Origin of the sequence: Nocardioides sp. YR527, from assembly GCF_900101045.1 — a bacterium.
GTDB lineage: Bacteria > Actinomycetota > Actinomycetes > Propionibacteriales > Nocardioidaceae > Nocardioides.
On the sequence record NZ_FNFN01000003.1, the window covers coordinates 504436 to 561755 of the forward strand.

The window sequence follows — 57320 nt, forward strand, 5'->3', positions numbered from 1 at the left end:
CAACGCGCTCGGTGTCACCCACCGCTACGCCGACCTGCTGCTCCTCCTCGCCGTGCTGCTGTGCGCGCTGGCGGTCGCCGCGACCGGCCCGGTCGCGTTCGTCGCGTTCGTCGCCGGGCCGATCGCCCGGGTCCTCAACGGCGGGCGTACGACGATCCTCGGCGCCGCGCTGGTCGGCGCGGTCGTGGTGGTCGGAGCCGACTACGTCGCGGCCTATGGATTCCCCGGCACCAACCTCCCGGTCGGTGTCGTCACCGGTGCGTTCGGGGCGCCGTTCCTGTTGTGGTTGCTCGCCAGCGGGCGGGCTGGAAGGCGATGACATGAAAGAGGCCCAGATGAGACTCGCTGCGGAGAGTGTGAGCCTCGGCTACGGCGGCGACCCGATCGTCGACGAGGTCTCCCTGGAGATCCCCGACGGTCTGACCACCGTGATCGTGGGCGCCAACGGCTGCGGGAAGTCGACCCTGCTGCGCGGGATGGCCCGGCTGCTCCGCCCCATCTCGGGGCAGGTGGTCCTCGACGGCAAGGCGGTCCACAAGCAGCCGACCCGGGCCGTCGCCAAGACGCTCGGCCTGATGCCCCAGTCGCCGATCGCGCCCGAGGGGATCACGGTCGTCGACCTGGTCGGCCGCGGTCGTCAGCCCCACCGCGGTGCGCTGCAGCGCTGGTCGCCCGAGGACGATGCGGCTGTCGCCGAGGCGCTCGAGCTGACCAACACGCTCGACCTCGCCGACCGGATCGTCGACGAGCTCTCCGGTGGCCAGCGGCAGCGGGTCTGGGTGGCGATGGCGCTCGCCCAGCAGACCGACCTGCTGCTCCTCGACGAGCCGACCACGTTCCTCGACGTCGCCCATCAGATCGACCTCCTCGACCTGCTCCACGGGCTGCGCTCGTCGCGAGGCACCACCGTCGTGATGGTGCTCCACGACCTCAACCTGGCCGCCCGCTACGCCGACCACCTGATCGCCATGAGCGGCGGCAGGATCGCCGCCACCGGCGACCCCGCCGAGGTGGTCACCGCCGAGTCGGTCGAGAAGGTCTTCGGCCTGGAGGCCCAGGTCATCTCGGACCCCGTCTCGGGCACACCGCTGGTCGTCCCCATCGGACGCCACCACCGCCCCGCCGCTCACCCCCACGCACAAGGAGCCTGACATGCCCATCCTCGCCCGCGTCTCGGTGCGCTCCGTGGAGCGCCTCTCCCCGTCCTTCGCCCGGATCGAGCTGGCCGGCGACGACCTGGCCGACTTCGGCAACGACGGCCCGAGCCTCGATCAGCGCATCAAGCTCCTCTTCCCAGCGGTTCCCGGTGTGCTGCCGGAGCTGTCGGGGGAGAACTGGTACGCCGAATGGCTCGCCCTCCCCGAGGACGAGCGCCCGCGGATGCGCACCTACACGATCCGCTCGGTCGAGGGCGAAGGCATCGAAAAGCGTCTGTACGTCGACTTCGTGCTGCACCCCGGTGCGCACGGTCCCGGCTCCGACTGGGCCGGCGCGGCCGAGCCGGGCGACGAGATCCTGGTCGCCGGACCCAAGCTCGGCGAGCCCTACGGCGGGATCGAGTGGCTTCCTGGTGACGCCACCCGGCTGCTTCTGGTCGGGGACGAGACGGCCGTCCCGGCGATCGTCTCGATCCTCGAGTCGCTGCCGGCGGACGCCACCGGATCGGCCTTCCTGGAGGTGCCGGCAGCTGATGACGTACAGGATGTGGTTGCGCCTGAGGGGTTGGAGGTCAGCTGGCTCCCGCGCGAGGGCGCGCCCGTGGGCGGTCCGGCCCTGGCCGCCGTCGGTGGACTGCTCGGCTTCGAGGCGACGCCCGAGGACGTGACCTCGGTCGAGGTCGAGGACCCGGACCTGTGGGAGACCCCGGACTACTCGTCCTCCGGCGAGGAGGTCTCAGCGCCCGCGAACGGCTCCACGAACGGCTCCACGACCGGCGAGGACGGGCGCTACGCCTGGATCGCCGGGGAGTCCCGGATGGTCACCGCACTGCGCCGTCACCTGGTCAACGAGCTCGAGATGCCGCGCAAGCAGGTGGCCTTCATGGGCTACTGGCGAGAAGGCGTGTCGATGAAGGGGTGACCCAGCGCGGTTTTGTCTGTTTGACGTGGTTAGGTTGACGTACTCAATCAACCTAGAAGGGTCGTGGAATGCAAGGAAGCATCCTGGCCGCGGACACCCTGATCCAGGCCAATGCAGTTGATTACCTTCTGATCGCCATCTACTTCGCGTTCGTTCTCGGCATCGGCTTCCTGGCCAGCCGCGGCATGTCGAGCTCGGTGGACTTCTTCCTCTCGGGCAGGTCCCTGCCCGCGTGGGTCACCGGTCTCGCCTTCATCTCGGCAAACCTCGGCGCGGTCGAGATCATGGGGATGTCGGCAACTGGCGCGCAGGTCGGGCTGCCCACCGTCCATTACTTCTGGATCGGTGCAGTTCCAGCCATGCTGTTCCTGGGCGTCGTGATGATGCCCTTCTACTACGGCTCGAAGGTGCGCTCGGTCCCCGAGTTCATGAAGCGCCGTTTCGGCACCGGCGCCCATCTCGTCAACGCGCTCTCGTTCGCGGTGGCGCAGCTGCTCATCGCCGGCATCAACCTCTACCTGCTCGGCGCCATCGTGCACGCGCTGCTCGGCTGGCCGTTGTGGGTGGCGCTGATCGTGGCCGCCGTGATCGTGCTGTCCTACATCACCCTCGGTGGTCTGAAGGCCGCGATCTACAACGAGGTCCTGCAGTTCTTCGTGATCGTCGCCGGACTGTTGCCGCTGACCATCCTGGGTCTCCACCGGGTGGGCGGCTGGGACGGTCTGACCTCTCAGATCGAGAAGGCCGCGGCCGCCAACCCCGACACCATCGCGCCCGCCGCCGACCAGCTCAACTCCTGGCCCGGTGCCGCCCTGACCGGCTTCTCCTCCGACTTCCTCTCGGTCGTCGGCATCGTGTTCGGTCTCGGCTTCGTGCTCTCCTTCGGCTACTGGACGACCAACTTCGTCGAGGTCCAGCGAGCGATGGCCGCCGACTCGATCAGCGCGGCCCGCAAGACGCCGATCATCGGTTCGTTCCCGAAGATGTTCATCCCGTTCATCACCATCGTCCCGGGCATGATCGCCGCGGTCCTGGTCACCGAGATCGCGCGTACGAAGGCAGGGGAGTCGATCCCCGGTGGTGCCTCAGGTGAAGGGGTGACCTACAACGACTCGCTGCTCTACCTGATGGCAGAGGTGTTGCCCAACGGTCTGCTCGGCCTGGCGATCACCGGTCTGCTGGCGGCGTTCATGGCCGGTATGGCGGCCAACGTCTCCGCGTTCAACACGGTGGTGTCCTTCGACATCGTCCAGGAGTACATCATCAAGGACCGCCCGGACGACTTCTACGTGAAGCTCGGCCGCTGGGCGACCGTCGCGGCGACGGCCATCGCGATCTTCACCGCTGTCCTGGCGTCCAGCTTCTCCAACATCATGGACTACCTGCAGACGCTGTTCGGGTTCTTCAACGCTCCGCTGTTCGCCACGTTCATCCTGGGTATGTTCTGGAAGCGGATGACCGCGACCGCCGGTTGGGCGGGCCTCGTCTCCGGCACCTTGGCGGCGGTGGGCGTCGGCATCCTGGCCGACGGCACGCTCGGCGGACTCTCCGTCGGTGTCCTGCCTCTGTCCGGTCAGGGGGCGTCGTTCGTGGCCGCCGGTGTGGCCTTCGGCGTCGACATCGTCGTCAGCGTGATCGTCTCGCTGGTGACCAAGCCGAAGCCGGAAGGCTCCCTGAAGGGTCTGGTCTACTCGGAGACACCGAGGGAGGACCTGGTGGACCCCGAGGACGCAGGTCGTCCGTGGTGGCAGCGCCCGGTGCCTCTGGCGGGTGTCTCTCTGGTCATGGTCACCATCCTGAACGCGATCTTCTGAGGAGACTGAGATGCCTAGCGAATCGAACCCGGCCAAGACCAACAAGGGGCTGCTCGGCACGCTGCTGTCGCTCTTCGACATCCGCAACGTGATCGGGTCCCTGCTCACGGTCTACGGCGTCATCCTGCTGCTGATGGGCCTTTTCGGTGACCCCGAGGTCGACAAGACCGGCGGGCCCAACGCCAACCTCTGGGCGGGCATCGCCCTGCTCGTCGTCGGGGGCGCCTTCATCGCCTGGGGGGTGCTCCGGCCGGTCGTGCCGGACGCGCCGCACCCCACCAAGGAGAAGTAGCCCTCCTCGTCGGGCTCAGAGCCCGACGAGGGTGATGTCACCACTCACGGTGGTGGTGCGGAGCTCGACGTAGGGCTCACCCGCGGCCGGTGCGCCAGTGCTCTCGACAGTGCTGGTGCACCGGCCGGTCACCGTGTTGACGTCGGTCCAGACCGGGGTGCCGTTCGGGATCCCGATGCGTACGTCGGAGGAGGCTCCCTTCACCGAGATCCGGCCCGCGCTGACCGAGTGGATCGCGAAGTCGCCGGCGCCGGTCGAGTGGCTCACGTCGCCCTCGACCTCGTCGATCTCCACCGCGCCGGAGCCGGTCTTGGTGTGCAGGTCGTGGGCCGTACCGATCCGGATGTCGCCGGAGCCGGACTTGATCGAGGCGCGCCCGTCGAGGGTGTCCGCCTCGATGTCCCCCGAGCCCGACTCGACCTGGAACTCCTCGACGACCCGGTCGATCCGAATGTCGCCCGAGCCGGTCTGGAGCCACGCTGCCCGGAGGACGCCCTGGGTGGCGATGTCGGCGGTACCGGTGCGGGCTCGCAGCTGGCTGCGGACGGGGACCGTCACGCTGATGTCGTAGCGCCGCGAGCGGTTGAACGGGCCCTTGTGCGGGTCGATGATGTTGATCGTGTCGCCGCTCTGCTCGACGACCAGACTCTCGGCGTCATCGCCGTCGACCTCGACGACGGTCTCATCGGTATCGGTCGCCTGGACCTCGAGATTGCCCTTGCCGAACTCGACGAACAGCTTGGCGGGGGCGGTGGACATGAAGGTGTACGTGCTCATGATGGTGCTCCTCAGGGTGTGCTGATCTACCGGACCGGCCGGGCGGCCGTCCGTGGTCGTGTCTCGAGCTCAGGTCAGAGCCAGCCGGTCATCCGGCGGTCGGACCTGCCGCGGTTGCTCCCGCGGAACGGATCGAAGCTGTTCATCGCCTCGCTGACGATGTGTGGGATCGCGGAGAGGTCGACGTCGACGTTGACCGCGTTCTCGCGGGTCGCCGCGCGCACCGCGCCGATGAGCCAGGTGTTGAGCGACTGGCCGGCCTCGGCCGCGGCCTCCTCGGCCTTCGCCTTGAGCGACTCCGGGATGCGGAGGGTGACCCGGGCGAGGGCGTCGTCGCCCTCCGGCTCCGGCGGGGCCGGGGGAGCGGGCGGTGTCGGGGGCGTCGGAGGCGTCGGAGGAACCGGCTCGGCGAGCTCGGGAAGCGTCACCCCGAACTCGAGGTCGCGCCCTCGCAGACGTACGTCCACGTTGCCCGCAGGCAGCTCTGCCGTGATCTCCGCGGCTGCCTGGCTCACCGCCTCCATCACCGCCAGGCGAGCAGCCGGGTCGAGTGCGTAGGTGAGCCGCTCCGCGGTCTCCCTGGCCTCCGGCCCCGATGCCTCGGCCGCGGCCAGCAGATCCCGGCGCAGGCTGTCGATGTACGGCGTGATGTCCATACGCACCACTATGACATCACGATGACGTCAACACAACCCCAATCTGACACCAGGTGATGTCAGCCCCGTGCCGAGACGTCAGCCAGGTCGGCCGAAACGTCAAGCGCGCCGGTCGAGATGGCACCGTGGTGCCATCTCGACCGACGCGCGTGACGCCTCGGCGTGCTGGGTCAGAGGTCGAAGAGCGACCCTGCCTCGTGGATGTCGACGTCCGTACGCGGAGTGTGGGTCTCTCCGCTCGCGGCCGGGGCCGGCTTCGGCTCCGGTGCGGGCGCCTCGGCGGCCGGCTCGGGCTCCGGTTCGGGCTCCGGCTCGACGGCCGGCGCCTCCGCCTCGACGGTGACGTCCTCGACCGGCGCCTCGTCGACCACGGTCTCCGTGGCGGTCTCGGCCACCGGCGCGACCTCGGCAGGGGCGGCGGGAGCCGCGGCGGCGACCGTGCCCTCGGGGGCCTCGATGTCGAAGAGCGAGCCGAGGCTGTCGAAGTCGACGTCGGTCTTCGGCTCCGAGGTGACTCCCGAACCTGCGACCGGAGCAACAGGCTCCGCGGGTGCGGGTGCAGCAGGTGCGGCCGGAGCCTCCGTCGCGGCCTCGGGAGCCTTGGCCGGGGCGGGGGTCGGCTCGGGCGTGCTGGCCGGGATGTCGAAGAGCGAACCACCTGCGCTGAGGTCGATGCTCGGCTCTTCTGCGGCCGGAGCGGCAGCCGGAGCAGCGGCAGGTGCCTCAGGCTCGGCGGCAGCGGGCGCGGCCTTCGCCTCAGGGGCGGGTGCGGCCTCCTCGGCGGGTGCGGCCGGGATGTCGAAGAGCGAGCCGCCTCCGCCCAGGTCGACAGCAGGCTCCGCGGCCGGTGCCGGGGCAGGTGCTGCCGGAGCAGCAGGCGCTGCCTCCTCCTGTGCAGGTACGTCGAAGAGCGACCCACCAGCCCCGAGATCGGCCACAGGCTCCTCAGCGGGCTTGTCGGCGGGCTTGTCGGCCGGCACGTCGAACAGCGAGCCGCTCGACGCCGGAGTCTCCTCGGCGGGCGCCTCCGCGGGCGTGTCGAAGAGCGACCCACCGCCGTCGAACAGTGAGCCACCGGAGGCCGGCTTCTCGGGCTCGGCGGCAGGCGCGGGGGTGTCGAAGAGCGAGCTACCACCCGACGTACCTCCCGATGCCGGCTCGGCCGGGGCAGGGGTGTCGAAGAGCGAGGACGCGTCGGCCGGAGCCTTCTCGGTCGTCTCCGCGGTCTCGGCGGGGGAGTCGAAGAGCGACGAGCCAGCGGCAGCGGTGGCGGCACCGGCGGCGGCACCGGCGGCGGCTGCACCGGCAGCCGGAGCGGCCTCCTCGACGGCCGGCGCAGCCTTGGCGGCGGCACCGACCTTCGCGCCCTCACCCGGGGCCATCTTGGTCGCCTGCTCGCCCTTCACGGACGCGAGCAGCATCTGCGCGACGTCGAGCACCTCGACCTCTTCGCGCGCGGCCCCGTTGGCCTGGGCCTTGGTCAGACCGTCGGAGAGCATGACGCGGCAGAACGGGCAGCCGACGGCGATCTGGTCGGCGCCGGTGGCGACGGCCTCGTCGGTGCGGTTCTCGTTGATCCGCGACCCGATCTTCTCCTCCATCCACATCCGGGCACCACCGGCACCACAGCAGAAGGAGCGCTCGGAGTTGCGGGGCATCTCCTTGTACTCCGCACCCGGCATGATCTGCAGCAGCTCGCGCGGCGGCTCGTAGACGCCGTTGTGGCGACCGATGTAGCACGGGTCGTGGTAGGTGATCGAGCGCTTGTGGGCGCCGGCGCCGTCCGCGACCGGGGTCAGCTTGCCCTCGCGCACGAGGCGGTTGAGCAGCTGGGTGTGGTGGACGACCTCGAGCTCGATGCCGAACTCCTTGTACTCGTTCTTCAACGTGTTGAAGCAGTGAGCACAGGTGGTGACGGCCTTCTTGACCTTGAACTCCTTGAACGTCTCGACGTTCTGCTGAGCCAGGCCCTGGAAGACGAACTCGTTGCCGGCGCGGCGGGCGGAGTCGCCGGTGCAGGTCTCGCCGTTGCCGAGTACGCCGAAGGAGACCCCGGCCATATCGAGCAGCTCGGCCACGGCGCGGGTCGTCTTCTTGGCGCGGTCCTCGTAGGCGCCGGCACAGCCGACCCAGAACAGCCAGTCGACCTCCTCCAGCGACTCGATGTCCTTGCCGACCTCCTTGACGTCGAAGGGCAGGTCCTTGGCCCAGTCCATGCGCGCGTTGGCGTTCATGTTCCAGGGGTTGCCCTTGCCCTCGAGGCCCTTGAAGAGACCGTTGAGCTCTGAGGGGAAGTTGGACTCGACGAGCACCTGGTAGCGGCGCATGTCCATGATGTGGTCGACGTGCTCGATGTCGACGGGGCACTGCTGGACACAGGCGCCGCAGGACGTGCAGGACCAGAGGACGTCCTCGTCGATGACGAAGCCGCCGTCCTCCGGGTTGTAGAACCAGTCGAGGACCTCGGCGTTGCTCTCGGCACCTTCCGGGGCGCCGTCGGCCTTGCCGATCAGCGGCTTCTCCTTGAGATCGCCGTCAGCGGCGGCGGCGTACGCGTGCTCACGCAGGCCCATCATCAGCAGCTTGGGCGAGAGCGGCTTCTCGGTGTTCCAGGCGGGGCACTGCGACTGGCAGCGACCACACTCGGTGCAGGTGGTGAAGTCGAGGATGCCCTTCCAGGAGAAGTCCTGGATCGAGCCGACGCCCAAGATGGCGTCCTCGGGGATCCGGTCCTCCTCGACGTCCTCGAGGGTGACGGGCTTGCCGTCGATGAGCATCGGCTTGATCGCGCCGAGCGCGGTGCCGAGCGGGCGTGCGCCGTCGACAGCAGACGTACGCGACGCCGGCTCGCGCTTGAACCAGATGTTGAACCAGGCGGTGAAGCGGTGCCAGGCGACACCCATCGTCAGGTTGGACGAGATCACCATCAGCCAGATCAGCGCGGAGAGGATCTTGAAGGTCGCGATGAGGTAGATGATGTTCTCCAGCGTCCCGATCGACTCGGCGCCGGTCGGGTAGAGCGCACCGAAGAACTGAGAGATCGGGAAGTGGAAGCCGGTCGCGTGCTCAGCGTGCTCGCCGCCGTGCGCCAGCGCCAGGTTGTACTCCGCGCCGCGGATGAACAGGATCGCGATCGACTCGAGCAGCACCATCGCCTCGACGAAGAAGGCCTGCCACATGACCGACCCGTAGAACCGCGTCCCGCGGCCCATCTTCCTCGGCTGGTGCAGCAGCCGGTAGATGATCAGCGGGATGATGCCCAGCGCACCGAGCAGGCCGAGACCCTCGGCCACCCACTCGTAGAGGAAGAACTTCCCGATGACGGGGATCGTCCAGTCGGCGGAGAAGAGCTGGAAGTACGCCGAGCCGACCGCGGTCGAGAGCACGATGAACGCCGCGAAGGCGAACCAGTGCAGGACGCCGACCCAGGTCCACTGCAACATCCGCGTGTGGAGGACGGTCTCTTTCAGCATCGTCAGTGTGCGGGCCAGCGGCTGGTCGACGCGGCTGATCGGCGTACCGATCTTGATGACCGCGAGCATCGACCTGACCGCCTTGGTGGTCATATAGACGGCGACCACCGTGGTCGCGAGACACACGACGATGGTGATGATCTGCAACATGCCTAGGCGCTCCTCATCAGGGGGCAGGACTGCCGGAATAAGCCGAGCCTAGTTCTTGCGGTCGGCTCCGTCAGGGTAAGGGTAGGCTGATACTACCCATGAGTAACTTCACAACGTGGAAACGGCCCGCGACCTGGTCAGGTCGCGGGCCGTTTCTTAGGACTGCCTCAGTGGATCAAGGCATCACGCGTTGGAGTTCACCTTGAACTTGGCGTGACCGATGTTGACAACGGTCTTGGTGCCCTCGGTCGCGTCGAGGAGCGTCAGCCGCAGGGCGACGACCTCGATCAGGTTCTTGCTGCGCTCGACGACGACGTTGGTCTCGATCTTGGCCAGGCCGGGGATGTCGACGCGGGAGAGCGCCGACCCGAGCTGGGCGAGGGAGACCTTCTGGTCGTTGATGAAGATGTCGCCGAACTTGGTGCCCGAGGTGGACGTCGAGGCGCCCTTGCCCTTGACGAACTTCGCGTTCGCCTGGGCGCGGATGGCCTCGATGCGGATCGCGCCGTCGCCGATGTTGACGCCGGCGACCTCGGCGAAGGTGTAGCCCTCAGCCGTGGTCTTGGTCTGGTTCGAACGCTGACCGCTCGTGAGACCCTTCACGTCCACGACGCTGCCGGCCTCGCCCAGCGGAACGCCGGCGATGGACTTGGTCTTCAGCTTGCCCTTGGTGCCGGCGCACGACGCGTTGGTCAGCGGGTTCTTGCCGACCTGGACGGCGCCGCCGAGAGCGGTGGCGTCGATCGCGTCGGAGAAACCGCGGAAGGTCGCGGAGTAGGCCTGGCCGTTGATCTCGGCGCGGGAGCGACCGACGATGACCTCGGAGTCGGTGCCGTGGAGCTTGATCCAGATGCCGTTGGCGTAAGCCTCGGCGCCGTCGGCGTTGGTCTTCTCGACGGTGTTGCCCAGACCGATGGTGGCAATGCCCGGGATGACGAGCGGCTTGTCACGGCCGGGGATCGGAAGGTCGATCTTCTGGCCGGGGCCGGCCGGGTCGAGAACGACGTGAGCGATCTTGGCCTTGGAGTCGGCCTTGTAAGCCTTCCCGTCCCACCAGGCCTGGGACACCGAGCTGAGGCCCTCGACGGTGACCGTGCCCAGCGGGCTCTTGTCGAGCACGACGTCGGCGATCTTGTGCTCGGAGATCGACTTGACCGTCGAGCCGGACTTGATGGTGCGCTGGCGGGTGGTGGTGCCGCCGATCTTGCCGAGACCGGGCACCTTGGCGCCCGCGGTGTTGTTGTCGACGTCGTAGCCAGCCTTACGGGTGCACCCGATGGTCTGGTATCCGAGGTCTCCCGAGTTGGCCGGGATGTTTCCACCGGTCACGCGGCTGCCGAAGCCGCTGGCGAACAGCCCGAACGAGGTGTTCGTCAGCGCGGCCTGTGAGGGCGCCGGCACAACCAGAACTGCGCCGACGACGGCGGCAGCGGCTGCGGACAGCGCGAACGTACGGATGCTTCGCATTGTTGGTTGGACTCCGATTCTGCGGTGGGGATCCCCCAAGATCCCCGCAACGGGGCCGTGCCACCTGCCAGATCCGGGGGAACCTGGCGCACTCCCGAGTTAAGGGGTGGCACATCGGGCAAACGAGAGAAAACCACGGAAGTTATCGGGACGGAGGTCCTATTTCTAGATGGCCCTTCTTTGTCATGGGTAACCCACCCGGGCATACGCAAAACGGGCCGTGACCTCGGAAAGGTCACGGCCCGCTCTGAAACGGCTGCTGACTAGGGCGTCAGGTCGATCTGAATCCCGGTGAGACCGTCGATGACGCCCGTCACCGTGTCGAGTACCGGGGCCACCACGTTCTTGCCCAGCGACGGCTGAGTCGGCGCAGGGGTCGGCTCGGGCTCCGGCTCGGGTTGCGGAGTCGGTTCCGGTGCCGGCTCCGGAGCTGGTTCGGGAGCCGGTGCCGGGTCCCTGTCCGACAAGGTGTCCCCTTCGAGCGGGGTGGAGACGGTTCCGCTGGAGGAGTGGGCGCCACCGTAGGCCTCGGCGGTGGAGGGCGCGTCGTAGTCACCGTTGGAGTGCTTGCCGCCAGAGGTGTTCGGAGCCGCGGGGGAGAACGGGGAGGTCTTCTCCGGCGCGATCACGCCGGGGGCGTCGATGACCTTCTGGTCGGCGAGGTCGACCACGGGTACGGCGTCGTACTGGCCGGCGTGGGCCTTGACCTGCTGGGTCTCGACGTCCGGGTCGACGTTGGCCTGGGCGAAGGCGCCGATGCCGGCCGAGGCGATCGCCATCGCCGCGAGCGGCAGCAGCACGGCCTTCTTGTTGCGGGCGCGGACCTTCGGAATCCGGTGCTCCTCGACCACGCCGTTCCGGGTCGGCACCTGCGCGGCGGCGTACGACGGCATCGCCGGATTGGCGAACATCACCGGGCCGGCAGGATGGAACTGCTGTGCCGTGTAGGGGCTCGGCTGGTAGGCGTACTGCGGCAGCTGGGTGTGCGGCGTCGGGCGCTGGTAGGTGGCCTGTGGCCGCTGGGAGTGGCCGGCGTCGGGGTGTCGCAGGACGAGCGCCGTGCCGGGCTGCGGCTGCGGTGCGTACGGCGTGTGATGCGGTCGCACTCGCTGCGCGGCCGGGTTCGTCTTGGGATTGGTGAACCAGGACTCGTCCGCCGGCGACAACCCCTCGAGAGCGCGGCGGGCGATCTCGAGGGGTTCGGGCGCGGTGTCGTCCGTGGGGAGCATCGGTGTGGCGGGGTGTCGAGCCGGCGTGGGTGGGACGTTCGAGTGGTCCCCCGTCGCGGGCCGACGATTCGCTTCAGTCATCTGACGCTGTCTCCTGAGCGCTTAGCGAGTGTCGGTTGTGTCGCGCAGCACGTAACGGAACCAGAATCTCGACCGCTTGTCACCTTCTTCTCAGAAAAAAGTTACTGACGAGCCCAAACGGGGGTAGCAAGTAACGGAGAAGATACGGGCAGGGGTATATCCCGATGTGGATTACAACGCTGCGATGGCCTCGGCGATGCTCAGCGTGCGCCGCGCGGACTCGACGTGGAGGTTCTCCACCATCTTGCCGTTGTAGGTGACCACGCCGCCGTCGCTCGCCTCCCAGGTCTCGATGAGACCCTTGGCGTCGGCCACCGCCTGCTCGCTGGGTGCGAATCCTGTGTTGGCGCCCTCGACCTGAGCGGGGTGGATCAGGGTCTTGCCGTCGAACCCGAAGATCCGGCCCTGCTCGACCTCGGCCGCGTAGCCCTCGGCGTCCTTCACGTTGTTGTAGACACCGTCGAGGATGACCTTGCCGCTCGCGCGTGCGGCGAGCACGGCCAGCTGGAGGCTGGTGACCAGGTTGGCGCGGGCGGGGACGTGGTCGACGTACAGCTCCTTGACCAGGTCGTTCGTGCCCATGACGAGCACCGTCAGCCGCTCGGAGGCGGAGGCGATCTCCTCGGCGTGGAGGATGGCGTACGGGCTCTCGATCATCGCCCAGAGCTTGGTCTGCTCCGGGACGCCGGCTTTCTCGAAGGCCGCGACGAGCTCGTGCACCTGCTGGGCGCTGTTGACCTTGGGGACCACGATCGCGTCGGGTCCTGCCTTGGCGGCAGCGGCCAGGTCGTCGGCGTGCCACTCGGTGTCCGCGCCGTTGATGCGGATGGTGAGGTACTTGTTGCCGTACTCGCCCGACGTCACGGCTGCGGCCGCGTTCTCGCGTGCCTCCGGCTTGGCGTCGGGGGCGACGGCGTCCTCGAGGTCGAGGATCAGCGCGTCGGCGGTGATCGTCTTGGCCTTCTCGAGGGCCCGTGTGTTGGAGCTCGGCATGTAGAGGACCGAGCGGAGGGGGCGGCTGTGCTCGATTTCTTGGGTTGCGTCAGTCATTTCAGTCCACCTCGATGGCGTCGTAGAGCTCCTTGAGCTTCGGGTCGATCGCGGCGAGCTCCTCGGCGAGGTCGACGAGGACCAGGCACTGCTTCAGCGAGGCGTCGTCCTCCATCTTGCCGTCGAGCATGACCGCGCCGGTGCCGTCGCCCATGGCGGCGACCACGCGACGGGCGTGCTTGATGTCCTCGACGCTGGGCGAGAAGACGCGGTTGGCGATCTCGATCTGCTTGGGGTGCAGGCTCCAGGTGCCGACGCAGCCGAGCAGGAACGCGTTGCGGAACTGGTCCTCGGCCGCCACGACGTCGGTGATGTCGCCGAACGGGCCGTAGTAGGGGTAGATCCCCGCCGCGGCGCAGGCGTCGACCATCTTTGCGATCGTGTAGTGCCACAGGTCCTGCTGGAAGACCGTGCGGTTGCCGTGGATGTCTCCGTCTACCGGGTCCTGGCGGACCAGGTAGCCCGGGTGGCCGCCACCGACGCGGGTGGTCTTCATCTTGCGGTCGGCCGCGAGGTCGGCCGGGCCGAGGCTGATGCCCTGCATGCGCGGGGAGGCGAGCGCGATCTCCTCGACGTTGGCCACGCCGCGCGCGGTCTCGAGGATGGCGTGGATGAGGATCGGCTTCTGTACGCCGCCCTTGGCCTCGAGCTGCGCGAGCAGTCGGTCCACGTAGTGGATGTCCTCGGGGCCCTGCACCTTCGGCACCATCACGACGTCGAGCTTGTCGCCGATCTCGCTGACCAGGGTGACCAGGTCGTCGAGCACCCACGGGGAGTCGAGGCTGTTGATCCGGGTCCAGAGCTGGGTCTTCCCGAAATCGGTGCCCTTCGCGATCTCGACCAGGCCTTCGCGCGCGGCGACCTTGTTGTCGGCCTTGACGGCGTCCTCCAGGTTGCCGAGGAGGACGTCGACGGTGCCGACCATGGCGGGCACCTTGGCCGCCATCTTCGGGTTCGACGGGTCGAAGAAGTGGATCGCGCGACTCGGCCGTGCCGGGACCTCCCGCGGCGGTGCGGGGGCGCCCACCGCCAACGGCGCGAAGAAGTCCTTGGGGCTCTTGTGACTCATGCCGGTCACCCTAACGGCCAGGAGTTACCGGTCGGTAGGCGTCTCGGGTTGTAACGATCACGACCGGCGTCGGGAGGGATGGTCCTTCGGAACCTGGGCGCCGTGACGGATCCGGGCGCCGGCGTCGAAGCCGGCGAGGACGGAGCGGACGGTGGTGCGGATCTTGCTGGGGTTCTTCCTGTACTTCGTCATGACTCCATCGTGCTCGCGCGGAGCCCGCTGGAGGAGTGGCAGGATTGACTTAGAGTGATAGATTCTTGCCATGTCCGCGAAGCCGTCCATCGCCATCCCGATCGTCGACGGGATGACCCTGTTCGAGATCGGGATGCCGCTCGAGGCGCTCGGCTACGACTGGGACCACGACGCCAGCCCGCTCTACGACGTGACGCTGTGCGGCGACCTGCGTGGGGTGCGCGTCCACGGTGGGCCGCGGCTGACGCCGCAGCGGCCGATGACCGCGCTGGCCGAGGCCGCAACGGTGCTGGTGCCGGCGATCCGGCCGGGTGAGCCGATCAGTTCGACGCTGGTCCGGGAGCTACGCCGTGCCGCAGCCGGCGGCGCCCGGATGGTCTCGCTGTGCACCGGTGCCTTCGCCCTGGCCGAGGCCGGGCTGCTCGACGGTCGCCGAGCCACGACCCACTGGCGGTGGGCGGAGCTGTTCCGACGTACGTTTCCGCGGGTCGACCTCGACCCGCGGGCGATCTACGTCGACGACGGCGTGCTGACGAGCGCGGGCTCGGCCGCCGGGCTGGACCTGTGCCTCCACCTGATCCGCACCGACCACGGCCAGCATGCCGCCAACACCATCGCCCGCAACCTGGTCATCGCCTCGCACCGTGACGGTGACCAGGCGCAGTACGTCGCGGCGGATCCGCTCACCGAGCAGGCCCACTGGCTCGACGAGCTGCGCGCCTGGCTCCGGGCCAACCTGCACGAGGACGTCACCCTCGAGCGCCTGGCGTCGGCTGCCGCGGTCTCGCCGCGTACCCTCGCCAGGCGCTTCGAGCGCGACCTCGCCACCACCCCGATGCGCTGGGTCTCCGCCGAGCGCATCGCGGTCGCCAAGACCCTCCTGGAGACCACCGATCTGCCGATCGACCGGATCAGCCACGAGGCCGGCTACTACTCGCCGGTGACCTTCCGGGCCTCGTTCACTTCGGAGGTCGGTGTGACTCCTGGGCGGTATCGGATGCGGTTTTCTCGGCGCGAGGTCGGTGGTCGGGGTTTGGTGCGGAGATGTGAGTTGGGTACGGGCTTTGGAGTCGGCTGATGGCTTCGCTGGTGTGGGCGAGCGGGGCAGTTGGTGGAAGGAAAATTCCTTTCGCCGCGTGAGCCGTGTCTGCCGAGGTGTGGGTTCTGCTGGTGGAAGGAATTTTCTTTCCGCTGGAGGAGTCCTTGCTTGGTGGGGCGAACGAATTTTCGTTCGCCTGTAGAAGCCTTCCCTTCGCCTGGAGCGGTTTCCCGCGGCCACACGCGGCCCAAGACCAGCCACAAGTAACGGTCGCTGACCGCACTCTTTCACCGGCCCGGCGACCGCTCAGCGCCGCCACCAACGTCGTCTCCGGGGAGGCTGCTCCCGACGTACGTTCTTGGCCGCCTCCACCCGGGCGGCGCGGCGCTCGCGCCAGGCATCGAGGGTGGCGTCGAGGTCGCGGGGCATGGTGATCAGCGGTGGTCCCTCGGGGGCGCCGTAGCGGGCCGCGATGACCCGCTCGTTGAACTCCTCGACGATCCTACGGGCGCCGTCCTCGGTGGTCTGGGTGTCGAGGAGGCCGTCGAGCTCGGCGTCGTCCTTGCGGAGCTGTACCGACCGGGGAAGCACGACGATCTGCTCGCGCTCGACGAGCTGCTTGACCCACCAGTCGGGGTCGTGGTCGCGGTCGAGGTTCTTGATCGGCTTGCCGGCGCCGGGCAGGTTATCGAACTCGCCGCGCTGGATCGACTGCTGCACCTGGAGGTCGACCCACTTGGCCTGGTCCTGGATCCGGGCCGCGGCTGCCGCCTTGCTTGCCGCGTCGGAGAGAGGGGGCGCCTCCATCTCCGGGCGCTCCTCGGGTCGGTCCTCGCTCGTGGGCATGTGATCACCTCCAGCGCGGGAAAGTTTACCCAGCGCTGGTCGTGCGCCGGGGGAGAAGGAGCAGCAGCCCGGCGACGAGGGCGGTGACACCACAGACCGCCCACACCGTCAGATAGCCCGAGAGCGGCGCGTGCGCCTCGCCGGCGATGGACCCGTCCGCGGCGAGCGCGATCGCGAAGACCGCGGAGGCGATGGCGCCGCCGACGGTCTTGGTGGCGTTGGTCATGCCGGTCGCGAAGGCGGTGCGGGAGGACGGTGCGGCTGCGGCGGCGGCCGCCGGTAGCGAGGCGACCAGGGCACCCGAGCCGAGCCCGACGACGGCCATGTTGAGGAGTCCCTGCCCGGTGGAGTCGTGGAACGGCAGCCACATCAGGTAGCCCGTGGCGACCAGGAAGCAGGCGACCGCCTGAGCCCGTACGGGACCGAGGAACCGCGTCCACAGCGGCAGGGTGAAGGCGGAGATCGCCATCGCGATGACGTACTCCGCGATCAGCAGCGACACGAACGATGCGTCGGCGCCCAGCCCGAAGCCGGCCTCGGCGGGATCGGTGCGCGCGAAGGTCGACAGCGGGATCTGCGCTCCCAGCACCGACATCCCGAACAGGAAGGCGGTCAGCTGGATCGGCCACTGCCCACGCGAGACCAGCAGGCGTACGTCGATCAGCGGCTCGGTCCTGCCGCCACCGTCCAACGCGGTCTCGATGCGCCAGAACGGGACCAGCGTGAGCAGCCCCAGGACCACCAGACCCCAGGCGAGGAGAGACCCGGCTCCGAGGACGCGTACGCCGACCAGGCCCGCCATCACCAGGCCGAGCACGAGGGTCAGCACCGCCAGTCCGAGCCAGTCGAAGGAGCCGCCGCTGGTGCCGGAGTCGGGCTCGATGCCGACGGCGATGACGACGAAGACAGCGGTCACGGCCACGGCCGGGAAGGCCAGGATCGCGGTCATCGGGAGCACCCCGACGAGCGCGCCGGCGGCGACTGCGCCGATGATCACCGAGAGCTGCAGCGCGCCGACCAGGACACCGGCGGCCTTACGGGTCAGGGCGGTGTCGCCACCGGTGCGCTTGTGGACGATGGCGACCTCGAGCGGCAGCCAGATGACGTAGGCGCCCTGGATCGACCAGGCGACCAGGAACGAGCCGAAGTCGGGGGCGACCACCGTCCACCAGGTGGCGAGCGCGGTGATGCCGGTCGCCAGCAGGAGCACCTTCTTGTGACCGATCAGGTCACCGAGTCGGGCGAGCGGCGGCACGCACAGCGCGGAGACGATCAGCTGCCCGGCCTCGAGCCAGTTGAGATCGGCGTCGGAGACGCCGAGATGGTCGGCGAGATCGGAGAAGATCGGGGTGTAGTAGCCCTGCAGGATGCCGCTGGCGAACTCGACGGCCACCAGGAAGCCGACGATCACCCAGATTCCACGCGCGGCATGCTCGAGGCCGGTGCGCTGACGTTCGGTGGTCACAGTGACTCGATCAACCTTCGGTAGAAGCGGATCCCGTCGAGGTAGTCATCGACCCTGATGTTCTCGTCGGCGGCGTGGATGGTGGCGCGCTGGGCAGCGGTCATCCGGAACGGTGCGAACCGGTAGACCCGGTCGCTGATCTCGTAGAAGAACCGTGAGTCGGTCGCGGCCATGACGGTGTAGGGAGCCGGCACCGCCTCCGGGAAGACCGCCGCGATGGTGTCGGTGACCAGCGAGAACGCCTCGTCACGGGGCGAGATCGGCGACGGCTCCCCGGCCCGGACGACCTCGATCTCGACGTGCTTGTCGGAGATCGCGGCACGCAGCCGCTCGACGACCTCGGCGACCGTCTCGCCGACCATGATCCGCAGGTTGACCCCGGCCGAGGCGGCCGAGGCGATGACGTTGGCCGCCGGGCTGCCCTCGAGCGTCGTGATTGCCACGGTGGTGCGGGTCAGTGCGGCCGGCTCGGGTCCGAGCCGGGTCAGCAGCCTGGCCAGCGCGGGCGTCAGCCGGCCGGCGTTGGCCAGCACGGGTCGCATGGGCCTGGCCGCGTAAGGGGCGATCCGCTCGAACATCTCGACCGTCGGCGCCGGCAGCCCGACCGGCATCGACATCCGGTCGAGCCGGGTGATCGCGCGCGCCAGCCGCGCCGTCGGGCCGTTCTGGCGTGGGGTGGAGGAGTGGCCGCCGTCGCCGGTCACCTTCAGGCGTACGTCGGTGGTGCCCTTCTCGGCGACGCCGACGACCCCGATCGGCGCCGCGACGCCCGGGAAGGCGTCGAACGCGACCGCCCCGCCCTCGTCGAGCACGAACCACGGCTTGACCCCCTGGCTCCGGAGCTCCTCGACAGCCGCCCGTGCGGCCGCGCCGGTCGTCTCCTCGTCGGAGCCGAACGACAACCAGACGTCGTACGCAGGCGCGAACCCGTCCGCGAGGAGCCCCTCGACCGCCGCGCAGATCGCCACGAGCTGACCCTTGTCGTCGAGCGTGCCGCGCCCGTGGATCACCCCGTCGACGATCTCGCCGCCGAACGGGTCGTGGCTCCAGACGCCTGCGATCGGGACGACGTCCTGGTGGGCCATCAGCACGACCGGCTTCTCGGCGGAGGCGCCGGGCCAGCGGAAGAGGAGGCCGTGCTCGCCTACCGGAGTGAGGTCGAGGTTCGCATGCAGCAGCGGGAAGTGTTCACGCAGTGCCTCGTGGAGCTGCTCGAACGCCTGGGTCTCCGCACCTGAGCCGTCGTTGACGGTCGGGGCCCGAAGTGCGGCCTGAAGAGCGGCGACGGGGTCGAGTGTCATGGTCGAAACCTAACCCCACAGGGGTGCCCGGGATCACCCTGACGGCGAGTCCGTCACCAGTTTGTGGCGCTCCCGGGCAGCCTCACGTCGCGCGGGTGGATGACGTAGGTGATCCCGTCGGTCGAGGTCTGCCACACCCGCTCGAAGTTCTCGCGGGTGTAGACGTTACGCACCTCGTCGTTGGAGGGGTGGTTGGCGTCGTAGACGATCGGGTCGCCCTCGGCGGTGAAGCCGCCGATGACGAGCAGGTGGCCGTCGGTGCCGTAGCCCGCCTCCGGCATCTCCTCGAGCTCCCAGTTGGCGGAGACGACCAGCGGGAAGCCGGCGGCGACCAGGGTCTCGGCCTCGGCCAGTGAGCGCAGTCGGGTCACGAAACCGTCCAGGCCCCAGCGGCCGGCGTAGGCGGTGTTGAACGGCCAGTTGCCGGCGCCCTCGTAGGCGTAGTCCCAGGTGTTGATCGCGGCGTAGGCGACCTGCGGGTCACCGTTGGGGGCCTCGATGCCCTCCAGCTCGCTCGCCGGGACCTCGTGGCCCCAGTGGTACTGCACCATCGTCGTCGAGGTCGGTGAGCACCAGACCTGGCCGCCGCCGCCGAACTCCGGGTATTCGCCACGGTGGATGTTCTGGCTGAACGGCGGGACACCGAGGTCGATCGCGTCGTCGAGGGTCGGCGTGCTGGTGCCGGGGTGGGCGGAGTCGGGCAGGTATTCGTTCGTCAGCGTCGAGACCGTTCGCAGGCTGGGGGAGACGGCCGCGCCCTCGGGCCGCAGCAGGGTTACCCGGGTCTGGAACGCCTCGGGCTCCTTGCCGGTCCGGGCGACGTACGTGTCCGTGTAGAGCCCCGCGTCGGTGTCGCTCTGGCCCTCGACGGAGGTGCGGTGGATGTCGCCGGCCGCGAAGTCGTCGCCGGCCGTCCATCGACCCATCACGAACCACTTCGTCCAGGTGCCGTCCGCCTTCCGGCCACGGAACCGGATCTCGGCCCAGGTGCCGGTCGGTGTGTCGACGTCCCACGAGGTGACCGACTCGTCGATCGGGTACCCGGTCTTGACCACGGGCGAGGTCCAGGTGCCGTACTCGTAGGTCTTGGCCGTGCCGTCGCCGAAGGGGTCGGTGTAGGCCGTCGTCTCGCTGCCGCGGCCGATCCGGAGGGTGCCGTGCCGGTCCGGGCGCAGGTTGCTCGACCTGCCCTTCGCGAAGTCTTCGATGCTGTTCCACCGGGTGAGGGTGATATCGGTCGACTGGGTCTCGGGCTCGGCCGCGTGGACCGGAGTCGTGGGGAGGACCAGGATGGTCGCTGCGGCGAGGGCGGCAACGTACGCGAGGCGAGACCGTGGGCTCATGTCGGAACGCTATTCCTCCTCGAAGCGCGCGGCCACGACAATTAGTCGGTGCCGGCTGGCATTCTTGGTCGACGTGAACAACTTCGCATCCGACGGCTGGTTCAAGGACGAGTTCCACAAGAGGTATTCCGAGTCGGCCAAGGAGATCGGCCGGTTCAACCTCGCCGTCTTCGGCAAGACCGGGGTCGGCAAGTCAACGCTGGTCAATGCGGTCTTCGGGGCGGAGGTGGCCAGGACCGGGATCGGCGAGCCGGTGACCAAGGAGTCGACGCTCTACCTGCACACCAGCGGGTTCTTCGGGCTGCTCGACACCCAGGGCCTGGAGATCGGCGTCGAGGGCGACCGGGTGATCAAGGATCTGGCCAAGCTGATCTCCGAGCGGCGTCGCAAGCCGCAGTCCGAGCAGATCCACGTCGCCTGGTATGCCGTACGTTTCGCCGACCGCCGCTTCGAGGACACCGAGGCCGCGTTCATCCAGAAGCTCGCCGACCTGGGGCTACCGGTCGTGCTGGTCATGACCCAGGTGCCGACCTCGCCGACCGGTGCCTACCACCCGGACGCGGTCGAGTTCGCCCAGCAGATCGACGCGCGCGGGCTGCCGGTGCACGGCGCCCGCGTCTACCTGACCAACGCGAAGGCCGACGACTTCTCCGGCCAGCAGGTCCACGGCCTGCAGGAGCTCGTCGATGCCACCTTTCGATGCGCGCCTGCAGGCGTCGAGGAGGCCCTCATCGCGGCGCAGAGGGTGGATCTCAAGCGGAAGCAGGAGCAGGCGAACACCGTGATCGCGGGTGCCGCGACCGCGGCCGGGGCGGCCGGCGCCACCCCGATCCCGTTCTCCGACGCGGTCGTCCTGGTGCCGATCCAGCTCGGGATGATGGCGCGCATCTCGGCGATCTACGGCATCGAGGTGGACAAGGCTGCCATGGCCTCGATCGCGGCCACCGCGGCGGCCACCCAGGCCGGCCGCTCCGTCGCCGGCAACCTGCTCAAGATGATCCCCGGGTTCGGCACCGTCGGGGGTGGCGCGATCAACGCCACCGTCGCCGCGGGCTTCACCGGTGCCATCGGCGCCGCCTGGTCGGCCGTCTGCGTCAAGCTCGGCGAGGGCAAGCTGCGCGGCGTCAACGGCGCCCTGGACACCGAGAGCATCAGGTCGCTCTTCCTCGACGAGCTGAAGAACCAGATCTCGAGGCTGAAGCTCCACGGCAAGGAGAAGTGAGCCGGGCGGTTCCTTGGTCAAGGTATGCAGCTGAAGGCACGGTTCCCGCGCGGAGGTCCGCCGGGGAAGTGTGCTCTCGCCTGCATACCTTGACGGAGGAACAGCTCACCCCGCCATCGCCGCTTCGTACGCCGCGGCGAGCTGCTCGCTCGCCCGCGGGGCGTCCGGGTCGGGCCGCGGCGTGCCCAGGTGGAGCTCGCGCAGCTCGTCCGTAAAGGACGCCACCATCTCGGGACCGGCATCGCGCAGCAGCTCGGCCCGGACCCGGAGCTGCCGGGTGCCGTCGCGGTGGGCGAGACCCCAGTTGCCGAGCGCGACCATGATCGGCAGCGTCTGGATGCCTGCCTCGGTCAGTGCGTAGGCCGCCTTCTGGCCGCGGCCGGCCTGCTCCTTGGTGAGCAGCCCGCCCTCGACGAGCTTCTTCAGCCGGCTGCTGAGGATGTTGGAGGCGATGCCCTCCTCGGAGCTGCCGAGCAGCTCGCGGAAGTGGCGACGGTTCCCGAACATCACGTCGCGCAGCACGATCACCGACCAGGGGTCCCCGAAGACCTCCACGGCTGCGTTGATCGGGCACCCCGATCTGGGCTCGCTCACTCGGCGTCTCCTGCTGAAAATAGTGGTTGCAATCTGCAATCGGGGAGTCTACCCTCGACGCCAGTGATTGCAAAGTGCAATCACTCTGATTCGAGGGAGATCGACATGTCACGCGTACGTGCTCACACCATCGGCGTCTCGCTGGACGGCTTCGCCACCGGCGACGGTCAGAGCCTGGAGGCGCCGTTCGGCCACGCCGGCATGCGGCTGATGGAGTGGTTCTTCCCGACCAGGACCTTCCAGAGCGCGTCCGGACACCGGGAGCGGATGGAGGTCGACGCGGCCGCCGACGCCGACGACGCGTTCGCCGCCAGGTCCTGGGAGGGGATCGGCGCCGAGATCATGGGCGCCGGCAAGTTCGGTCCGCCGGGATGGCAGGACGACGCCGACTGGACCGGCTGGTGGGGTGAGGAGCCGCCGTTCCACACGCCGACCTACGTGCTGACCCATCAGCCCCGCGAGTCGATCGAGATGAAGGGCGGCACCGTCTTCCACTTCCGCAACGCGCCCATCGAGGAGGTGCTGGCCGAGGCGAAGCAGGCTGCCGCAGGCCAGGACGTACGCATCGGCGGCGGCCCGTCCTCGCTCCGGGACTTCCTGGCGGCCGGCCTCGTCGACCACCTGCACGTCGCGGTCGTCCCGATCATCCTCGGCCGTGGCGTACGGCTGTGGGACGGGCTGGAGGCACTCGAGGACGGCTACGACGTCGCCTCGACCACGACCCCGAGCGGCGTCACCCACATCACCTTCGACCGGAAGCAGGTGGCGTGATGAGCGGGAAGGTGCTGTGGCACTTCTCGATGTCGCTCGACGGCTTCGTCGACGGGACCGAGCCGGGGATGGCGTGGTTGAGCGATGTCACCGGGAAGCCCGGGGTCGAGGAGGTGTACTCCTCACAGCTCGGCGCCGTCCTGGGCGGCCGCAACGGTCACGACGCCTACCCCGACGCGATGCCCTACGGCGACTGGGAGGGCCCGGTCTTCATCCTCACCCACCATCCCGAGGACGCCCGGCCGCAGGAGCACGTCACCTTCCTCAGCTGCGACGTCGGGGAGGCGCTGCGGATCGCGGTCGAGGCCGCCGACGGGAAGAACGTCGAGGTCCACTCCGCCGACATCGGCCGCCAGCTCCTGGAACGGGGTCTGATCGACCAGATCGAGCTGCACATCGCACCGGTCCTGCTGGGCGACGGCATCCGCCTCTACGACAACCCCGGCGGGGCGCCGATCAAGCTGCACAACCTGATCGGCGACGATCCGCACCTGGAGGTCGACCTCCGCTACGCGCCGGTGCGTCCGTGACGCTCCGGGGTCGGCGGGTTCAGACCTGGCAACCAGCTGCGCGAGCGACGGCGAAGGGGTAGGACTGCGCCGGGCCGGTGCCGTAGTAGTACGGCGAGCACAGGTAGGCCCAGGTCCTGGGGCCGACGATGCCGTCCACCGCCACCGAGGAGTCCCAGTAGCGCCACGAGGTCTGGCGCGAGATCACGGCCTGCCGCGTCAGTGAGCCGTACTGCCCGTCCACCGCCAGGTTGATGCCGGGCTGCCAGTTGAGCAGCGTCTGGATGTACCTGACGCAGGTGCCGTTGCCGCCGTAGGAGTAGTTGTACGACGTGCAGGTCGCGGCGTGAGCCGGCGTCGGGGCAGCAATGCTGGTGACGGCCGCGCCGGTGATCGCGATGAGGGTCGCGGAAACGATGCCGGCGATCCGCCGCTTCCACGTGCGCGGGACGGTGCTGGTGGCTGACATGTTCTCTCCTGGGTGCTTGCGGGGGTGATCGTGCGAGGGCGTCGGCTTCGCACCGACGTCTCGACGCGTCACGCTAGATGCCGCCCACCCGGGCCGGTATCCAACGAATCCGCGGAAACGAGCCCGGGTCCGGGGTCGCTAGGGTGCGGGAGTGGTCAGCCTGTTCTCGCTTCCGCTCCTGCAGACGCCGCGCGCCCGGATGACGCGCACGATCCGGGCCTTGACCGGTGGCCCGAGCCCGCTCGGCGGCCGCACCGTGCTGGTTACCGGTGCCAGCTCGGGGATCGGTGAGGCGACGTCGTACGCCGCGGCTCGACGTGGCGCGCACGTGCTCCTCGCCGCCCGCCGGAGCGAGGAGCTGGAGCGGGTGCGGAAGACCATCGAGGGCGCGGGCGGGCAGGCGTCGACCTACCTCGTCGACATGGCCGACGGTGACTCGATCGACGCGCTGGTGGAGCAGCTGCTCGCCGAGCACGGTGCGGTCGACTACCTGGTCAACAACGCGGGCCGGTCGATCCGGCGCTCGCTCGAGCTCACCTACGACCGCTTCCACGACTTCGAGCGGATGATGGCGGTGAACTACTTCGGCGCGGTCCGGCTCACCATGGGTCTGCTGCCGGCGATGCGCGCCCAGCGGTTCGGCCACGTGGTCAACATCGTCACCTGGGGCAACCAGATCAAGGCCCCGAAGTTCGCCGCCTACATCGCCGCGAAGTCGGCGCTCGACGTGTTCGGGCGGATCCTGAGCCGCGAGGCGTACTTCGAGAACGTGACCTGCACCAACATGCGCGTCGCGATCGTGCGGACGCCGATGATCGCGCCGACCGCGGAGTACGAGGGCCGCGGCGAGAGCCCCGAGGAGTGCGCCGAGCGCGTCGTCCGCGCGCTCGAGGACCGGCCGGTGACGGTCGACGGCGCCTTCGGCTCGGTCTTCGAGGTCCTCAACATCCTCACCCCGCGGCTGGCCGATCTCGCGATGGCCGCCTCCCACCTGCGTACGCCGGACTCCGCTGCCGCGCGTGGGGCGGCTCAGGTGCGGGACTGATCGGACCGGCGCCCGGCCGTCACCAGCGGCCGCGGTGGACGACGTCCTCGAGCGGAGCGCGCTTGCGGCGGGTGGGGGAGCCCTTGGCGCCGCCGGAGGCGGGGTGGCCGATGGTGACGGCACCGATCGGGTCGAAGGCGTCGGGGATGTCGAACGCCTTGCGGACCGCGGCGTCGGACTCGGGCGGGATGCCGAAGTAGAGGGCGCCGAGGCCCTCGTCGACCACGGTCTGCAGGATCAGCATGGTCGCCATCGCGGTGTCCATGTGCCAGAACGGCATCGGCCAGTGCGCCTCGTCCCGGTCGGTCCAGCCCTTGTCGGGCTGCGCGTAGCGGTCCAGGTAGGCGTCCTTGGAGGAGCACGGGATCACGATCACCGGGGCCGTCATCATCCCGGTCAGCCAGGTGTCGGGGTTGTCCACGTCGGCCGTCGCCTCCCAGTAGCGGCGTACGTCCTCGGGGGTGTCTAGCACCAGGAACGCCCAGCCCTGGGAGAAGCCCGCCGAGGGTGCCCGGGTGGCGTTGTGCAGGATCTTGTCGACCACCTCAGGGGCCACCGGATCGCCGGTGTAGCTGCGGACCATCTTGCGGCGGCGTACGACCTCAGAGAACTCCATAGGTCCAGTGTCCCGTCTAAGGCGGCCGGGCCGTGGCCGAGGTCGGAAAGTAAGGCGCGCGACCGATTCGGGTGCCTACCTCAGCGGAGGAGTCTTCTCGATGTCAGCAGGACAGCCCGAAACAGGAGATCGAGATGTACACCACCGTAGGTTACGAAGCAGAGGTCAAGTACCGCCGCCAGCAGATCCAGAAGGACCTGGTCAAGCGCCAGCGGGCCACCGAGGCTCGTCAGACGCGACGCAACCGCGCTCGCTGAGATGCGGCCGCGGAACGGCAGTACGGAACAAGGCAGACGCCGAGCAGGAGAGATCCGGCTCGGCGTCTGTTTGTCGGAGGGCGCGATGATTGCGCCCATGGCGCAGAGTGCCGAGAGGCTGGTCGGACGCGAAGCCGACCTGGAGACCCTGGTCGGGTTGGTAGGGCTGGGCGACACCGCACGTTCGGGTGGGGGCAGGCACGTCCTGCTCGCGGGTGACGCCGGTGTGGGGAAGACCCGGATCCTGCGCGAGCTCCGCGGCCGGGCCACCGCCGACGCCCGGCAGGTGCTGGTCGGGCACTGCCTCGACTTCGGCGACAGTGCCGAGGCGTACCTGCCCTTCACCGAGATCCTCGACAACATCACCGCCGCGCTGCCCGACGTGGTCGCGCAGGTCGCCGACGTACATCCGGCGCTCCTGCGGATGGCACCCGTGGCCCGTGCGCTCGGTGGGGCTGACACCGCCGTCCAGGAGGCGCTCGACCGGGGCAACCTCTTCGCCGCGATCCACGCGCTCCTGGAGAGCGCGGCCCAGAAGGCGCCGCTGCTGGTCGTGGTCGAGGACACCCACTGGGCCGACCAGTCCACCCGTGACCTGCTGACCTTCCTCTTCACCCGGCCGTTCGACGGCCCGGTCACGATCCTCGCCTCCTACCGCGCCGACGACCTCCACCGCCGACACCCGCTGCGCCGCCAGCTCGCCGAGTGGACCCGGCTGCCTTCGGTCGAGCGGTTCCACCTCGGGCGGCTCTCGGACGATGACGTACGCGTCCTGGTCGGCGAGCTCGCCGGTGATCCGGGTGCCGGGTTCGACGTCGAGAGCGTCGTACGCCGCGCCGACGGCAACGCGTTCTTCGTCGAGGAGCTGGTGCAGGCCGCCGGCGCCGACGAGCTGCCCTGGGATCTCGCCGACCTGCTCCTGATCCGGCTGGAGCAGCTCGACGCGACCGCGCGCGAGGTCGTCGACACCGCCAGCGCCGCCGGGCGCGACGTCAGCGACGAGCTCCTCGACGCCGTCGCCGGTCTCGACCGGCCCACGCTCGACGCCGGGCTGAGGCAGGCGATCGAGCGCGCGATCCTGGTGCCGCGCGAGGACGGCTACTACGTCTTCCGGCACGCCCTGCTCGGCGAGGCCGTCTACGACGACCTGCTCCCGGGCGAGCGGGTCCGGCTCCATCAGCGCTACGTCGAGGCGCTGAACGGCGACCTCACCACCGGTAGCGCGGCTGGTCTCGCCCGCCATGCTCGCCTGGCCGGCGACCACGAGACCGCGCTGACCGCGGGGATCGCGGCCGGCGACGAGGCGGCGGCCACCGGTGGTCCCGACGAGGCCTCCCAGCACTACCAGCAGGCGATCGCCCTGCTCGCCGCGCGTGCCGAGTCCGACCACGACAGCCAGCGTCTCGTCGACCTGGTGGTCAAGGCCAGCGACGCGATGGTGGCCGCCGGGTATGCCGACCGAGCCGGGAAATTGGCCCGTGAACAGCGCGAATCGCTCCCCGCCGACGCGCCGGGTCTGTGGCGCGCGCAGCTGATGACCGTCGAGATCGAGACCAGTTTCGCCTACGTCAACGACGTCCGGGTGGGGGCGCTCGCCGAGGCGGCGATGTCCGAGCTGCCCGAGGACGCACCGCCGCTGGTGCGCGCTCGTCTGCTCGCGGCGTACGCCCGGGAGCTGATGATCGCCCGCCGTCACGACGACGCCGAGAAGGCCGGCCGGGAAGCGCTGGCGCTGGCCGAGGAGCTCGGCCGGACCGGTCTCGCCGCGGAGGTGGCGGCGACGCTGGCCGGATCGTGGGGTCGCCCGCCGCAGGACTGGATCGAGCCGTTGCGCGAGGCCGTGGCCCGGGCGGCCAGGGTCGGCGCGCTGCACCCGGAGTTCCGGGCCCGGATCCAGCTCGCCTTCGCCCTCGACGCCGCGGACCGTCTCCACGAGGCCGGTGAGAACTACCGCAGCGCCTTCGAGCTCGGCGTGGAGCGGGGCGTCCCCTGGGCGCCGTACGCCTTCGACGCCCGGATCGCCTGGCTCGACTACCTCCACACCACCGGCCGGTGGGACGAGGCGCTCGCACTGACCGACGCGTCGAACGGGGCAGCGTACGGCATCCCGCCGGCGCTGTGGCCGTGGCTGGAGTCCAAGCGGCTGATGATCGAGCAGGCCCGCGGCGCCGACGTCGGCGCCGAGGCGCGGCGGCTGCGGCCGTCGTGGAAGCAGGAGGTGGCCACCGCGCGTGACTCGGTGATGGTCGAGATCAACGCTGCGGCGACCCGGGGCGACGTGGACGGGATCGTCGAGGCCTACGAAGCCGGCGTCGCGGCACTCACCACCGGCTGGGGAAAGTGGTTCGGTGCCCAGGCCCGGCTCTCGGCGATCGCCGTCGGTGCGATCGGCTCGGCCCTCCCGGCCCTTCCCGTCGGTGCGCGCCCGCAGGTGATGGCGCAGGTGGACCGCATCCTGGAGGCGGGCACGCGGCCCGTCGAGACGGATCAGCCCTGGGGGCTGGAGGGGCAGGCGTGGTCGGCGCGGCTGCGGGCCGAGGGGCTCCGTGCCCACTGGCTGGCCGGCATCTCCGTGCCCGAGCAGGACGACCTCGTCGAGGCGTGGCGGGAGACCGTGGCCGCCTTCGAGGCCTTCCCGCACGTCCACGAGCTCGCCTGGTCACGGGTCCGGCTCGCCGAGATCCTCCGGGCCGGTGGCGACACCGCCGGAGCGCGTGAGCTGGCTGACCAGGCCAGGGCCGCGGCGAAGCTGCTCGGCGCCCAACCGCTCCTCGACCACCTGCTCGCTCTCGGCACCACGCCACAGCGCTCGACGGCCGGTCCCTCCGGCCAGCTGACCGCCCGGGAGAGCGAGATCCTCGCCCTGGTCGCCGCCGGGCGGAGCAACGGCGAGATCGGCAAGCAGCTGTTCATCTCGACCAAGACCGTCTCGGTCCACGTCTCCAACATCCTGGCCAAGCTCGGCGCCTCCGGCCGCACCGAGGCCGCTGCCATCGGACGGCGTCGGGGGCTGGTGGAGTGACGCGGATCACGGCCGAATGAGGCACCCCTGACGTACGCCTAAGGCAGGCGCCTCATGCGTGCCACTACCTCAGGAGCCGAGGCTGGAGGCATGACTTACACCAACCAGATCAGCTACGACGCCGAGCTGGCCTACCGCCAGCAGAGCATTCGCCGTGCGACCGCGGCCGACCGTCTCGCCCGCCAGGTGCGGCGCCGCCGTCCTCGCCGGATGGACTCGATACACAACTGAGTCCTCGGAGGACCGTAATGCGGGAGAAACCCGGGCCCGGAGGCGCGATGATAGGGGACATGGCGCAAAGTGCTCGGTCATTCGTAGGTCGCGACCCTGAGCTGCGCACCCTCACCGGGCTGCTCGGCGTGGTCTCGGCGTCTGAGCGGCGCCAGCATGTCCTCCTCGCCGGCGACGCCGGCGTCGGCAAGACGCGCCTGCTCACCGCGCTGCGCGACAGCGCCGTGGCCGACGGCTGGCAGGTGCACGCGGGACACTGCGTCGACTTCGGCGAGAGCGCCGTGGCGTACATGCCGTTCTCGGAGATCCTCGACCGCATCGTCGCCGACCTGCCCGACGTCGTCGAGCGGGTGGCGGCCGACTACCCGGCGCTGGCCAGGCTGAGGCCCGTACGTCGCGTGATGGGCGCCAACCAGGGCGCCGCCCCGACCGGGACCGACCGCGGACAGCTCTTCGACGCCGTCCACACCCTCTTCGAGGCGGCCGCCGAGAAGGCGCCGCTGCTGGTCGTGGTCGAGGACACCCACTGGGCCGACCAGTCCACGCGCGACCTGCTGACCTACCTCTTCACCCGGCCCTACGTCGGCCCCGTCGCGATGGTCGCGTCCTACCGCGCCGACGACATCCACCGCCGGCACCCGCTGCGCCGCCAGGTCGGCGAGTGGGGCCGGCTGCCCGACGTCGAGCGGATCGTGCTCGAGCCGCTCTCCGACGACTCGGTGCGACTCCTCGTCCACGAGCTGGCCCCCGGCAAGGTGGACGCCGAACGAGTCGTACGCCGTGCCGAGGGCAACGCCTTCTTCGTCGAGGAGCTGGTGCAGGCCGGCTGCGACGAGGACCTCCCGGTCGACCTCGCCGACCTGCTGCTGGTGCGGCTGGACCGGCTCGACGGCTCCGCCCGGAGCGTGGTCCGCACCGCGAGCATCGCCGGGCGCCGGGTCACCCACGAGCTGCTCGCCGCGGTGACCGAGATGAAGACCGACGAGCTCGACGACGCGCTGCGCACCGCGGTCGAGCAGAAGGTGCTCGAGCCGACCGGCTCGCGCTACACGTTCCGGCACGCGCTGCTCGCCGAGGCGGTCTACGACGACCTGCTGCCCGGAGAGCGGGTCCGTCTGCACGCCCGGTTCGCCGAGGTGCTGAAGGAGACGCCGGGGCTGGGTGCCGCCGCCGAGCTCGCGCTGCACGCCAAGCACGCCGGCGACCTCGCGACCGCGCTGCGGGCCCGCATCGCGGCGGCCGAGGAGGCCCGCAGCGTCAGTGGTGTGGGCGAGGCGGCCCACCACTACGAGAAGGCGCTGGGCCTCGCCGCCGACCCAAAGGTCGCCAAGGCGGCAGCGGTCAACCTGGACCGGGTCTACGAGCGCGCCGCCGACACGCTCATCCTCGCCGGACTGCCCTCGCGCGCCGACGCGATCCTGGCCGAGCGGCTCGACGCCATCCCGGCCGGCCAGTCGGTGGGCCGGGCGCTGCTGCTGGCGACCCGTGCCGAGGCGGCCCTCGCCATGGAGAACGGCGATCCGCTCACCCACTCCCACGACGCGATGGTCGCGCTCCCGGCCAACGCGGAGCCGAAGGCGCGGTGTGCGGTTCTCGCCGTGCGCACCCGGACGCTGGTCACCTTCCGCCGCAGCGAGGAGGCCGAGGCGGTCGGGCTGGAGGGCATCGAGATCGCCGAGCGGCACAGCCTCTCCAAGCTCGCTTCCGACATGGCCACCAGCCTGTCGATGCTCAAGGTCCGCACCGGCCGCGGTGGCGGCGACAAGGTCGAGGGCTTCCGGCAGGTGCTGCGCGAGACGATCGAGCAGGCGCGCCAGGTCGGATCGACGTACGCCGTCAGCCGGGGGCTGTTCACGCTCGGCCGCTCCTACGACGAGGCCGGTGACTACGCGGAGGCGCTGAGGTGGTTCCGGGCGGTGATCGACGACGCCGGCGGCGAGTCGCTGCAGTGGTCGCCCTACGCGGCCGCGGCCCGCGCCGACATCGTCCGGATCCAGATGGTCCTGGGGGAGTGGCGGGAGGCGCTCGAGCTGACCGGTGGCAACCTGCCGGACGCACCGCCGATCCCGGTCGCGCTCCTCGACATGCTCCGGATGATGATGGAGCAGGCGCAGGGAGCATCGGTCGGTGATGCGGCCAACGCCTTACGACCGTTCTGGACCCAGGAGGGCCTGGTCGCCCTCTACGGCTCGGTCGTGGAGATGACCGCGCTCGCCCGTGCCGGCGACCCCGAGGGAGTGCTCAGGGTCTACGCGGAGACGGTCGAGACCCTCTCCCAGTTCTGGACCGAGTGGTTCGGCGGCCGGGTGCGGCTGGCGGTCGTGGCCGCCTCCGGGATCGCGCAGATGCTGCCCTCGCTGCCGGCGGCGCGGTGGCCCTCGCTGGTGGAGGCCGTCGACGGGCTGCACAGCGACGGCGAGCAGGTGGTCGCGCAGTACGAGCCCGGAGAGTGGGGGCCGGAGGGCCGCTCCTGGACCGCCCGGCTGGAGGCGGAGGTGCTTCGCGTCCACTGGCTGGCCGGCATCGACGCCCCGCCCCAGGAGTCTCTGCTGGCGGCGTGGGAGCGTGCCGAGCAGCAGGTCGAGGCCTACGGCGACGTCCCGGGGCTGGCCGTCGTCAGGACGACGTACGCCGCCATCCAGCGAGCCACGGGCGACGTGGCCGGCTCGCGGGTGACCGCCGACAAGGCCCGGGAGACCGCGAAGCGGCTCGGGCTGCAGCCGTTGCTCGACGAGCTGAGATCGCTCGGCGCGACGGCGGTCAAGCAGCAGCAGGCGACGTCGACGTCCCTGACGCCGCGGGAGAGCGAGATCCTGACCCTGGTGGCCGCGGGGCGCAGCAACGGCGAGATCGGCAAGCAGCTGTTCATCTCCACGAAGACGGTCTCCGTGCACGTCTCCAACATCCTCGGGAAGCTGGGCGCCGGGAGCCGCACGGAGGCGGCCGCCATCGCCCGCCGCCAGCAGCTGATCAGCTGAACCTGTGGTGCTCGACAGGAACGTGTGGCTGAATTGTCACCATCACCACGGGTCGGTCGAGGAGCAGATGTGAAGCAGGGCGGGCAGCACCCGATCGCAGCCGGAGTCACGGCGCTCGTCGCGGCCGCGGTCGGGGTGGGGCTGATCATCGGGATCGGGATGTTCGTCGGAGCCAACATCATGGGCCTCGGCGGCGGTGCCGCCGACGACCAGGCCACCGACCCGGACGCGGGCGCCTCGCTCTACGCCCCGTCGCCGAAGCCGACCAAGACCGCGAACGGACCGGCGATCACGCTCGACGCCTCGCCCACGAGCGCTCCCGAGAAGCAGGCGGCCTCCACGAGCCCGACGCCGTCCAAGACCGTCGAGGAGAAGCCGGCGAAGAAGGAGATCACCCTCCAGGCCGGCATCGTCGCGGCGACGCCGATGGAGCGGATCGACCTCACCGGCATCTACCCCGGCGGCGAGGGCGCCATCCTCCGTCTGGAGCGCAACGACGGCCAGGGCTGGGGAGAGTTCGGGATCCCGGACGTACGCGTCACCGGCGAGCAGTTCTCCACCCCGATCCAGTCCGGCCGGGTCGGAAGGCACAAGTTCCGGATGAAGGACATCGACACCGGCACCTACTCCAACGTGGTGACCGTGACGATCGGCTGAGGTTGGCGCCGAGGATGGAATAGGCCATCACCCGCTTGGTTGTATGTGGGTATGACGGTTCCCACGATCAAGCTCAATGACGGCACGTCGATCCCGCAGTTCGGTCTCGGTGTCTGGCAGGTTCCGCAGGACGAGACCGAGCAGGTGGTGAGCCAGGCTCTCGAGGTCGGCTACCGCCACATCGACACCGCGCAGATGTACCAGAACGAGGCCGGAGTCGGCGCCGCACTGAAGAGCGCCGGACTCGCCCGCGAGGACGTCTACGTCACCACCAAGCTCAACAACTCCCAGCACGACCCGGTCAAGGCGAAGGCATCGCTGGAGCGGTCTCTGGAGCTGCTCGGCCTGGACCGCGTCGACCTGTTCCTGATCCACTGGCCGCTGCCGACGCAGTACGACGGGACGTACGCGAAGACGTGGGAGGCCCTCGTCGGCCTCCGCGAGGAGGGCCTGACCACCTCCGTCGGCGTCTCCAACTTCCAGCCCGACCACCTCGACAGGATCGTCGCCGAGACCGGCGTCGCTCCTGCGGTCAACCAGATCGAGGTGCACCCCTACTTCGCCAACGAGGCCGCTCGCGCCGCCACCCTGGGTCACGGCGCGAAGGTCGAGTCCTGGTCCCCGCTCGGGCAGGGCGGCGGTGAGCTCACCGACCCGGTGGTCGCCGAGATCGCCTCTGCCCACGGCAAGTCGCCCGCCCAGGTCCTGCTCCGCTGGCAGATCGACCGTGGCGACATCGTCTTCCCCAAGTCCGTACGCCGCGAGCGGCTCGAGGAGAACCTCGAGATCTTCGACTTCGAGCTGAGCGCCGACCAGGTCACCGCCCTCGCGGCCCTCGACAAGGGCGAGTCCGGCCGCTCCGGCCCCAACCCCGACACCTTCGACTGGATCCCGTCCTTCTGACGCAGACACCCGCCGAGTCGGCTCATCCTGACGCAGGCCATCGCCGAGTCGGCTCGTCATGACGAGCCGACTCGGCGGCGTTTTCGGTCAGGATGAGCCGACTCGGCCCGCTTTTGGCTGGCGCTGGAATAGGGGGCGTAGGGTCTTCGTTGTGGACAGTGAACGAAGTTGAGTTGAATCGGCTCAACTTGTTTGCAACACTCGGCGGCAGCAGCCGCTGGGGCGGCGCAGACCACAGTCTTCCGGGGCTCCCCGGATTTCCACATACACACAGCTTCAACAAGCGGAGGTAGCAAAGATGGCACGTGCCGTCGGTATCGACCTCGGGACCACCAACTCGGTCGTCTCGGTTCTGGAGGGTGGCGAGGCCACCGTCATCGCGAATGCCGAAGGCGCCCGTACGACGCCTTCCGTGGTCGCGTTCAGCAAGTCCGGTGAGGTGCTGGTCGGCGAGGTCGCCAAGCGCCAGGCCGTCACCAACGTGGACCGCACGATCCGTTCGGTCAAGCGTCACATGGGCACCGACTGGAAGGTGAACATCGACGACAAGGACTTCACGCCGCAGCAGATCAGCGCGTTCGTCCTGCAGAAGCTCAAGCGCGACGCCGAGGCCTACCTCGGCGAGACGGTGACCGACGCGGTCATCACCGTCCCGGCCTACTTCTCCGACGCCCAGCGCCAGGCCACCAAGGAGGCCGGTGAGATCGCGGGCCTCAACGTCTCCCGCATCGTCAACGAGCCCACCGCCGCTGCGCTGGCCTACGGCCTCGACAAGGGCGACGACCAGACCATCCTCGTCTTCGACCTCGGTGGCGGCACCTTCGACGTGTCCCTGCTCGAGATCGGTGAGGGTGTCGTCGAGGTCAAGGCGACCTCCGGTGACAACCACCTCGGTGGTGACGACTGGGACAACGCGATCGTCACGTGGATGGTCGCGAAGTTCAAGGCCGCCAACGGCGTCGACCTGGCCGCCGACAAGATCGCCGCGCAGCGCCTCCAGGAGGCCGCCGAGAAGGCGAAGATCGAGCTGTCCTCGTCGCAGAACACGAGCATCCACCTGCCCTACATCACCCACGGTGAGTCCGGCCCCCTCCACTTCGAGGAGACCCTGACCCGGGCGGAGTTCCAGAAGATCACCGCCGACCTGCTCGACCGCACCAAGAAGCCGTTCGAGTCGGTCCTCAAGGACGCCGGCGTCGCGCTCAAGGACATCGACCACGTCGTCCTGGTCGGCGGCTCGACCCGGATGCCGGCCGTGACCGACCTGGTCAAGAGCCTGCTCGGCGGCAAGGAGCCCAACAAGGGCGTCAACCCCGACGAGGTCGTGGCCGTCGGTGCCGCGCTGCAGGCCGGCGTGCTGAAGGGCGAGGTCAAGGACGTACTGCTCCTCGACGTCACCCCGCTGAGCCTCGGTATCGAGACCAAGGGCGGTGTCTTCACCACCCTGATCGAGCGCAACACCACCATCCCGACCAAGCGCTCCGAGATCTTCACCACGGCTGACGACAACCAGCCGAGCGTCGAGATCAAGGTCGCCCAGGGCGAGCGCCCGATGTGGTCGGAGAACCAGCCGCTGGGCAACTTCGAGCTCACCGGCCTCCCGCCGGCGCCGCGTGGCGTGCCGAAGATCGAGGTCGCCTTCGACATCGACGCCAACGGCATCGTGCACGTCTCCGCCAAGGACCAGGCTTCCGGCCGCGAGCAGTCCATGACGATCTCCGGCGGCTCCGCGCTGTCGAAGGACGACATCGACCGCATGGTCAAGGAGGCGGAGCAGTACGCCGAGGAGGACGCCAAGCGTCGCGAGTCCATCGAGATCCGCAACCAGGGTGACAGCCTCGTCTACACCACCGAGAAGTTCATCACCGACTCCGGCGACAAGGTGCCGGACGACGTGAAGACCGAGGTGCAGGCCGACCTGGACGCCCTGAAGAAGGTTCTCGAGGACACCGAGGCCGACAAGGACGCCATCCAGACCGCGATCACCAAGCTCGGTGAGTCCTCGCAGAAGATGGGTGCGGCCATGTACGCCGCGGCCGAGGCCGAGCAGTCCGCTGCCGGCGGCGCCACCGGTGCGACCGGCGAGGCCGACGACGACGTCGTCGACGCCGAGATCGTCGACGAGCCCGTCGAGGGTGAAGAGGGCGACAAGAAGTGACCAAGCGCCGCCCCGGCGGGGCGGAGGAGGCCGTCGAGGAGACGACCTCCGAGGCCCTGCCCGAGACCGATCCTGAGACAGAGGCCGTCGAGGTGGACGCTCCGGAGGGCGACGCCTCGGACTCGGACGATGCCGCCGAGGCGGGCTCCGACGAGGACGGCTCCGAGGAGTCGACCGAGGACGAGTCCGAAGAGACGGACGAGACGGACGAGACGGACGAGACGGACGAGGCAGAGGACGAGGCAGACGTGGTGATCGAGGACGACAGCGAGGTGGACTTCATGGCCGATGCCGCCGACGAGGTCGACAAGCGGGTCGCCGAGCTGACCACCGACCTGCAGCGTCTCCAGGCCGAGTACGTCAACTACAAGAAGCGGGTCGACCGTGACCGCGAGCTGGTCTCGCAGAACGCGACCTACAAGGTGCTCACTCCGATCGTGGAGGTGCTCGACACCATCGACCGTGCTCGTGAGCACGGCGAGGTCGACGGTGGCTTCAAGGCCGTCGCCGACCAGCTCGAGAAGATCGTGACCAACCTGGGTCTGAAGAAGTTCGGTGAGCCGGGCGACGTCTTCGACCCCAACCGTCACGAGGCGCTCAGCCACATGGGCACCGACCCGGAGGTCGAGGAGACCTCGGTCAAGCTGGTCGCCAAGGCCGGCTACATGATCGGTGACCGAGTGGTCAGGGCCGCGCAGGTCCTGGTCGTCGACCCGGAGTGACCTGGAGTGACAACGACTGGTGGCCGAGGCTGTCGAGACATCGGCAGCCTCGGCCACCGCGAAGAAGGGAGGAGGGGCTAGGTGGCTGAGAACGACGGGATCCGGCCGGACTGGATCAACAAGGACTACTACGCCGAGCTGGGTGTCAAGAAGGACGCCTCGGGCGACGACATCAAGAAGGCCTATCGCAAGCTCGCGCGGGCCAACCACCCCGACTCCAACCCGGGCGACGACGCCAAGCACGAGAAGTTCAAGAAGGTCGCCGAGGCCTACGACGTCGTCGGTGACGCCGAGAAGCGCAAGAAGTACGACGAGGTCCGCACGCTCGGCGCCTCGGGTGGCTTCCCGGGCGGCTTCGGGGGCACGGGCGGTCGCGGCTACAACTTCGACGACCTCTTCGGTGGCGGCACCGCCCAGGGCGGCGGCCTCGGCGACATGTTCGGCGACCTCTTCGGCGGTGCCGGTGGCGCCGGCGGAGGCTTCGGTGGGCGGCGTACGACCCCGAGGGCTCGGCCGATCAAGGGTGCCGACGTCGAGACGAGCGCCACGATCGGGTTCACCGACGCGCTCGACGGCGTGACCATCTCGCTGCGGCTGACCTCGGACGCCGCCTGCCCCGACTGCAACGGCACCGGCGGCAAGCCCGGCACCAAGCCGCGGGTCTGTCCCGAGTGCGAGGGCGCGGGCTACGTCGTCAACTCCGTCGGCGGCGCGTTCTCGATGAACGAGACCTGCCCGCGCTGCGGTGGCCGCCAGCTGATCTACGACGAGGCCTGCCCGACCTGCCACGGCTCCGGTCGCGGCACCTCCGCGCGCACCATCCAGGCGCGCATCCCGGCCGGCGTCAAGGACCGTCAGCGGATCCGGCTCAAGGGCAAGGGCGCCGCCGGTGAGAACGGCGGCCCGGCCGGTGACCTCTACGTCACCGTGCACGTCACGCCCCACCGCGTCTTCGGCCGCAAGGACGACAACCTCACCATCGACGTGCCGGTCGGTTTCGACGAGCTGGCTCTCGGCGCCGAGGCCAAGCTGCCGACGCTGTCCGGTTCGCCGGTGACGCTGCGGATCCCCGCGGGGACCCCCAACGGGCGTACGTTCCGGGTCCGGGGCAAGGGGTTCCGGCGCTCGGACGGCACCGTGGGTGACCTGCTCGCGACCGTCGAGGTGCAGATCCCGGCCGTGCTCGACACCGACGCCAAGGCCGCCGTCGAGGCCTATCGGGCCGCGATGGCCGGCAAGCCCCTGCGTACGTCTCTTCTCGAGGAGTCATGATGAGTGAGGGATTCGGCAGCCCGGCTCCGGATGCCGCGGTCTACGTGATCAGCGTGGCCGCGGAGCTGACCGGGCTGCACCCGCAGACGCTGCGCACCTATGAGCGGATGGGCCTGATCACCCCCGGTCGCACCGGGGGCGGCGGGCGCCGCTACTCCTTCCACGACATCGAGCTGCTGCGGTCGATCGCCGACCTGACCGCGGCCGGCATCGGCATCGAGGGGGTGCGCCGCATCCTCGCTCTCGAGCAGCACGTCGACGCCCTGCGCCGACGCAACGAGGAGCTGCTGCACGAGCTGGCCGCGACCCGCGAGGCCCTCGCCCAGGCGAGGGCGGCGGCCCCCGAACCGAAGGGTCCGACCAGCAGGCTTCCTGCGGTTCGTCAGGCGCCGCCCGGACAGGCGATCGTGGTCTGGCGGCGGCAGCAGGGATAGCACGGCGTGCCCGATTTCGGGGACAGATCTGTTGGCGAGTTGTGGATTTCGGTTAAAACCGATGTTGGTGCGATGCCCGCATACTGATGAGTAAGCCGCGGGTGTCGGACCAACCCCCATATGGTCGGGGCACACGCGGCGGACCCGGTGGAGCCGACCCGAGACGGACCCACCGGGTCCTTCCAATTTCGGCGGTACACGACCGCCGGTTTCTTGTTACGGATGTCGGGCCGGTGCGAGCGTCGCCCTGGACCGAACCCGGGTGATCAGGCAAGATCCGAAGTGACGTCCGCGCTCGGCGCGGGCGGTGTCTCCCGGGATCGATGACCCGCGGCGCGCCTCGGTGCCGGTCGGTGCGGTTTCCGGAGGAGTCCCACTGACGGAAAAACAAGGGGTCCCGTGTCCAGCGTCGTCGACGTGCTCTCCGGGTGGGACATCGACTGGTTCGAGTTCTGGTCGGTCCCGATCTTCACCGCCGTGATCGGTTGGCTGATCAACTGGTCGGGACTGTGGATGCTCTTCTCCCCGATCCGTTTCCACGGGATCACCGTGCCGGGGCTCAAGCAGATCGCGGGCTCGCTGCCGCGCAAGGTCCAGGAGATCCCGGGCATCCTGCGCGGCGGGCTCGGCTGGCAGGGGATCGTGCCTGCGCGAGCCGCGAAGATGGGCTCGATCGCCGTCGACCGGGCGTTGTCCCAGATGGCGACGGCCCGCGACTTCTACGAGCAGCTCGAGCCGGACAAGATCGCCGCCCACATCGTCGACGTGTTCCGTCCCGAGATCCCTCTGCTCGTCGACGAGATCATGTGGCGTGAGCATCCGCGGTTCTGGCGCGATCTGCCGCGCCCGCTGCGTACGGTCGTGATCCAGCGGGTCCAGGACCGGCTCCCCGAGGTCGTCGGTGACGTGACCGTCGAGATCGGCAACCACATCGACCAGCTCTTCGACCCGAAGCTCATGGTGATCGAGAACTTCGAGAAGGATCCCTCGATCATCGTGCGGATCTTCAAGGACTTCGGTGCCCGCGAGCTGCGGATGATGGTCGTCTTCGGGGCGATCTTCGGTTTCCTGCTCGGCATCCCGGTCGCCGTCGTCGACCAGGCCTTCCACATCTGGTGGCTGCTGCCGATCCTCGGCGTGATGGTCGGGTGGACGACCAACCTCCTCGGCATGCTGCTCATCTTCGAGCCCGCCGAGCCCAGGCGGATCGGCCCGTTCAAGATCCAGGCGCTCTTCGCGCGGCGGCAGTGGCAGGCCTCCGACGTCTACGGCAAGCACATCGCCAAGGACGTGATCACTCTCGAGCGGATCGGCGACCACCTCCTCAACGGGCCGTCGGGCGACCGGACCCGCCAGATGCTGGCCGCAGCCCTCGAGCCGGCGGTCGACGCCGCGGTCGGGCCGGCCTACGGTGCGGTCCGGGTCGCGGTCGGGACCAGGAGGTTCGACGCGATCCGGACCTCGGTCGCCGAGCAGGCCGTCGACTACACCCTCACCCCGCTGCGCGACGCCGCCTTCAGCCAGCAGCAGTCCTGCAACATCCGCCGGCTGATCGCCGACCGGTGCAGGGCGCTGCCCCCGAAAACCTTCGTTGAGATGATGAGAGCCGCGATCAAGGAGGACGAGTGGCTGCTCTACGCCCACGGGGCGATCATGGGGCTGGCGGGCGGGTTTCTGCACGTCGCAGTCTTCGAATGGTGGAACGTGTTGTGAGCGCCCTCCACATCAACACCGAGCCCGGGGCCCGTCGACCGGAGCCTCGTGAGGCCCCGCCCTCGCTCGAGCCGAAGGAAGAGCTCGCCGAGGGCCGTGAGGGCATGCATCACCTGCCCACGCCGGCCCCGAGCGGTGGTTTCGTCGACGATGCGATGGAGGTCCTCCCGGGCCTGCTCAGGATCTCCGCGGTCACGGTCGCCCACACCGCGGGCTGGGGGCTGAGGACGTACGCCCGCGGGGTGGGGCGGGTCGCGAAGGCGGTCGTCGATCCCGATGAGGCCGTGCGGCTCACCGAGGACGTGGCGAGCAACGCCCGTCAGGTGACCGCTCTCGCGAAGCGGGTGGCCACCGGCAACCCGGTCACCGGTCTGCTGGAACGGTTCGCGCTGCCTGCGGCCGAGAGCGCGAGGGCGGCGATGGAGGGTCGCGCCGCGCGGGTCAACGGCGTCGCCCCGGGCACGGAGCCCGACCGGCTGCGGCGGACCGGCGAGGAGCTGCTGCGCCGATCGCGCGACGTATGGGACGAGAACGAGCGCCATCCGGCCTTCGTCAGCATCCTCGACGAGCTGGCCCCCGATGAGGCGCGCATCCTGGTGCTGATGCTCAAGGACGGCCCGCAGCCGGCCGTCGACGTGGTCGAGGGTGGCCTGATCGGCCACCTGCGCGGGGCGCGGATGATCGCCCGGGGCCTGACCATGATCGGAGCGCAGGCCAGCGTGCGCTACCCGTCGCTGGTGCCGCAGTACCTCAACAACCTGACCCGGCTCGGTCTGGTCTGGCAGTCCGAGGATCCGGTCGGCGAGCTGATCCGCTATCAGGTGGTCGAAGCGCAACCCGACGTACTCGCGGCTCTTCACGCCAAGGGTGGTGCTCGGATCAAGCGACGCTCGATCCATCTGACGCCGTTCGGTCAGGACTTCGCGCGGGCCTGTTTCGCGGACGTCGAGGATCTCGACCGGCTGCCGAACCATGAGATCCCGCCCGGCGCGGCGACGGAGGCACCGACCGAATAGTCCAGCCGAATAGCAGACGCTTCAGGGTGTGTGAGTTCGCCTGTGGGTAGGGTACGCATACTGACGGTCTGGAACTCTGGCGGAAGGAGCTCGGATGTCGCCGGAGTGGCAGGACTCGCTGGTCAGCTGGTTCGAGGACTGGGCTGCCCACGTCCACTGGCTCTCGCTGATCACCATCCCGATCTTCACCGGGGTGATCGGCTGGCTGATCAACTGGTCGGGCCTCTACATGCTCTTCTCCCCGCTCACGTTCAAGGGGTTCCGGGTGCCGGGGCTGCGCGAGCTGACCAGGGTGCTCCCGCACAAGCTGCAGGAGGTCCCGGGCTTCGCCCAGGGCGGGCTCGGCTGGCAGGGCATCATCCCCGCCCGGGCCGCGAAGATGGGCTCGATCGCCGTCGACAAGGCGATCGCCAAGCTCGGCACGCCGAGCGACTTCTACCAGCAGCTCGGTCCCTCGGAGATCGCCACGCACATCGTGGAGACCTTCCGCCCGGAGGTGCCCGAGCTGGTCGACCAGATCATGATGCGCGAGCACCCGCGGCTCTGGCGCGACCTGCCGCAGGCGGTCAAGGACGCGATCGCCGTCCGGGTGCAGGCGCAGCTGCCCTCGATCGTCCACAAGGTCACCGACGACATCGGCATACACATCGACCAGCTGCTCGACCCGAAGCTGATGGTCATCGACCACTTCCGCAAGAACCCCGCCCTGGTGGTCAGGATCTTCCGCGACTTCGGCCAGCGCGAGCTCAATCTGATGGTCGCCTTCGGGTTCATCTTCGGCTTCCTGCTCGGCATCCCGGTGGCGCTGGTCGACCAGACCTTCCACGTGTGGTGGCTGCTTCCTGTCCTCGGCGTGGTCGTCGGCTGGGTGACCAACCTGCTCGGCATGTGGCTGATCTTCGAGCCCGCGGAGCCGCGGCGCATCCTGGGGATCAAGGTCCAGGGGCTCTTCCCGCGCCGCCAGGAGCAGGCCGCCGAGGTCTACGCCGACATCATCGCCACCGACGTGATCACGCTCGAGCGCATCGGCGACTTCCTGCTCGACGGCCCTCGCGGCGACGCGACCCGCAAGCTGCTGATCAACGCGCTGATGCCCGCGGTGGACAAAGCGGCCGGGCCCTACCGGGGCGCGGTGCGGATAGCGCTCGGCTCGGAGCGGTTCGACCGGATCAGCACCTCGGTGGCCAACGAGGCGGCGGATCGTACGCTGGTGCCGTTCCGCGATCCCGGCTTCAGCCGTCACCAGGCGGACAAGATCCGTGACCTGGTCGCACGCCGCACCAAGGAGCTTCCGCCCGGCGACTTCGTGGACATGATGAGGTCAGCGATCAAGGAGGACGAATGGATGCTCTACGCCCACGGCGCGATCATGGGACTCGCGGGCGGCTTCCTGCACCTTCTAATCTTTCCGACATGAGCGAGCGTCAGCGAGTGATCATGGGATCCATCATGGCGCCGCGTCCGTATCCTGGCGCTTGCGCTACGGAGGTGGCGCCATGAGTCTCCTGGGCAAGGTCATCCCGAGCGCCTCCGCCGTGGCCGGCACCGCTCCCGGTCTGGCCAGGGTGGCTGCGGGGGCTGCCTGGCACACCGCCGGGTGGGGGCTGCGCACCTCCGGCCGCGCCGGGATCCGGGTCGCCCGGGCGATGGTCGACCAGGACGTACGTGTGGGGCTGATGCGGGAGACGGCCGAGGCCGTGGGCATCGTCGCCGGCACCGCGGCCCGGATCATCCTGCCCGGCTCGAACCAGGTGATGGAGCTCTCCGACGCCGACTACGAGGCCGCCGGCCGCGATGTCGTGCTCGCCCGCACGCGAGAGGCCGAGGCGTCCGAGGACTCCCTGCCGGTGCTGCGCCGACGCGGGGCCGAGCTGCTCGACCGGTCCCGCGACGTCTGGGCCGATGAGCAGGGGCACCCGGCGTACGCCCGGATCCTCGACGAGCTCGCGCCCGACGAGGCGCGGATGCTGCTCTACCTGCTCCAGGCCGGGCCGCAGCCCTCGGTCGACATTCGCACCGGTGGGCCGGCAGGCCTCGTCGGCAGCACCATGATCGCGCCGGGTCTCAACATGATCGCCGGGCGCAGCGGCGTGCGCTATCCGGACCGGGTCCCGGCCTATCTCAACAATCTGTTCCGGCTCGGGCTGGTGTGGTTCTCCAAGGAGCCGCTTCCCGACCCGTTGGAGTACCAGGTCCTCGAGGCCCAGCCCGACGTGCTCGGGGCACTGCACTCGGTGAAGTTCGCCAAGATCGTGCGCCGCTCGGTCCACCTGACGCCGTTCGGCGAGGCCTTCGGTCGCACCACGCTGGTGGACGAGGGGGCGGCCGAGTCGGTCTACCCGGAGCACCAGGCTCCGGTCACGGGCGGGGCGGACCTGCCGAAGGCGTAGGGACCGCCTCGGTGAGCCTCGTGAACTCGGGGCCGACGGTCTGCGGTGACACGTCCGCGTCGCGTTCGAGCATGATCCCGGGGAGCCGTCGCCCGGCGTACGCCTCGACCGCGGTCGCGAGCAGCGACAGCACCGGCGTCGGCATCGGGTGGGCATGGGTGTCGATGTAGATCCCCTCGCGCTCGGTGCCGCCGGCGACGTGCATGTAGGCGACCGCATCGAGCGGGAAGCGGGCCAGGTCGGCGACGGGGTCGGAGCCGCGGGCGACCGCGGAGGCGTAGAGGTTGGCGACGTCGAGGACGAGGCGTACGCCGGTGCGCTCGACGAGCTCGGTGAGGAAGTCGGGCTCGCTGATGGTGTCCTCGGGCCAGGTGAAGGTGGCGGCGATGTTCTCGACCGCGAGCGGCACCGGCAGCTGGTCCTGTGCGATCCGGACGTTGTCGACCAGCACGTCGAGCGAGTCCTTCGTGCGCGGCGGCGGCAGCAGGTGGCCCGCTTCCAGGACGTCGCCGTGCAGCGGGTCCGGGGAGTCGCTCGCTCGTACGAACGCGACGTGCTCGGAGACGAACGGGCTGTCCAGGACCTCGGCGAGCTCGGCCAGCCGGGTGAGGCGGTCAGTCGCGGGGCGGTCGGCGCCGGCCAGGCCGAGGGTGACCCCATGGGCGATGACCGGGACGCCGAGATCCCGGACGGCCTGCGGGACCTGCGCCGGCGCGGTGTTCTCGGCGACCACCTCGGTGAACCCGAGCCGGCCGGAGGCGGCGTACGTCTGGAGGAGCTCGGCGATCGCGGGACGCCATGCCACGGCGATGCCGGAGACCGAGGGATTCACAGGGTGAAGTGTGGCGCATCGAACGCGGCCGGTGTGGGGCCTTCCGGTATCGTGAACACCTGTTCTCCGATCTTTCAGCAACCCTCGCCGGTCCTGGCTCGAGGCCCGGGTAGGAGCCCCCATCTTGGCCCGCACAGTCGTTCGTTCCCTGCCCTTCCATCGCGTCGTGATGCGGTTCGCGGCTCTCATCGGCGTCGCCGCGGTGACGGGTCTGGTCGCCTCGGGGATGGCGATCCCGTTCGTCCATCTGACCGGTGTCGCGGCCAAGTCCGGCGCCGAGGCGATGGATGATCTGCCCCTCGACATCGACATGGGCGAGCTGTCGCAGACGACGCGCATCCTGGACGTACACGGCAAGGTGATCACCACCCTCTACGACCAGAACCGGTCCTACAAGGCGCTCGACCAGATCTCGCCCAACATGCCGAAGGCGCTGCTCGCCATCGAGGACAGCCGCTTCTACGAGCACGGGGCGATGGACCTCAAGGGCACGCTGCGGGCGCTGCTGCGCAACTCGGCCTCCGAGTCGGGTTCGGTGCAGGGTGGTTCGTCGATCACCCAGCAGCTGGTCAAGACGACCCTCGTCTACGGGGCCGACACCGACGAGGAGCGGGCCGCGGCGACCGAGAAGTCCACGGCCCGCAAGATCCGCGAGCTCCGCTACGCGATCTGGCTCGAGGAGAACCACGACAAGGACTGGATCCTCGAGCGCTATCTCAACGCCGCCTACTTCGGTGACTCCGCCTACGGGGTCCAGGCGGCCGCGAAGCACTACTTCGGCGTCGACGCCGCCGACCTGACCTGGGGGCAGGCCTCGATGCTGGCCGGGATGGTGAAGAACCCGACCGGCTACGACCCCACCGACTACCCCGACGCCACGGTCGCCCGCCGCAACCTGGTGCTCGAGCGGCTGGTCCAGGTCGGCGACCTGCCGCGGGCCGACGCCGAGAAGCTCAAGGAGAGCGAGCTCGGCCTCAACGTCCAGGACAGCCGCAACGGCTGCTTCGGCTCCTCGGCCGAGTTCTTCTGCGACTACGCGCTGCAGTGGCTGCTCGCCGACAAGTCGCTGGGCGAGACCGAGGCCGAGCGCTGGCGGCTGCTGCAGACCGGCGGACTGACCATCAGGACCACCCTGGACTCCAGCTTCCAGAAGGCGGCGCAGAAGTCGGTGAGCCGTCGCGTCTCGCCGACCGACAACGCGGTCGGCGCCCTGGCGATGGTCGAGCCCGGCACCGGCAACGTCAAGGCGCTGGCGCAGTCGCGGCCGATGGGGGAGAACCGTCGCAAGGGTGAGTCCTACCTGAACTACCTGGTGCCGAAGGAGTACGGCGACGCCAACGGCTTCCAGGCCGGCTCGACGTTCAAGGTCTTCGTCGGCGCCGCGGCGATCGAGAAGGGCTTCCCGCTCCGGCAGGAGATCCCGTCGCCGGCCAAGAGGACGTTCAACCAGGCGTCCTTCGCCAACTGCCCCGGCGAGGGCAACTTCAACCCCAACCCCTACCCGGTCGGCAACTCGACCACCTCGGGCAACAAGAACCTCTACACCGGCACCCGCGAGTCGGTGAACACCTTCTACGTCCGGCTCGAGCAGTTCACCGGCGTCTGCGCCCCCTACACGCTCGCGAAGAAGATGGGCGTCAGCCTGACCGATCCCGCCCACGAGCGGGTGCCGTCCTTCACCCTCGGTCCGGTCGACGTCAGCCCGTTGGAGATGGCCGAGGCGTACGCGACCTTCGGTGCCCGCGGCAAGCACTGCGACTCGCGCCCGGTGACCCAGATCGTCGGTCCTGACGGAAAGACGATGAAGGAGTACGCGGCCTCGTGCGAGCAGGTGATGCGTACGGGCACGGCTGATGCGATGAACGACATCCTCCGCGGCGTGCTGCAGCCCGGTGGGTTCGGGCAGAAGCTCGCGCTGAGCGTGCCGTCCGCAGGCAAGACCGGGACCACCAACAGCAACCGCGCGGTGTGGTTCAACGGCTACACGCCCAAGCTCGCGACCGCCTCGATGATCGCCGGTGCGAACTACGAGGGGAAGTGGGTCACCCTCAACGGACAGCGCCTGCGTGGTGGCTATGTCGCCTCGGCGTCGGGCTCGACCGTCGCCGGCCCGATGTGGGCCGACGCGATGCGGGCGATCGACGGCAAGCTCGGCTCCGCGAGCTTCGTACGTCCCGGAGCCAGCGTCGTCAACGGCAAGGGCCTCAAGATCCCGAAGGTCGAGGGACTCTCGGTCAGTAAGGCCACCGCCCGCCTCAAGGCCGCCGGGTTCAAGCCGGTCGTCGGCAAGCGGGTCACCTCGCGCTGGAAGAAGGGCACGGTCGTCGGCACGGTTCCCGGCAGTCGCGCGATCAAGGGCGCGACGGTCGAGATGCTCGTGTCGAAGTGGCGCGGGTGACGGGTGGATGTTCACCGAGGTAACTCGGTGTGTGCGCGCTTCCTTCGTGGAGTTCCACGAGGGCAGTGACCGTTGACCGAGTTACCTCGGTGAGCATTCGGCGGGCCCGCGCGTCTTGCCGTGGCCCGGTGGGGCTGTTCCTGCAGCAAGGCGGTGTCCTGAGCCTGTCGAAGGGTATGCAGGTCAAGGCCTACTTCCCGTGCGGAGCTCCGCGAGGGATGTGCGCCTTCGGCTACATACCTTGACGAAGGTCCACCCGTCGCTCCTGAGCCGCTTCGACGGCGTCGCGGAAGGCGCGGGTGACGTAGTCGGGGACGGGGAGGCCGCGGTCGCGGGCCCAGAGGAGCTCCTGCTCGACCCTGGCCACGTCGGCGGCGAGGTCGCGACCTTCATGGTCGACTCCCAAGGTCTCCATGACGTCGCCGAAGTCGGCCAGCTGAGAGACGTTGTTGACCCCGACGGGGGCGAAGGAGATCCGGCGCATGCGCCGGACCAGCCACTTCTGCCAGGCGGCGAGGGTGGCCCAGTGGGCGCGGGCGGAGAGCTGGTAGAAGGCGTAGTGGCCGGGCTCCTGGCGCTTGATCGGCGCGATGACGGTGTCGGCGACGGCGTGCTCGCCGGTCTCGATGACGCCGTCGTGGAGCAGGTTGTAGGCGATCACCGCGGAGCGCTCGGTGGCCATGCCGGTCAGGTAGTAGAGCATCCGGCAGACGTCCTGGAACGGCTCCAGGTGAGCCAGCAGACCGAGCACCTTCAGCTTCAGGCCGACGTGGTCGAGGTCGGTGGTCGCCGGCGGGCGCCCGAGGACCTGCTGGAGCCGGTCGAGGATCAGTCCGTGCTGGATCTCCTGCGGCTGCCACACCTCGGCGTAGAACTGTTTGTCGACCTCGGGTGGGTTGGGGAGCATGGTCGAGATCTCGAGTACGTTGCGGTCGACCTCGAGCTCGACCCGCGCCATGTAGTCGAGGACGTGGCCGAAGCGGGCGCCGAAGCCGGCCGGGTCGTTCACGGTGAAGTCGACCGAGTCCATGGGGATCGGTGGGTGCTCCTCGCCGAGGCGCGCGACATGAGCAACGAGACGGTCGGTATCGGTCGGCATCGAGGCGGCTCCCGGTGGGGTGTCAGCAGCGTCTCCAGTCTGCCCGCACTACGTGGCCTTGTAACGCGATTTAGCCCAACTGAGGGTGTTGGCCTCGACACTTTTCGTGCAGCGGCTCGACCAGCGGGGGAGAGAGCGATGGTCGAGAGGGGTGCGCGGGGTGGGTGTGCCGAGGCCAACACGGTCGGGGCCGAGTCTCAGGATGCGCTCGCGGATGCGTCCGCGCCGGTGGACTCGGTGGCCGTCTCGGTCGCAGTTGGGGTCTCCGACGGCGTTTCGGTCGGCTCCTCGGTCGGTGTTTCCGTCGGGGTCTCGGTCGGGGTCTCGGTCGGGGTCTCCGTAGGCGTTTCCGTGGGGGTCTCGGTCGGGGTCTCCGTGGGTGTCTCGGTGGGCGTCTCGGTCGGGGTCTCCGTGGGGGAGCCGCTCGGATCCGGGCCCGAGGTGGGCGAGGGGACGGCGGACCCGTCATCGCCGGGGGAGTCCGAGGGCGAGGGGGAGGAGGGCGTGGTCGAGCCGCCGCTGGGCGTACCGGTGTCCGTCCCGCCCGAGGAACCACGCCGCGGCGGCTGGGCGCTGGGCGAGGCGCCGGTGAGCGGCTCGAGATCGGAGGCGGAGGTGACCGGGATCTGCGCGGCCGGAAGGACGACATCGGTCGGTGCCTCGAACGTCCCGAGCCGATAGCCGTTGGCGATCTGCAGGACCGCCGAGACGTACGCCTCGCTGTGGTTGTAGCGCAGCACCGCCGAGCGCTGCCCGGCCTCGGTGGACAGGTCGGCGGATCCGGAGCACAGGTAGACCGCGGCGGCGAGCGCGGCGTCGTCGACGTCCTGCGGGTCGCGGCGCCCGTCCCCGTCGGCGTCGACCCCGACATCGGACCAGGTCGAGGGGATGAACTGCATCGGCCCGACCGCGCGGTCGTAGACGAGGTCGCGGTCGTAGGCGCCGCCGTCGGTGTCGAGGATGCGTGCGGTCCCGGAGGTGCCGGTGAGAGGTACGCCGAAGATCCCGGGCGTCGCGACCCCGGAGGCGGACAACGTGTTACCCCCGGCGCGGCCGTGGTCGGACTCGACCCGCCCGATGGCGGCGATCAGCGACCAGTCGAGATGACACCCGGGGTCGGCGTCGGCCAGCACCGTCGCGGCGCGCTGGTAGGCGGAGAGCGCGGTCTCGGGGATGACGCCGGCGGCCGCCTGGGCGGCGAACCCGGCAGGCTTGGCCGCAAGGGGGCTGACCTTGGGGATGGGCTTGACCGCGGAGACGCTCACCGGTGGCAGCAGCTCCTGGGTCGGCACCTCGACCGGCACCTGACGCACGCTGGCCGTGGCGTCGACGGGCCGGCCCTCCTGGATCGCATGGATCGTCCAGGCGGCGGTCACGGCGGCGACGGGCAGCGCAGCCGCCTTGAAAAGCAGACCGGGTCGTGGGGTCATCCTCGGTCACATCCTCAGGTCGGGCGGGGTGGGTCGATGTCACCGATCCAGCCATCATGTGAGCCCCGCCACAACGAGCTGAACGCGATCCGGGCCGAGAATCACCGAAACTACTCACGCACGTGACAAGTTTCCGGACCTCGCCACCGGGATCGCCGCGGCCACTGCCGCGGTCACCAGGCAGAGCAGCGCGCACCCCGCGGCGAGCGGGATCGAGCCGGCGCCCAGGATCGCCAGCGCCGCCCCGGCCACCGCCGGCACCAGTGCGACGGGCCCGGCCCAGCGACGACCCAGGACGACCCCGCGGCCGAGCGAGATCAGCTCGGCGACGCGCCGGACGTCGAGATCCGTCAGCCGTACGCCGGAGCTCCCGCCCACGGCCAGGTCGGCCACCGCCTGGGCCTCGGCGTCCTCCGGGCGAGAGCTCACGAAGGCGACCACCCGCCCCTGCTCCTGCAGCTCGGCGACGAGCCGCTCCCGCTTCTCGGCGGCGATCTCGGGATGCCATCGCTCGATCCCGCAGGTCTCGGCCAGCTCCTCGGTCTCGCGGGAGCCGTCGTCGGAGACCAGCACCGGTGTCACCCCCGCGGACGTCAGCCGTAACACCGACGCCCCGGCGTCCTTGCGCGGCTCGTCGCCGACCACGAGATAGCCCAGCGGCCGCCCGTCGAGCTCGACGCCGAGAACGGTGCCGCGGTCGGTGCGGTCGGCCATGCCGAGCCAGGAGGGCCGCCCGACGCGTACGGGATGCCGGTCCACCGACCCCCGCACCCCCGATCCGGGAACGACACAGAAGTCGGTGACCCTGCCGCGCGGCGAGAGCCTGGCGACCGCGCGGGCGAGCGGGCCCTCGGCCTCGTGCTCCAGCGCCCCCGCGAACCAGCGCAGGTTGCGCAGGTGGTCGGGGTCGAGCGGGTCGACGGTGGTCACCATGAGACGTCCGGTGGTCACCGTCCCCCATCGGTCGAGCACCACGGTGTCGACCCGGGCAGCGACCGCCCACGAGGACCGGGGCACCGACTCGATCCCGCGCCGGCGACCGGACCAGCCCGCGACGACGCGAGGAAACCCCAGCCCCAGGACGTACGCCGCAACAGCACCGGCCACGAGGACGAACATCTCCATGAGTGGCTCCGGGTCAGCCGGTCTGCTGCTGGTAGCGGTCGAAGTCGCTCTGGTCGCCGGCGACCCACAGCGGCACGCTCGCCTTGAGGAGCAGCAGGAGCTGGGTCACGAACTCGGGGTCGCGCAGGGACTCCCCGAAGAGCTCGTTGATCCGCTTCCAGCGGTAGCGGATGGTCTGCGGGTGCACGCCGAGGACCGCCGCGATCGCCGGTGCGCTCTCCCGGGTCTCGAGCCAGACCAGCAGGGTCTCGGTGAGGATCTCGCGGGAGTTGGCCGACTCGGCCAGGAGTGGTTCGAGCAGCTCCTGGGCGAGCTGACGGCGCATCACCGGCTCGGCGTGGAGCCAGATCTCGGTGCGGTAGGCGAGGCAGTCGATGACCGGTTTGGCCGGGATCACCCGGGCATTGACCAGCGCCAGGGCGCGGTTGGCCCACCGCCAGGCGGCGGGTACGTCCTCGGGTGGCACCGGCCAGCAGATCGAGACCCGCGCCTTCGGCGCTGCCGCCCGGACCTGTTTGGTCACCGTCTCGGTGTCGTGAGGAGGGCACATCACCACCTGGGTCGGCTCGCGGCGACGGGTGAGGGCGGTGGCGGAGAGGGCGTCGGAGAGGATCCGCTCGCCGTCACGCAGCTCGACCGCCATCACGGTCACCTTCTCCGGCAGCGTCCAGTCGCCCAGCGCCGCCTGCACCTCGATCTCGTCGGCGGAGGCCCCCGACAGCATCCGGTCGATCAGCCGCGCCCGGGCGACGTCGTTGTCCTGGTCGCGCGCCTCGGTGCCGGCCTCGAAGCCCTTGCCGACCTGCGAGGTCAGGTGCTCGACGTACGTCGTCATCATCTCGTTGAGCGCGTTCAGCGCCGCGGCGGAGAGCTCGTTCTCGACCGCCCGGCGGCGCAGCTCGTCCCAGAGCTCGGTGGTGGCCATGTGGATGCCCTGGTCGACGATGGCCCGGTCCTGGCCCAGCGCGGCGACCTTGAAGCCGACCTTGCGGAAGTGGTCGTCGATCGCGATGTAGGGCGCCGAACGTCCGAGACCCAGGTCGATGAAGTGCGACATCGCGCCGTGCACGGCGGTGAAGATGAGTTCCTCGAAGCCCTCGGTCTCGGCCGGCAGCCCCTCGCGCAGGTGGCCGGTGATCTTGCGCGCGATCGGCCGCACCTCGCCCTCGAGGCTCTTCAACATCCACACGGCGGAACCAGGAAGTCCGGGGGACTGGTGGGTCTGCGTCATCTCGTGCTCCGTCGCACGTCAAACTCCTTCGTCCAACATGCCCGAGAAGGTATCGACCACCATGGCACGTCTTTGCTTGGCGTGCCCCCGGAATTCGGTACGTCTGTGCCGTCGGGTGGCCGGATGGGCAGAGTCCGCCGGGGGCCGTGTGGCCGCCCGGCGGACTCGGGGAGGGAGAGCTCAGCCGCGACGCGGGTTGGTGAGGTTGAGCTCGATGGTGTTCCCTTCGCCTGGGACGAGGGCGTTGACCAGCCAGGTGTTGAGGCCGCAGTTCTGGAAGTCGCCGATCGAGTACGTCCCGGTCAGCCGGCCGCCGGTGAAGACCCCGAACCGCTCACCCTCGGGAGTGGCCACGGGGATGGCCACCGGTTCGACGGTGCGGCAGAACGGGCCGGAGAAGGTCGGGAAGCCCACGACCTTGATGTTGGTGAGACGTACGTTGTAGTAGGAGGTGGCCTCGACATAGCTGCCGCCGCCCTCGGGATGAGGCTTGAGCGTGCCGGTGGTGGGGGCGGCCTCCTCGAAGGAGACGTCGGCGCTCATCGGGATGAACCCCACCGCCTTGAACTCGGTGCTGGCACCGGGAAGCGCGAGCGAGCCGGTGAACGCGCCGGTCGTCGTCTCCAGCGTCGTGTCCAGGACGGCCGGGCCGACCGGGATCTGCGACCCGGTTGAGGCGACGACCGTGGTGCCGTTGGCGTCGTAGAGGATGTCGAGAGGTGCGGCGTGGGCGGGTGCGGCCGTGGCGACGGCGAGCAGCGCTGCCGCCGCGGGGACGGCGAGCAGACCGAGGCGGCGCTTCGTGGGGTTCGGGCGTGGCATGAGTAGGGCTCCTTCGGGATCGTGATGTGGTGCTACATGACGACGGTGCGCCCATCGGACGCACCGTCATCGATCGTTGATTCAGCTGAGGTTGATCGCGCCGTCAGGGGAGGTGATGGCGTAGGTTCCGGAGAAGCTGGCGGCCTCGCCGACGGTGATGGTGCCCAGGCAGTCTCCGGCGACGCTCGTGACCGTGAGGCTGCTATCAGCGCCGGTTTCAGCGATGACGAGCCGCTGGGTGGCCTCGTTGAAGCTCCCGTCCACGTTTCCGCCGACCGTGAAGTCGCACAGCCCGGTGCCGGACGAGTCGGCGACGTGGGCGCTGACACCGGTGATCTTGCCGCCGATCACGTCGGTCGAGCCCGCGGTGGCCGAGCCGGTCGGGTTGAGGGACCAGGAACCACTGTGGGTGACCGTGAGCGGGGTGCCGAACTGCTCGGTGCATCCGCTCCACCCGGTGGACGCAATGGTGGCGACCGTGGTCAGCCCGGTTCCGCTCTGCACGGTCCCGGATGCGCTGGCCGACGTGCAGCTCATTGCGTTCAGCGTCGTTGCGAAGTTGATCCCGCCCACCGAGGCTGCGGTGAACGGATGGCTCCCGGCGGTCGAGCTCCCGCCGACGGAAACGGTGTACGGGGGCGCGGCGCTTGCCATCGCCGGGGTCGCAAGGGTGAGAGCGGCCGCTGCCGCGCCCACGAGAAGGATCTTCTTAGCCATCGAACGATGTCCCTTCGGATCAGAGGAGACCAGTTGTCCCCGCTTGGTCCATTCATCCCCCGGGGTGGGGCCGGCTGTCGACGGCCAACGGCGCGGATGGGCGAGATCGGGTCTCAGGATGTCGCGTACGCGACATCGTGCCGGCCGCTCGACGCCGGAGTTGTCATGGCGATGACAAAATGTGCGGGCGCCTGGAGCGAACCCGCTGATCAAGGTTGCGGCGTGATCCCGGCGGGATCATGGTCGGTGCATGCGGCGAACAACGAGACGCGTCACGGCGGTGGCCACCCTGGCCATGGTTGCCTTCACCATGCTCGGCACCGGCAGCAGCAGTGCAGACGGAGGCCCCTATCCTGGGCTGCCCGCACCTGAGGTCCATCCGCCGCCGGTCCAGCACCGCACGTGGGGCGGGTCTCCGATGGCGTCTGTCGCGAAGGCCGAACGCGCCCGACAGTGGCTCCGGACACCCCTGATGACCTCCGCGTTCGACTTCTACAATGGGCCCGCGGACAACCCGGACCCGTCGCGCTATCGCAGTTGCACCCTCGCTGGCGCGAACGTGTATCTCGTCGCGGAGGTGGGGGCGCCGCACAACTACGGGATCAGCCGCGAGCTGACCGTTCGTACCGTTGCGTTCGGCACGATCCCGGTCGAGGCGACATTACGACTGGAGCAGGTTCGCGATGACGATGGCCTGCCAAGGCCGATCAACATCGAGACCCTGACCTGCAACCCCGACGGAGGAACCGAGGTGCCTGACAACGAGATCAACACCGAGCTTTACACGCGGATCACTTCACTCGTTGTCGACGGTGTCGCGATGCGCCTTTCAGACACTTGCCGCACCACAGTGCCAGGCAAGATGCAGCTGCACGGAAATGGATACTGGTACGGCACGGTCGATGGTGAGAATGTCCCCCCGCCGCCGCTTCCGTACTGGAAGAACCACCTCTTCAATCTCAGCACCGGTGGCGAGCTGAACGGCACGATCGACGTGCCTGCCTTCAGTGGATGCGTCACAGCCGACGGCGACGATCTCTCCGCGCTGCTCACCGCCACCGTCTCAGGGAACGACAATCCTCTCCGCACCAACCAGGGAAGTGCCTTCAGCTGCACGAGGAAGAACCCTGTTGCCGGAGGGAAGAATCTGCCGCCCGGCCCAGGCCAGGCGACGGTTGAGTCGGTGCCGTGCAACCTCGGGCTTGACCCGGCGAACCCCTTGATCCCGCCGGTACCGGAGATCCCCGAGGGCGACCGGTGACGACGCTCGATCGTCATCACCGGCCGCCTTGTCGGTGTGGCGTCAGCTGATGTTCAGCGGGCCGTCCGGGATGTTGAAGGCGTAGGAGAAGTAGAGGTCGACGGGGTCGCCGTTGGCGAACATTCCCAGGCAGTTGCCTGTGACATCCTCGATGAAGAGGCTGCCATCCAGTGTCGTCTCCCTGATCGCGAGTCTCCGGGTGGTTTCATCGAACGTCGCCGCTGCGGCGCCAGTGATCGAGAAGTCGCAGAGGCCGGTGCCTGCGCTGTCTAGGACGTTGAGGTGAATGTTGTCGACCGTGCCTGCAACGAGGTCGGTCGTTGGCGTTGTCACCGCAGCGTCCTCCGTGGTGAAGCGCCATTCGCCGACCACGGTGAAGTCCAGCGGAGTACCGAACTGCTCGGTGCATCCGGTCCACGCGCCGTCCTCGATGGTGAAGGGGTGGTCCGCGGGGGTACTGCCGGTGTAGTTCCCGCTCATCGCGGTTCCGCTGTGTGCCTGTCCCGTCCCGCTGATGGAGTGGCAGTTCGCCGCGACGAGCGGCGTGTAGATGTTGATGCCGCCGACGGCGACGTCGTACGGCGGCGCGGCCTGGGCTGCGGCGGGGGTGATGAGGATGAGGCTGGCGGCTGCTGCGCCGATCACAGGAAGCTTCTTCACGGGTGGGTGCCCTTTCGGATGGATGAGATCGAGCTCCCTTCATCTCGCAGGTCGACGCTCATTTCCATGGGGTGACGGCCGAGACCGTCAGATCGGCCGCGCGGATGTCGCGCACGCGACATCCGCGGCTCGAATTTGTCATGCACGTGATAATTCGGGGCCCTCTGTATGCCGATTGGGTCTTCCAGCACTGGCTGATCGGCGCGGTTTCCTCTGTGATGAGCGTCACTGAGTGACGCCGGCCTGACGAAGCACAGTGCTCCCGCGGGCCGGGGATCGAGGGGAGAAGTCGTAGATCCATGAGTCCGACGCAGAACCAGATGACGACCACTGGAGCGCGTGTCCCGCACCCACGACTGCCACGCCGAAGCGCCTCGCGGCAGCTCGCCGAGAGGATCCATGCCCCGCGCGTCTCGCCGACGGAGTGCGCGGTGATCCGCAGGGTCGGCCGCGGGCTGGTCCCGCAGATCACCGACGAGATCCTGCGCCAGATCGCCGCCTACTCCCGACATCCCACCCAGAGGCGTCGTGATCTGATCACGAAGGCCGTCGCCAGCGCAGTGGAGCTCTATGCCGACGTCGTCGAGAAGATCCCGTCGGACCCGGAGACGGTGTCGGCGATGTACTTCGGGATGGGCAGGGGAGAGGCGCTGGCCGAGCGGAGCCTCGACGGGTTCAGGGCGGCCGTCGACCTGGCCACCCACCGGGCGGCCGAGGCGATCCGGCACGAAGCAGAGGGGCTGGTCCCCGACGACGTACGCGGGACGCTGTGCGGCTCGCTCCTCGCCTACATGGGCATCCTGCTCGACGACGTCGCCCGCGGGTACGCGGCCGGGGTCCGTGACCGCGAGGCGGATCCGTGCTGGATCCGGCGCCGGCTGGTCCGGGGCCTCGCCGGGTCGGCGGACCCCGCGGTGATCGGTGGTCTCGCCGCGCGCGTCGGCTGGCAGCTGCCGGCAGCGGTGGTGGTCTGCTCGGTCGACACCATCACGCCGCTGGACTCCGTCGGGCTGCCCCAGACGTGCGTGTGGGACACCGCAGGCCGGCGCGCCCTGGTGATCACCGACCCGGTCGAGGTGGACGCCGTCAGCGCGGTGATGCGGGGGTGGCCGCGTACGGGTCCTGTCTTCGTGACCGTGCCGGTGCCGCTGGCCGACGTACCGGCCGCGATCCGCTGGACCGAGCGTGCCCGGGACCTCGTCGAGTCCGGGGTGATCCCCGCGGACCCGGTCGTGCGCTGCGCCGACCATCACGTCGCCCTGCTGCTCAACGCCGACCCCACGCTCTCGCGCTGGGAGGCGAGCGAGGCCCTCGCGCCGCTGGAGGCGTTCAAGGACGAGCACCGGCGGGCGATGGTGCGCACCCTGCGGCTCTGGTTGCTCACCGGAGCGAACGCCCCGGCGCTGGCCGCGGAGCTCGGCATCCACGAGCACACCGTCCGCAACCACAAGCTCCGGCTGCGGGCCGCCTTCGGCAGCCGGCTCCAGGACCCCGAGTTCGTCACCCTGCTCCTCTTCGCCCTCGGCGCCGGCGAGAGCCCGGCGCTGGACTGGGTCGAGCTCGAGCGCTGCGGCTGAGAGAGCTTCGCGGGCTGTTTTGTCATGCGCGTGACAAAACCCGACCCGCATTTGTCGGGCGGCTCGATTTCCTCTCCCGTGTGATCGGGGCCACACGTACTGTCCCGGTCGAAGCACACCCCACAACGGCAGATCAGGAGGTCCCGCGATGGGCGGAACCGTGGAGGTCACCGGGCTCACCAAGAGCTTCGGGTCCCAGAACATCTGGAGCGACGTGACCCTCACGCTGCCCCAGGGCGAGATCACCGCGCTGCTCGGGCCCTCGGGCACCGGCAAGTCGGTGTTCCTGAAGTCGCTGATGGGGCTGCTGCGGCCGGAGGCCGGGGTCTGCCTGGTCGACGGGGTCGACATGGTCAAGGCACGGGAGTCGCAGCGGCAGGAGCTGCGCAAGCGGTTCGGGGTGCTCTTCCAGGACGGTGCGCTCTTCGGCTCGATGAGCGTCTTCGACAACGTCGCCTTCCCGCTGCGGGCCCACACCAAGAAGCGCGAGTCGGAGATCCGGCAGATCACCAACGACAAGCTCGATCTGGTCGGGCTGCTCGGGCAGGAGCACAAGCTGCCCGGCGAGATCTCCGGCGGCATGCGCAAGCGCGCCGGCCTGGCCCGCTCGCTGGTCACCGAGCCATCGATCATCCTGTGCGACGAGCCCGACTCGGGGCTCGACCCGGTGCGTACGGCCAACCTGGCCCAGCTGCTGGTCGACGTCAACGCGGCCACCGACGCGACGATGCTGGTGGTCACCCACAACATCGAGCTGGCACGTACGCTGCCGGACAATCTCGGCATGCTCTACCGCCGCCGGCTGGTGATGTACGGCCCGCGCGAGGAGTTCCTGCTCACCGACCACCCGGTTGTCTCCCAGTTCA

50 protein-coding genes and 1 pseudogene (1 of these 51 running past the window's edge) are annotated in these 57320 nt (G+C 69.4%); 28 read left to right on the forward strand and 23 right to left on the reverse strand.

Annotated elements, in window-relative coordinates:
* The 5 genes from BLT25_RS10975 to BLT25_RS10995 form a co-directional block, all read left to right on the forward strand.
* Positions 1–319 carry the 3' portion of a FecCD family ABC transporter permease gene (locus tag BLT25_RS10975; protein WP_091045472.1) on the forward strand. The gene continues 710 nt to the left of window position 1, outside the view, so the window shows 319 of its 1029 coding nt (coding positions 711–1029); its start codon lies off the left edge, out of view; its stop codon occupies positions 317–319.
* Between the two features lie 16 nt (positions 320–335).
* Positions 336–1151 (forward strand): ABC transporter ATP-binding protein, encoded by an 816-nt coding sequence (locus tag BLT25_RS10980; RefSeq protein WP_256328545.1) that lies wholly within the window; start codon positions 336–338, stop codon positions 1149–1151.
* A gap of 1 nt (position 1152) precedes the next feature.
* Positions 1153–2079, forward strand: a complete 927-nt coding sequence (locus tag BLT25_RS10985; RefSeq protein WP_091045478.1) for a siderophore-interacting protein — start codon at positions 1153–1155, stop codon at positions 2077–2079.
* Between the two features lie 83 nt (positions 2080–2162).
* Positions 2163–3893 carry a sodium:solute symporter family protein gene (locus BLT25_RS10990; protein WP_176883834.1) on the forward strand — a complete coding sequence of 577 codons (1731 nt, stop codon included), beginning with the start codon at positions 2163–2165 and terminating at the stop codon, positions 3891–3893.
* Between the two features lie 10 nt (positions 3894–3903).
* Positions 3904–4185 carry a hypothetical protein gene (locus BLT25_RS10995; protein ID WP_091045484.1) on the forward strand — a complete coding sequence of 94 codons (282 nt, stop codon included), beginning with the start codon at positions 3904–3906 and terminating at the stop codon, positions 4183–4185.
* A 15-nt stretch (positions 4186–4200) separates the two neighbouring features.
* Here BLT25_RS10995 and BLT25_RS11000 read toward each other — a convergent pair whose 3' ends face one another.
* The 8 genes from BLT25_RS11000 to BLT25_RS30380 form a co-directional block, all read right to left on the reverse strand.
* Entirely contained in the window at positions 4201–4962 is a 762-nt protein-coding gene (locus tag BLT25_RS11000; protein ID WP_091045486.1) for a DUF4097 family beta strand repeat-containing protein, read from the reverse strand.
* A 74-nt stretch (positions 4963–5036) separates the two neighbouring features.
* Positions 5037–5618: a toxin-antitoxin system HicB family antitoxin gene (locus BLT25_RS11005; RefSeq protein ID WP_091045489.1), complete on the reverse strand. Its 582-nt coding sequence runs from the start codon at positions 5616–5618 to the stop codon at positions 5037–5039.
* Between the two features lie 170 nt (positions 5619–5788).
* Positions 5789–9241: a (Fe-S)-binding protein gene (locus BLT25_RS11010; protein ID WP_091045491.1), complete on the reverse strand. Its 3453-nt coding sequence runs from the start codon at positions 9239–9241 to the stop codon at positions 5789–5791.
* A gap of 183 nt (positions 9242–9424) precedes the next feature.
* Positions 9425–10708, reverse strand: coding sequence for a choice-of-anchor P family protein (locus BLT25_RS11015; protein WP_091045494.1), 1284 nt, complete (start codon positions 10706–10708; stop codon positions 9425–9427).
* Positions 10709–10971: 263 nt separating this feature from the next.
* Positions 10972–11937, reverse strand: a complete 966-nt coding sequence (locus tag BLT25_RS11020) for a hypothetical protein (protein ID WP_091045498.1) — start codon at positions 11935–11937, stop codon at positions 10972–10974.
* A gap of 252 nt (positions 11938–12189) precedes the next feature.
* Positions 12190–13068 carry an HpcH/HpaI aldolase/citrate lyase family protein gene (locus BLT25_RS11025; protein WP_091045501.1) on the reverse strand — a complete coding sequence of 293 codons (879 nt, stop codon included), beginning with the start codon at positions 13066–13068 and terminating at the stop codon, positions 12190–12192.
* Position 13069: 1 nt separating this feature from the next.
* Complete coding sequence (locus BLT25_RS11030; protein WP_091046255.1) at positions 13070–14137, reverse strand: HpcH/HpaI aldolase/citrate lyase family protein; 1068 nt, start codon at positions 14135–14137, stop codon at positions 13070–13072.
* 57 nt (positions 14138–14194) lie between these two features.
* Entirely contained in the window at positions 14195–14329 is a 135-nt protein-coding gene (locus BLT25_RS30380; RefSeq protein ID WP_256328546.1) for a hypothetical protein, read from the reverse strand.
* 70 nt (positions 14330–14399) lie between these two features.
* On the opposite strand from BLT25_RS30380, the gene BLT25_RS11035 reads away from it, so the two are divergent.
* Complete coding sequence (locus tag BLT25_RS11035) at positions 14400–15407, forward strand: GlxA family transcriptional regulator (RefSeq protein ID WP_091045504.1); 1008 nt, start codon at positions 14400–14402, stop codon at positions 15405–15407.
* 267 nt (positions 15408–15674) lie between these two features.
* Here BLT25_RS11035 and BLT25_RS11040 read toward each other — a convergent pair whose 3' ends face one another.
* Genes BLT25_RS11040 through BLT25_RS11055 form a run of 4 tightly spaced genes read right to left on the reverse strand, consistent with a single transcriptional unit; the run spans position 15675 to position 20323 of the window.
* Complete coding sequence (locus tag BLT25_RS11040; protein WP_091045506.1) at positions 15675–16214, reverse strand: DnaJ family domain-containing protein; 540 nt, start codon at positions 16212–16214, stop codon at positions 15675–15677.
* Between the two features lie 25 nt (positions 16215–16239).
* Positions 16240–17679: an MFS transporter gene (locus BLT25_RS11045; protein ID WP_091045509.1), complete on the reverse strand. Its 1440-nt coding sequence runs from the start codon at positions 17677–17679 to the stop codon at positions 16240–16242.
* Positions 17676–18980, reverse strand: a complete 1305-nt coding sequence (locus BLT25_RS11050; protein WP_091045512.1) for a M20/M25/M40 family metallo-hydrolase — start codon at positions 18978–18980, stop codon at positions 17676–17678. Before BLT25_RS11050 ends, BLT25_RS11045 begins: the two co-directional genes overlap by 4 nt.
* A 53-nt stretch (positions 18981–19033) precedes the next feature.
* The gene (locus BLT25_RS11055; RefSeq protein ID WP_091045514.1) at positions 19034–20323 is read right to left on the reverse strand and encodes a C39 family peptidase; all 1290 of its coding nucleotides are present in this window, start codon (positions 20321–20323) and stop codon (positions 19034–19036) included.
* 73 nt (positions 20324–20396) lie between these two features.
* Here BLT25_RS11055 and BLT25_RS11060 point away from each other — a divergent pair, with 73 nt between their 5' ends.
* Positions 20397–21545: a GTPase family protein gene (locus tag BLT25_RS11060; protein WP_256328547.1), complete on the forward strand. Its 1149-nt coding sequence runs from the start codon at positions 20397–20399 to the stop codon at positions 21543–21545.
* A gap of 105 nt (positions 21546–21650) precedes the next feature.
* Here the strand turns inward: BLT25_RS11060 and BLT25_RS11065 are convergent, their stop codons facing one another.
* Positions 21651–22139, reverse strand: a complete 489-nt coding sequence (locus BLT25_RS11065; RefSeq protein WP_091045519.1) for a winged helix-turn-helix transcriptional regulator — start codon at positions 22137–22139, stop codon at positions 21651–21653.
* 105 nt (positions 22140–22244) lie between these two features.
* Between BLT25_RS11065 and BLT25_RS11070 the strand changes: the two genes are divergently transcribed.
* Together BLT25_RS11070 and BLT25_RS11075 are read left to right on the forward strand one after the other, a co-directional pair.
* Complete coding sequence (locus BLT25_RS11070) at positions 22245–22910, forward strand: dihydrofolate reductase family protein (protein ID WP_091045522.1); 666 nt, start codon at positions 22245–22247, stop codon at positions 22908–22910.
* Entirely contained in the window at positions 22910–23440 is a 531-nt protein-coding gene (locus BLT25_RS11075; RefSeq protein ID WP_091045524.1) for a dihydrofolate reductase family protein, read from the forward strand. The genes BLT25_RS11070 and BLT25_RS11075 overlap by 1 nt, the downstream gene beginning before the upstream one ends.
* 19 nt (positions 23441–23459) lie before the next feature.
* Here BLT25_RS11075 and BLT25_RS11080 read toward each other — a convergent pair whose 3' ends face one another.
* Entirely contained in the window at positions 23460–23888 is a 429-nt protein-coding gene (locus BLT25_RS11080; RefSeq protein WP_091045527.1) for a peptidoglycan-binding domain-containing protein, read from the reverse strand.
* A 151-nt stretch (positions 23889–24039) separates the two neighbouring features.
* Between BLT25_RS11080 and BLT25_RS11085 the strand changes: the two genes are divergently transcribed.
* Positions 24040–24933, forward strand: a complete 894-nt coding sequence (locus tag BLT25_RS11085; protein ID WP_091045530.1) for an SDR family NAD(P)-dependent oxidoreductase — start codon at positions 24040–24042, stop codon at positions 24931–24933.
* A 19-nt stretch (positions 24934–24952) separates the two neighbouring features.
* On the opposite strand, the gene BLT25_RS11090 is transcribed toward BLT25_RS11085, so the two are convergent.
* A complete protein-coding gene (locus BLT25_RS11090) occupies positions 24953–25549 on the reverse strand; it encodes a nitroreductase family protein (protein ID WP_091045531.1) in 597 nt (198 codons plus the stop codon).
* A gap of 134 nt (positions 25550–25683) precedes the next feature.
* On the opposite strand from BLT25_RS11090, the gene BLT25_RS30385 reads away from it, so the two are divergent.
* The 14 genes from BLT25_RS30385 (at position 25684) to BLT25_RS11150 (ending at position 43302) form a co-directional block, all read left to right on the forward strand.
* The gene (locus tag BLT25_RS30385; protein ID WP_256328548.1) at positions 25684–25806 is read left to right on the forward strand and encodes a hypothetical protein; all 123 of its coding nucleotides are present in this window, start codon (positions 25684–25686) and stop codon (positions 25804–25806) included.
* Positions 25807–25903: 97 nt separating this feature from the next.
* Complete coding sequence (locus tag BLT25_RS30600; RefSeq protein ID WP_176883790.1) at positions 25904–28828, forward strand: helix-turn-helix transcriptional regulator; 2925 nt, start codon at positions 25904–25906, stop codon at positions 28826–28828.
* 90 nt (positions 28829–28918) lie between these two features.
* The gene (locus BLT25_RS29845; protein WP_176883792.1) at positions 28919–29059 is read left to right on the forward strand and encodes a hypothetical protein; all 141 of its coding nucleotides are present in this window, start codon (positions 28919–28921) and stop codon (positions 29057–29059) included.
* Positions 29060–29118: 59 nt separating this feature from the next.
* A complete protein-coding gene (locus tag BLT25_RS30605; RefSeq protein WP_176883794.1) occupies positions 29119–32037 on the forward strand; it encodes a helix-turn-helix transcriptional regulator in 2919 nt (972 codons plus the stop codon).
* Positions 32038–32106: 69 nt separating this feature from the next.
* On the forward strand, positions 32107–32694 hold the full coding sequence (locus BLT25_RS11105) for a hypothetical protein (protein WP_091045538.1): 588 nt from the start codon (positions 32107–32109) through the stop codon (positions 32692–32694).
* A gap of 51 nt (positions 32695–32745) precedes the next feature.
* Positions 32746–33597, forward strand: a complete 852-nt coding sequence (locus BLT25_RS11110) for an aldo/keto reductase (RefSeq protein ID WP_091045541.1) — start codon at positions 32746–32748, stop codon at positions 33595–33597.
* 298 nt (positions 33598–33895) lie between these two features.
* Entirely contained in the window at positions 33896–35755 is a 1860-nt protein-coding gene (dnaK, locus tag BLT25_RS11115) for a molecular chaperone DnaK (RefSeq protein WP_091045543.1), read from the forward strand.
* Complete coding sequence (grpE, locus tag BLT25_RS11120) at positions 35752–36477, forward strand: nucleotide exchange factor GrpE (RefSeq protein WP_091045545.1); 726 nt, start codon at positions 35752–35754, stop codon at positions 36475–36477. The genes dnaK and grpE overlap by 4 nt, the downstream gene beginning before the upstream one ends.
* Positions 36478–36558: 81 nt before the next feature.
* A complete protein-coding gene (locus BLT25_RS11125) occupies positions 36559–37749 on the forward strand; it encodes a DnaJ C-terminal domain-containing protein (protein ID WP_091045548.1) in 1191 nt (396 codons plus the stop codon).
* Positions 37749–38183, forward strand: a complete 435-nt coding sequence (locus BLT25_RS11130) for a heat shock protein transcriptional repressor HspR (protein WP_091045550.1) — start codon at positions 37749–37751, stop codon at positions 38181–38183. Before BLT25_RS11125 ends, BLT25_RS11130 begins: the two co-directional genes overlap by 1 nt.
* A gap of 399 nt (positions 38184–38582) precedes the next feature.
* Complete coding sequence (locus tag BLT25_RS11135) at positions 38583–39896, forward strand: DUF445 domain-containing protein (protein WP_218131303.1); 1314 nt, start codon at positions 38583–38585, stop codon at positions 39894–39896.
* On the forward strand, positions 39893–40912 hold the full coding sequence (locus BLT25_RS11140) for an Abi-alpha family protein (protein WP_176883796.1): 1020 nt from the start codon (positions 39893–39895) through the stop codon (positions 40910–40912). The genes BLT25_RS11135 and BLT25_RS11140 overlap by 4 nt, the downstream gene beginning before the upstream one ends.
* Before the next feature lie 94 nt (positions 40913–41006).
* On the forward strand, positions 41007–42329 hold the full coding sequence (locus BLT25_RS11145; RefSeq protein WP_091045555.1) for a DUF445 domain-containing protein: 1323 nt from the start codon (positions 41007–41009) through the stop codon (positions 42327–42329).
* A gap of 79 nt (positions 42330–42408) precedes the next feature.
* Positions 42409–43302, forward strand: coding sequence for an Abi-alpha family protein (locus BLT25_RS11150; protein ID WP_218131304.1), 894 nt, complete (start codon positions 42409–42411; stop codon positions 43300–43302).
* Here the strand turns inward: BLT25_RS11150 and BLT25_RS11155 are convergent.
* Positions 43271–44134: an MbnB/TglH/ChrH family RiPP precursor modification enzyme gene (locus BLT25_RS11155; RefSeq protein WP_256328549.1), complete on the reverse strand. Its 864-nt coding sequence runs from the start codon at positions 44132–44134 to the stop codon at positions 43271–43273. The two genes, BLT25_RS11150 and BLT25_RS11155, sit on opposite strands and share 32 nt — an antisense overlap.
* 124 nt (positions 44135–44258) lie before the next feature.
* Between BLT25_RS11155 and BLT25_RS11160 the strand changes: the two genes are divergently transcribed.
* Entirely contained in the window at positions 44259–46532 is a 2274-nt protein-coding gene (locus tag BLT25_RS11160; protein WP_091045560.1) for a transglycosylase domain-containing protein, read from the forward strand.
* Positions 46533–46764: 232 nt separating this feature from the next.
* Here BLT25_RS11160 and BLT25_RS11165 read toward each other — a convergent pair whose 3' ends face one another.
* From BLT25_RS11165 to BLT25_RS11195, 6 genes are all read right to left on the reverse strand, one after another.
* The gene (locus BLT25_RS11165; RefSeq protein WP_091045562.1) at positions 46765–47631 is read right to left on the reverse strand and encodes a GTP-binding protein LepA; all 867 of its coding nucleotides are present in this window, start codon (positions 47629–47631) and stop codon (positions 46765–46767) included.
* A gap of 197 nt (positions 47632–47828) precedes the next feature.
* A complete protein-coding gene (locus BLT25_RS30610) occupies positions 47829–49061 on the reverse strand; it encodes a lytic transglycosylase domain-containing protein (protein WP_176883798.1) in 1233 nt (410 codons plus the stop codon).
* A 114-nt stretch (positions 49062–49175) separates the two neighbouring features.
* Entirely contained in the window at positions 49176–50186 is a 1011-nt protein-coding gene (locus BLT25_RS11180) for an HAD family hydrolase (protein ID WP_091045565.1), read from the reverse strand.
* A gap of 13 nt (positions 50187–50199) precedes the next feature.
* Entirely contained in the window at positions 50200–51417 is a 1218-nt protein-coding gene (locus tag BLT25_RS11185; RefSeq protein ID WP_091045567.1) for a PucR family transcriptional regulator, read from the reverse strand.
* Positions 51418–51597: 180 nt separating this feature from the next.
* Positions 51598–52239, reverse strand: coding sequence for a hypothetical protein (locus BLT25_RS11190; protein ID WP_091045570.1), 642 nt, complete (start codon positions 52237–52239; stop codon positions 51598–51600).
* Positions 52240–52320: 81 nt separating this feature from the next.
* A complete protein-coding gene (locus tag BLT25_RS11195; protein WP_091045573.1) occupies positions 52321–52956 on the reverse strand; it encodes a hypothetical protein in 636 nt (211 codons plus the stop codon).
* A gap of 472 nt (positions 52957–53428) precedes the next feature.
* Here BLT25_RS11195 and BLT25_RS11200 point away from each other — a divergent pair, with 472 nt between their 5' ends.
* Positions 53429–54217, forward strand: a complete 789-nt coding sequence (locus BLT25_RS11200; RefSeq protein WP_143033717.1) for a hypothetical protein — start codon at positions 53429–53431, stop codon at positions 54215–54217.
* 42 nt (positions 54218–54259) lie between these two features.
* Here the strand turns inward: BLT25_RS11200 and BLT25_RS11205 are convergent, their stop codons facing one another.
* Complete coding sequence (locus BLT25_RS11205; protein ID WP_091045576.1) at positions 54260–54877, reverse strand: hypothetical protein; 618 nt, start codon at positions 54875–54877, stop codon at positions 54260–54262.
* 299 nt (positions 54878–55176) lie between these two features.
* On the opposite strand from BLT25_RS11205, the gene BLT25_RS11210 reads away from it, so the two are divergent.
* The gene (locus BLT25_RS11210) at positions 55177–56454 is read left to right on the forward strand and encodes an RsbRD N-terminal domain-containing protein (protein ID WP_091045578.1); all 1278 of its coding nucleotides are present in this window, start codon (positions 55177–55179) and stop codon (positions 56452–56454) included.
* Between the two features lie 148 nt (positions 56455–56602).
* Positions 56603–57046 (forward strand): annotated as a pseudogene (locus BLT25_RS30615) (ABC transporter ATP-binding protein); the annotation flags it as partial.
* Between the last annotated feature and the right edge of the window lie 274 nt (positions 57047–57320).

Excerpts from the sequence above, each read along its gene's own strand:
- BLT25_RS11110 (WP_091045541.1), top strand. The coding sequence starts at position 32,746 with ATGACGGTTCCCACGATCAAGCTCAATGACGGCACGTCGATCCCGCAG.
- BLT25_RS11185 (WP_091045567.1), bottom strand. The coding sequence starts at position 51,417 with ATGACGCAGACCCACCAGTCCCCCGGACTTCCTGGTTCCGCCGTGTGG.
- BLT25_RS10995 (WP_091045484.1), top strand. The coding sequence starts at position 3,904 with ATGCCTAGCGAATCGAACCCGGCCAAGACCAACAAGGGGCTGCTCGGC.
- dnaK (WP_091045543.1), top strand. The coding sequence starts at position 33,896 with ATGGCACGTGCCGTCGGTATCGACCTCGGGACCACCAACTCGGTCGTC.
- BLT25_RS11050 (WP_091045512.1), bottom strand. The coding sequence starts at position 18,980 with ATGACACTCGACCCCGTCGCCGCTCTTCAGGCCGCACTTCGGGCCCCG.
- BLT25_RS30600 (WP_176883790.1), top strand. The coding sequence starts at position 25,904 with ATGGCGCAGAGTGCCGAGAGGCTGGTCGGACGCGAAGCCGACCTGGAG.
- BLT25_RS11010 (WP_091045491.1), bottom strand. The coding sequence starts at position 9,241 with ATGTTGCAGATCATCACCATCGTCGTGTGTCTCGCGACCACGGTGGTC.
- BLT25_RS11200 (WP_143033717.1), top strand. The coding sequence starts at position 53,429 with ATGACCTCCGCGTTCGACTTCTACAATGGGCCCGCGGACAACCCGGAC.
- BLT25_RS11180 (WP_091045565.1), bottom strand. The coding sequence starts at position 50,186 with ATGGAGATGTTCGTCCTCGTGGCCGGTGCTGTTGCGGCGTACGTCCTG.
- BLT25_RS11020 (WP_091045498.1), bottom strand. The coding sequence starts at position 11,937 with ATGCTCCCCACGGACGACACCGCGCCCGAACCCCTCGAGATCGCCCGC.
- BLT25_RS29845 (WP_176883792.1), top strand. The coding sequence starts at position 28,919 with ATGACTTACACCAACCAGATCAGCTACGACGCCGAGCTGGCCTACCGC.
- BLT25_RS11195 (WP_091045573.1), bottom strand. The coding sequence starts at position 52,956 with ATGGCTAAGAAGATCCTTCTCGTGGGCGCGGCAGCGGCCGCTCTCACC.
- BLT25_RS11130 (WP_091045550.1), top strand. The coding sequence starts at position 37,749 with ATGAGTGAGGGATTCGGCAGCCCGGCTCCGGATGCCGCGGTCTACGTG.
- BLT25_RS30385 (WP_256328548.1), top strand. The coding sequence starts at position 25,684 with ATGTACACCACCGTAGGTTACGAAGCAGAGGTCAAGTACCGCCGCCAG.
- BLT25_RS11210 (WP_091045578.1), top strand. The coding sequence starts at position 55,177 with ATGAGTCCGACGCAGAACCAGATGACGACCACTGGAGCGCGTGTCCCG.
- BLT25_RS11040 (WP_091045506.1), bottom strand. The coding sequence starts at position 16,214 with ATGCCCACGAGCGAGGACCGACCCGAGGAGCGCCCGGAGATGGAGGCG.
- BLT25_RS11080 (WP_091045527.1), bottom strand. The coding sequence starts at position 23,888 with ATGTCAGCCACCAGCACCGTCCCGCGCACGTGGAAGCGGCGGATCGCC.
- BLT25_RS11075 (WP_091045524.1), top strand. The coding sequence starts at position 22,910 with ATGAGCGGGAAGGTGCTGTGGCACTTCTCGATGTCGCTCGACGGCTTC.
- BLT25_RS11015 (WP_091045494.1), bottom strand. The coding sequence starts at position 10,708 with ATGCGAAGCATCCGTACGTTCGCGCTGTCCGCAGCCGCTGCCGCCGTC.
- BLT25_RS11070 (WP_091045522.1), top strand. The coding sequence starts at position 22,245 with ATGTCACGCGTACGTGCTCACACCATCGGCGTCTCGCTGGACGGCTTC.
- BLT25_RS10985 (WP_091045478.1), top strand. The coding sequence starts at position 1,153 with ATGCCCATCCTCGCCCGCGTCTCGGTGCGCTCCGTGGAGCGCCTCTCC.
- BLT25_RS11030 (WP_091046255.1), bottom strand. The coding sequence starts at position 14,137 with ATGAGTCACAAGAGCCCCAAGGACTTCTTCGCGCCGTTGGCGGTGGGC.
- BLT25_RS11055 (WP_091045514.1), bottom strand. The coding sequence starts at position 20,323 with ATGAGCCCACGGTCTCGCCTCGCGTACGTTGCCGCCCTCGCCGCAGCG.
- BLT25_RS11165 (WP_091045562.1), bottom strand. The coding sequence starts at position 47,631 with ATGCCGACCGATACCGACCGTCTCGTTGCTCATGTCGCGCGCCTCGGC.
- BLT25_RS11035 (WP_091045504.1), top strand. The coding sequence starts at position 14,400 with ATGTCCGCGAAGCCGTCCATCGCCATCCCGATCGTCGACGGGATGACC.
- BLT25_RS11090 (WP_091045531.1), bottom strand. The coding sequence starts at position 25,549 with ATGGAGTTCTCTGAGGTCGTACGCCGCCGCAAGATGGTCCGCAGCTAC.
- BLT25_RS11190 (WP_091045570.1), bottom strand. The coding sequence starts at position 52,239 with ATGCCACGCCCGAACCCCACGAAGCGCCGCCTCGGTCTGCTCGCCGTC.
- BLT25_RS11145 (WP_091045555.1), top strand. The coding sequence starts at position 41,007 with ATGTCGCCGGAGTGGCAGGACTCGCTGGTCAGCTGGTTCGAGGACTGG.
- BLT25_RS11005 (WP_091045489.1), bottom strand. The coding sequence starts at position 5,618 with ATGGACATCACGCCGTACATCGACAGCCTGCGCCGGGATCTGCTGGCC.
- BLT25_RS30610 (WP_176883798.1), bottom strand. The coding sequence starts at position 49,061 with ATGACCCCACGACCCGGTCTGCTTTTCAAGGCGGCTGCGCTGCCCGTC.
- BLT25_RS11000 (WP_091045486.1), bottom strand. The coding sequence starts at position 4,962 with ATGAGCACGTACACCTTCATGTCCACCGCCCCCGCCAAGCTGTTCGTC.
- BLT25_RS11025 (WP_091045501.1), bottom strand. The coding sequence starts at position 13,068 with ATGACTGACGCAACCCAAGAAATCGAGCACAGCCGCCCCCTCCGCTCG.
- BLT25_RS10980 (WP_256328545.1), top strand. The coding sequence starts at position 336 with ATGAGACTCGCTGCGGAGAGTGTGAGCCTCGGCTACGGCGGCGACCCG.
- BLT25_RS30605 (WP_176883794.1), top strand. The coding sequence starts at position 29,119 with ATGGCGCAAAGTGCTCGGTCATTCGTAGGTCGCGACCCTGAGCTGCGC.
- BLT25_RS30380 (WP_256328546.1), bottom strand. The coding sequence starts at position 14,329 with ATGACGAAGTACAGGAAGAACCCCAGCAAGATCCGCACCACCGTCCGC.
- BLT25_RS11150 (WP_218131304.1), top strand. The coding sequence starts at position 42,409 with ATGAGTCTCCTGGGCAAGGTCATCCCGAGCGCCTCCGCCGTGGCCGGC.